Raw genomic sequence first — 57,671 nt, 5'->3', positions numbered from 1 at the left:
TTTCCCGATTACCTCAGGTGATACAGCATTCCGTTCTTTGCGACTCACTATTACTGATGCGTTTAAGATCCCGCAAAGTATGCGTAACCGCCTATTGTTAGCCATTCCAATTCTAATCATTGCGTACTTCATGACTAAAATTGATTTCTCATTGATCTGGCGCTACTTTGCATTCTCAAATATGTTGTTATCGACCAGTGTATTGTGGTTGGCAACTAAGTATCTGTTTGATCGCGGAACTTTCCATTGGATAGTGAGCTTACCAGCCATCATTGGTACCTGTGTGACAGTGTCTTACATTATGACCGCAGGTATAGGCCTTGGATTGCCACAAGAGATGAGCCAGCCAGTGGGTATTGCAGTTGGTGTTATCTGCTTAATTGGACTGATACTAGCCCATCAGAAACGTAAAGTTGTTGCTGAGTCATAGGGTAACTTTTACCTGAAAAAGGGCTGCTTTGCAGCCCTTTTTAGTGGGTGGATATCAATGGTTAAACCAGATAAAGTTAATGAGTAACTCTCGCGAGTTAAAAGGAGCACTGTTTGAAGTTAGCCCTATTTGATTTTGATGGCACACTAACCCATCATGATATGTACACTCGATTTATCCTTTATTCGGCCACTCCTATACGTTTGTTTCTTGGCTCTATTTTCCTTTCTCCGTTATACATACTTTACCGGCTAGGCATTATCCCTGCACGTAAGCTCCGGCCACTAGTGAGCTATTGCGCTTTTGTAGGGCGAGACATAAAAACGGTTACCGCACTTGGTAAGCAATACGCGCAGGAGACTATTCCCAAATGCCTGCGAGCTGAGATGCTATCAGTGCTCGAAAAGCATCAAGAAGACGGTACTGAGGTGGTATTGGTGTCGGCATCTCTCGACCTTTACTTACAGCCTTGGTGTGAATCTATCGGGATAAGGTTAATCTGCAGTCAAATGGCCGTAGAGCAGGGCCGCTACACTGGTCACTATCAGGCTGGGGATTGCAGTTGTGAGATGAAAGCAATCAAAGTACAGCAACAGTTTTGTTTAACCGATTATAGTGAAGTCTTTGCCTACGGCGACACCCATGAGGATTTCGCTATGTTAGCCCTCGCAGAACACCCACATATGAATGGGGTAAAAGTGTCGTTTTGATTCTAATCACTAGCCGATAAAAAAATACTGAGACTAATAACCTATTTTTCGTTTTTAATTGGTGGTCCCCCCAGACTCGAACTGCATGAGTTGTTGACGATTATGTTCGTCTAGCTGTTGAGATTAGGCCTTCCATTGTTCACAAATTTCAGACACAAAAAAGCCTACACAAGGTAGGCTTCTTCGTTTTTAATTGATGGCCCTCCCAGACTCGAACTGCATGAGTTGTTGACGATTATGTTATCTATGAACGTAATGGGAGAGTCATTTAAATTTTTGACATGAAAAAGCCGCTTGAATTTCTTCAAGCGGCTTATCAAAATTGGTGGCCCCTCCCAGACTCGAACTGCATGAGTTGTTGACAATTATGTTCGTCTAGCTGTTGAGATTAGGCCTTCCATTGTTCACAAATTTCAGACACAAAAAAGCCTACACAAGGTAGGCTTCTTCGTTTTTAATTGGTGGCCCCTCCCAGACTCGAACTGGGGACCTGACGATTATGAGTCGTATGCTCTAACCAACTGAGCTAAGGGGCCGACTTAGGATAGTCGTCACTACCGAAAGCGAAAAGAAGTATACGAGGTTTAAAAGCGCTTGTCACCTGAGTTTTTCGCTGTTTTTACCGCTAATAGCTCAACTGCTTATCTGTTAATCAATATAGAGCCGATTAGTAGCTATTGAAGCAAAAAAAGCTGCCATGAGGCAGCTTTTTCAATGAGTTTTGAATCTAGTTAGAGATTACTCGTCTAGGAACGACTTCAAAATCTCTGAGCGAGAAGGGTGACGCAACTTACGGAGCGCTTTAGCTTCAATTTGACGAATACGCTCACGCGTTACATCAAACTGCTTACCCACTTCTTCTAACGTGTGGTCGGTGTTCATGTCGATACCAAAACGCATACGCAATACTTTCGCTTCACGGGCGGTTAGGCCTGCTAGAACTTCGTGTGTTGCGTTACGTAAGCTTTCGCCAGTCGCAGAGTCCAGTGGTAACTCAAGCGTCGTATCTTCGATAAAGTCACCTAAGTGCGAATCTTCATCGTCACCAATTGGTGTTTCCATTGAGATTGGTTCTTTAGCAATCTTCAATACCTTACGGATCTTGTCTTCAGGCATTAACATGCGCTCAGCAAGTTCTTCAGGTGATGGCTCACGACCCATCTCTTGTAGCATTTGACGAGAGATACGGTTTAGCTTGTTGATCGTCTCTATCATATGTACTGGGATACGAATTGTTCTTGCTTGGTCAGCAATAGAACGAGTAATTGCCTGACGGATCCACCATGTCGCATAAGTTGAGAACTTATAACCACGACGGTATTCGAACTTATCTACCGCTTTCATTAGACCAATGTTACCCTCTTGAATCAGATCCAAGAACTGTAGGCCACGGTTGGTGTATTTTTTAGCAATCGAAATTACTAGACGTAAGTTCGCTTCAACCATCTCTTTCTTTGCTCGGCGTGCTTTCGCTTCACCGATAGACATACGACGATTGATATCTTTAATCGCGCCAATGGCTAGACCGGTTTCAGTTTCAATCGCGTCAAGCTTTGCACGGCAACGCTGAACATCAAAATCGACCATTTTAAGGCCTTCTGCGTATGGCTTGCCCGATGCTAACTCTTCATTGAACCATTCGATGCTACTTTCGTTGCTGGTGTAAACCTTAACGAAGTTTTTCTTAGGCATTTTCGCTTGTTCAACACAAAGCTTCATGATCAAACGTTCTTGAACACGTACTTTGTCCATCATTGCGCGCATGCTTTTTACTAAGCGGTCAAACTGCTTAGGCATCAAGCGGAACTCTTTAAAGATCTCACCGATTTCAAAAAGGGCTACGGTAGACTCAGGGTGGCCACGACCTTTGATTGAGATGATCTCTAATGCTCTTTCGTGAGCGACTCGAAGCGTAGTAAACTTCTCTTTAGCTTCTTCAGGATCAGGACCTTTTGGACCTTCCTCTTCCTCGTCTTCATCATCGTCATCGTCTTCATCATCTAATTCTTCATCAGACAGTTCAGATCCCACGTGAGTCGCAGTTGGTGCAACATCTTCTGCATTTGGATCGATGAAACCAGAGATGATGTCAGATAGTCTAACTTCCTCAGCTTCGAAGCGATCAAACTGCTCTAGGATCATTGCAATTGCTTGCGGGTATTCAGCAACTGAAGCTTGAACCGTGTTGATCCCTTCTTCAATACGCTTGGCGATAACAATCTCACCTTCACGGGTCAGTAGCTCAACCGTACCCATTTCACGCATGTACATGCGGACTGGGTCAGTAGTACGACCTAATTCAGCTTCCACTGTCGCTAATGCGGCAGCAGCTTCTTCGGCAGCATCGTCATCGGTGCTGTCTTCAGACATCATGATTTCATCAGCATCCGGAGCCTGTTCATAGACTCGAATACCCATGTCATTGATCATCTGGATAATATCTTCGATCTGGTCAGAGTCGACCATGTCTGCAGGTAGGTGATCGTTCACTTCTGCGTAGGTTAAGTAACCTTGCTCTTTACCTTTGGCAAGCAACAATTTAAGTTGCGACTGCGGAGTATGATCCATAGATATCATCCAAGTTGGGAAACAGTTAAAACGACGGGCAAAAAACAGCCGCGCAAGTCGTTAATTATAGCCTTCGGTGCTTCACTGTGCTAGTCCAAGTGTTTACTTTTGGGGCAGATTTCAAATCTATGCCTTACTTTTCATCACTGAGATTAGCTTGCTAAGCTGTAATCTTTCATCTTTCGTGAGGTTAGTTTTCAAACTCAGCTCTTGGTAGCGTTGCTCCAGATACTGGTTGTTTAACCACACTAAGGTGCCTTTTAACTCTTTAAGTAAGTTTTCATCCGCCACTTGATGATCCCATTGGGTCAGTTTTTTTAGGGTGCTGAATTGGTTATCGCCCCTGAACTGTTCAAGTAGTTGTGCGCTGCTCATTACTTTGCCGCGAGTTAAATCTAATACAAGTGCTAGCAAGTCAATGCCTGGCATTTGTACGTGTTTTAGCGCGAGTTGCTCAGGTAATTTTTCACCTAGGCGCGGATGCTGTACTAACAATGCAATGGCTAGTCGCAATGGAGTACCACGTCCTTTCAACGCTTTGTGCTGTTTAGGTTTATCGGCGGTCTTAGTCGAAAAGTTAAATTTTCGTTTAAGCTCATCAGCACCGTTCATTCTTAGCTTGTGTGCTAAATCTTCAAGCAGCAGACTCTGCAGTACAGTGTCTTGCACTTTTTCTATCAGTTTAATGGCATTTTTTGCCAAAACACTTTTGTCTTCTTTACCAAATTTCTTCGCTAAGTTTTCAAATAGAAACTCAGGAAGTGCCATGGCTTGGCCAATATTCTGTTCGAACTGTTCTTTACCAATCTGTCTCACTAGCGTGTCAGGATCTTCGCCTTCAGGTAGAAACATGAAGCGAACTTGATTGCCAGGTTTTAACAATGGCAGTGCAGTCTCAAGTGCTCGCCAAGCAGCTTCTTTACCCGCTTTGTCGCCGTCATAACAACAGATAACTTCTTTTGCACTACGCAGTAACAGCTGAAATTGATCAGCGGTAGTTGAAGTACCTAACGACGCAACGGCATAATCGACGCCGAATTGCCCGAGAGCAACAACATCCATATAGCCTTCAACAATGAGTACTTGTTGTGGATCACGATGACGCTGTTTCAGCTCATATAACCCATAAAGCTCATTGCCCTTATGAAATATGGGCGTTTCTGGAGAATTCAAGTACTTTGGCGTACCTTCTCCTAAAACTCTGCCACCAAAGCCAATAACTCGGCCGCGTCTGTCCCTAATTGGGAACATAAGTCGGTCACGAAATCGGTCATAGCGTTTACCGCTGTCATTTTCGATGACCATGCCGGCAGTGAGTAGCTTGTTCTGTGAATCTTGGTTCTGACGGTATCGGCTTAATAAGCCGTCCCATCCATCGGGAGCAAAACCAATATTAAAATGTTCGACTACGTCTTTTGAAAGCCCGCGATGGCTTAAGTAATCAAGCACTTTCTGTTTATCTGGGTGTTGTCTTAACTGACTTTGGAAGAATAAGCTCGACTCTTCCATCAGTTGGTATAAATCACGACTAAGCTCTTGATCGCGAGGCTTACCAGTGCCTTGTTCTTGGGGAACTTCTAGTCCTAACTGTCCTGCGAGTTCTTCAATTGCATCCACGAAGTCGAGTCGGTCATATTCCATGACAAAATCAATAACATTTCCGTGTGCGCCGCAGCCAAAACAATGGTAAAACTGCTTGTCTCTGCTAACGGTGAAAGAGGGAGATTTTTCGCTATGAAAAGGACAACAGGCAGAGTGGTTTTTACCCGCCTTCTTTAGGGGCACTTTAGGGTCGATTAAGTCGACAATGTCAGTGCGAGCTACTAGCTCATTGATAAAATCACGAGGTATCGCCATTAGTGTTGTTAAATGCCGCCTTTAATTTCGTGAAGTTAAAATAGAGAAAATCGAAAACAAACAAGCCGCGCAAAAGCACGGCTTATTCATCATTAAAACGAAAACTACTTGAGTTTTGCACGGATCATAGCGCCAATTGCCGCCATATCTGCTCTGCCCATTACTTTAGGTTTTAATGATCCCATTACTTTACCCATGTCCGCCATGGAGGATGCGCCCATCTCAGAGATGCTTGCATCAACTAGCACAACAATTTCCTCTTCAGTAAGAGGTTGAGGCAAAAACTCTTCAAGTACTTGAATTTCATCTGCTTCAATTTGTGCTAATTCGTCACGTCCTGCTGCTGCATATTGAGCAATAGAATCACGACGCTGTTTAACCATTTTGGTTAAGACCGCTATCGCTTGGTCATCATTCAAAGATTCGCGGGTATCCACTTCAATTTGCTTGATGGCGGCTAGTGCCATACGAATAGTCCCCAAGCGTACCTTTTCTTTGGCACGCATGGCGGCTTTCATTTGCTCTTTTAGCTGATCAATTAGGCTCATAATGAGATTAGTATAAACGTACGCGACGTGCGTTTTCGCGAGAAAGCTTCTTAGCAAGACGCTTGATAGCAGCGGCTTTAGCACGTTTACGTGCAGTAGTTGGCTTCTCGTAGAATTCACGAGCGCGAACGTCAGCTAAGATACCAGCTTTTTCACAAGAGCGCTTGAAACGACGAAGAGCTACGTCGAATGGTTCGTTTTCACGTACTTTAATAATTGGCATACGCCATCACCCCTTAGGTGTAGGTTGTATTGAGACAATTACTTGACTCAGATAATTTAAAAATGGTGCGGAATTCTATACCGACTCGCCCCCTGTTGTAAACCCTTATTAGTGATCAGAATGACGTCTATTCACTAATAATCGACTTAGATGGCGGTTGTGCTATGGAGTAATTAAAGCACAGCAGGTAGAATTGTCGGCAATATATATGAAGTAAAGATGAGAAACAATGCGGGTTTTAGGAATAGAGACATCTTGTGATGAAACGGGAATCGCCGTTTATGATGATGACAAAGGGCTTTTATCACATACCTTATATAGTCAGGTTAAATTGCACGCTGATTACGGTGGGGTTGTCCCTGAGTTAGCATCTCGTGATCATGTTCGTAAAATCGTACCTTTGATCCGTCAAGCATTAGCTGATGCAGATATGACCATAGAAGATATAGACGGTATTGCATACACCAAGGGGCCAGGTCTTATTGGTGCTTTGCTTGTGGGCGCTTGTGTTGGCCGGGCATTAGCGTTTTCGTGGGACAAGCCTGCAATTGGTGTGCACCATATGGAAGGGCATTTACTCGCGCCTATGCTTGAAGATGATGTGCCAGAGTTTCCGTTTCTCGCGTTATTAGTATCGGGAGGGCATTCAATGCTTGTGGGCGTTGAAGGGATTGGTCGTTATGAGGTTCTCGGTGAGTCTGTAGATGATGCAGCAGGCGAAGCGTTTGATAAGACCGCTAAGTTAATGGGGCTTGATTACCCTGGAGGGCCAAGATTGTCGAAGCTGGCAGCCAAGGGTGTGGCTAATAGTTATCGTTTCCCAAGACCAATGACAGATAAACCTGGGCTTAACTTTAGCTTTTCGGGGCTTAAAACATTCGCTGCTAACACCATAGCGGCAGAGCCTAATGATGAGCAAACACGTGCGAATATAGCGTGCGCATTTGAAGAGGCTGTGGTTGATACCTTAGCGATAAAATGTAAGCGAGCGTTAAAGCAAACGGGTTACCAACGTTTAGTGATTGCTGGGGGAGTGAGTGCTAATACGCGGTTACGTGCTCAATTAGCTGAAATGATGACTAACCTTGGTGGGAAGGTTTTTTATCCTCGTGGTGAGTTCTGTACCGATAACGGTGCGATGATCGCTTATGCAGGGCTACAGCGCTTGAAAGCTGGGCAGACTGATGATCTTGCTGTTAAAGGTCAGCCAAGATGGCCGCTGGATACTTTAGAGCCTGTCGATTAACTACTGGCTATCAATATAAAAAAACGGCGCTATTGGCGCCGTTTTTTTATGACCTTTTCTCGTAATACCTATTGCATTAAGTATTTGGCCAGTTCAGAGTCCCTCAGTCTTTTCAATTCAAAGCGCATTGGTAAAGAAATGGTTATTCCCTTTTAAGCCAATGCAAAGCAGAAGTGGAAAGACTGAGGAGCTCACGTAGTGCGGCTGAGGTTAAACAAATTGGCAAAACGCCGTATGCTTCGCTATGGGATTTGGATATACGACTAAATGGTCTATTTTGTTCCATACAAAATAAGACATTCCGGCCCTCCTTGGCGGTCAGATTTAGGAGGTACGAGACCAAGGATGGTCGAAGGTAGAATAATGCAGGAGCAATTATCGAGAGCGAAGCAGGATGCCAGAGCCGAGAATAACTATTAGCTCAAATCCCACTACTTACCTACAACGTTTTGAATTCCCGCTGAATGGTCAAACTTTTAATGCAATTGGTATAAGGTGAATATTTTTATAGGCTTTTGTTACGCCTTTTACGAGACACTTTAGACTCTTCACCTTTTAACAGGCGTTTAATATTGTCACGGTGACGGATCACGATAAGTGTTGAAAGCATCGCCACGGGAATGGTAAATCTGTCGTCGAGCCACCAGGTGTAAACAGGTGCTAATAGTGCGGTGCAAATGGCTGCAAATGATGAGTAGCGCGTGATCAACACAATGACGGCCCAAGTAAGCATCAGATATATCGCCAAAAAATGACCAATTGGCGCCATGGCACCAAAAGCAGTTGCCACTCCTTTACCCCCTTTAAAGCCAAAAAATATTGGAAAGATATGACCTAGGCAGGCGGCTATAGCAATGAGGCCTAAGGAAATTGGATCTACGCCTAATCTAAAGGCCAGGTAAGTGGGGGCGGCACCTTTTAGCATATCAAAAAATAACACGAGTGCGGCAGAACTTGCGCCGCCTATTCGCAGCACATTGGTGGCTCCGGGGTTTCCCGAACCTTCAGTTCTAGGGTCGGGCAGGCCACGCATTTTACACACCAGAACAGCACTCGATATTGAGCCTGCCAAATAGGCGCCCATTATCATTAATATTGTTAGTGCTATTGTGGTCAAATTGGTTTCCTTATCCGTCTTAGGGTATTATCGCGCCACACAAAAAAATGCTCTTTATATTCAACTTGCAGCCTTATGGGGTTGGCAGTGAATTGGAGCACAAAAACAGCTTTGAATATCTCTGTTAGCTACCTTGCTATTAAAGCGGCTGTTTTTATTAATTCTTTATTTACCAGAACTTATCCTACTTGGATTTGTTCTTGTTCGGAAGAGCCATAGGGTAATATCTCAGCTTTGCGACGGATTATATCCTTTTTGTTCGTTTTAGCTTATCAGACCTCAGTGGCAATGATTAAGGTTTTGGAGAAAACATGGATAAAGTACTGATTAGAGAACTTAAAATAGAAACCGTTATTGGGATCTATGAATGGGAAAAGCAGATCCATCAAACCTTGTTACTGGATTTAGATATGGCATGGGATAATCGTTTGGCTGCGGCGAGTGACTCATACGATAATGCACTGTGCTATGAAACGGTATCTAATCGACTCACAGCGCTTATCACTGAAAAGCCTATAGAGTTGATTGAAACCGTTGCTGAGATGGTAGCGACTTGTGTGATGAGTGAGTTCAATGTGCCTTGGGTTAAGGTCAAAGTGATGAAACCAGGAGCTGTGCCAACCGCTCAAGCCGTTGGTGTTGTGATCGAGAGAGGTCATGCGTAAATGGCTAAGATCTACATCAGTTTAGGTAGCAATATTGAGCCCGTTCGCTACCTTAAGGCGGCATTAATTGATTTGGATTGTCATTTTGATGAGTTAGTACTGTCATCGGTTTATGAGAGTGAAGCGGTCGGTTTTGATGGGACTAACTTTCTGAATATGGTCGTTGCTGCCGAAACCAGATTATCCATTGGAGACGTCGTTGCGAAGTTCAAAAAAATTGAACAAGATCATGGTCGCGTTGTGGGGGCTAAAAAGTTTGCTGCTAGAACTTTAGATCTGGATCTACTGCTTTATGATGATGTCGTTTGTGAATCGCCAATCGTGTTACCACGCGCTGAAATTCTTTATAACGCATTTGTACTGTGGCCGTTAGCTGAAATAGCTCCCGAGCTTAGTCATCCAGTGGTTCAAGAGTCATACCTGCACCTTTGGAACCAGTACGATAAATCACAACAAAAATTATGGCCTATTGAGTTCAATTGGTCTGCTTAAGTCGCTTTTTAAAATAGGATAGTTATGGACACGTTTCAGGTGATTATATTGGCGCTAATTCAAGGCCTCACCGAGTTTTTACCCATCTCAAGCTCTGCACATCTGATCTTACCGGCGCAATTATTAGATTGGCAAGATCAAGGGCTATCTTTTGATGTCGCTGTGAATACGGGCTCCTTGCTCGCAGTGGTAATGTATTTCCGTAAAGAATTGTATTCTATGTTTATGGCTTGGACTGGCAGTATAGCCAGTGGCAAACAGACTCAAGAGAGCAAGCTGTCTTGGTGGATTATATTGGCAACTATCCCTGCTGTGATTGTTGGTTTCACTGCAAAAGGCTTCATTGAGACGCATCTGCGTAATATCGAAGTGATTGCTGCAACGACTATCATTTTTGGTTTACTGCTTTGGTGGGCAGACAGAATGCAGCGCCAAGGTTTTAATGAGTTCCAAGTGGGGTGGAAAAAAGCGTTAGTGATTGGTCTCGCTCAAGCTATGGCGCTCATCCCTGGCACATCACGCTCGGGTGCTACAATTACTGCTGCACTGATGCTTGGCCTAAGCCGTGAAGCAGCGGCGAGGTTTTCATTTTTGATGTCGGTGCCAGTGAGCCTAGGTGCGGCTATTTTGGTGACTAAAGATCTGCTCTCGAGTGGTCAAGCCATTGATTATCAAGCATTGGGCTTAGGTATTGTGGTGTCATTTATTGCTGCTTATGTGTGTATCCATTACTTCTTGAAGATTATTAGCAAAATGGGCATGACACCATTTGTGATCTATCGATTAGCGCTAGGGGCCATCTTGTGTGGCTTTATCTTCCTGTAAAGCTAGACCTATTTATTTAAACAGTGAGCGTGTTATGAACAGTATTTATCTTTGTCCCATTTGCCAGTCAGGTTTAATGGTGCATGAAGAGTCGAAAGGGCTGCATTGTGAAAATAAGCATCACTTTGACAAAAATGAGCAAGGATATTGGCTCTTTGGCCAGGTTAAAAAGCCTAAAATTGATTCAAGAGCTGTAATGCGTGCTAAGCGCTATGTACTTGAATCTGGGATTTATGTGCCGCTTGCACAGAAAATGGCTGAGATGATTGGTAATTTGCCGCAATCTTCAGAAGGTCAGTCGCTGTCTCAATTAGATTATGACTGTGGCGAAGGTTATTTTTTAAGAACGGTTAAGGATATTCTTGCTGAGCAGCACCCTGATATCGCTGTTGAGCAAACAGGGATCTCTGAAGCGGAGAACGCTATTTTTGCTGCTGCTAAGGCGCAAAGTGGTCCAACTTATATCGTTTCAAACTTAAAGCACCTGCCAATTAAAGATGAAAGCTTTGATTTAGTGACCTTAATTGATAAACAGCTTAAGGGAAAAGAGCTGACTCGAGTACTTAAGCAAGAGGGGATTTTATTACAGGTGGCTGCTGGTCCAAGGCACTTGTGGCAGATAAGAGAGTTTATCTACCCAGATCTGAGTGAAAAACCTGTCAGCCATAATTTGCCCAAAGAGCTTGAGTTAGTGCAGAGTGAGCGACTGTCGAACAGGGTAAGTGTTTCCGGAGAGCAGGCCATTGCGCTACTTGAAATGACGCCATATGCTTGGCGCGCCAATGATAATGTGCGCCATCATATTCAACAGGCGAAGTTTGATTCACTCGAGATAGACTTTGTGATTAACCTGATGACTAGAAAATAATTGCCGCTCAAGGTAATCTTAATTTATTCAACTTAATGGAATTTTAAATACTGATGATGCGTACATTGCTGTTGTTCATCTTAGCTGCTTTACCGCTAGTTTCATCTGCTAACGTGTATCAGATCCCGCAAGACGGCAGCCGTCTAGTGGGTGAGTTACAAGAGCATGTAGTGGAAAAGGGCGACTATTTTCAAACCATCTCTAAACAGTACAACATAGGCATTTTGGAGTTAATGGAATCCAATCCAGGTGTTGATCCATTTCTGCCAAGACCGGGGACGCGTTTATTAATTCCAACCCAGATGTTGTTGCCTGATGTGCCGCATAAAGGAGTGGTGATTAACTTAGCTGAGCTGAGGTTGTATTACTTCCCTAAAGGTGGACAAGAGGTGCACGTATTTCCTGTAGGTATCGGTCGAATAGGCCGAGAGACGCCGGAGATGGTGACTCGGATTAAGTCTCGGATCCCTAACCCAAGCTGGACACCTCCGGCGAGTATCCGCAAAGAGCATCTAGAAGAACGGGGTGAGGAGCTGCCAAGAGTGGTACTGGCTGGCCCTGATAATCCATTAGGAAAATATGCCATTCAGCTTTCTTACGGTGACGGTAGCTACTTGATCCATGGAACCAATAAGGATTTTGGGATCGGTATGCGAGTCAGTGCAGGTTGTATTCGTTTGAACCCTGATGATATTGAGTGGCTTTTCAACGAGGTTAAGTATGGTGACTCTGTCACTGTCATTAATCAGACCGTTAAAACTTCTACTGAGCCAAATGGACAGCAAATCATCGAAGTACACTCGCCATTGTCTGAATCCGAAGGACAAAGCAACCGTGTGATAGAGATGAATCGTGATGTGGTAGAGTTTATTGGGCAAGAAGATGTTGATTACACTAAAGCTAATGATGCATTACTGACTCAAAATGGTATTCCAGTCAATATTCAAAGCTAGTTGCAACAAGCTTGGTATTAAGCGTCCATATTTGGGCGCTTTTTTGTACACGGAAGTACTTATCCCTGATCGCCACGGAAAGCGAAGGAAGGGGGTTGTACACGGGAGTACTTATCCCTGATCGCCATGGAGGGCGAAGGAAGGGGGGGGCTGAACGCTGAATTGTGAAATGGTGTTGCGATAGCAGATAAATTTAAGGCTTGGTCAAGTTGCCTTGAACCAAGCCTTTGGAGTAGCTTAAATAAGTTAAGCTAATTCCAAACGTAATTACTTCTTGTAAGAAGACGCTACGTTGTCGATACGGTCGTTAGCACGCTTAGCTTCTGCTTGTGCGTCCATAGCTGCTGCTTTTGCATCATTGATGTCAGCAGACATTTTACCGTGATCAGATTTTAGTGAGCTAACTTCAGCTGAAAGCTGGTCAACTTTGTTACCTAGGTTTGCAACGCTTTCTTCAAGAGCAGTAGTGTTTGCACAGCCACCTAGAAGGGCAGTCATTGCTACACCAGCAATCAAAAGTACTTTTTTATTCATCGGGAATTCCCTTTATTTAGGTTGGATTTAATAAGCACAGCTGTACGTAACAACTGAACAGCCTAATTATGTCATAGACAAATTTTTTTGCTATGCATTTTAGTGCTAAGGTCTGAATACCTTAGCGAATATTTGCTCAAATGCAAGCTAAGTGCGATTTTAATGCTAAGTAACACAAATATAATACTAGACCATTAATATAGAAATACGCTGAATTTTTTGCATTTTGCTCATTATTCGAGATTCTGCTTAACTTCTTGAACTGCTTCGACGCGTGAAGAGGTGAGTTGTTGCCTTATTTCTGCGCCTTTATAGCCTGCATCAATAATGTCCTTCACTGAAACGTTTGAGGCGGCTTTAAAGCATTGCTGAATGTAGCTAGCTTGAGGGTAGGGGGAAAGTTCAAAACCCTTGCGGCCTCTAGCGTCCGCTTCACAGCTTAATAGTAACTGCTGAAGACGATGTGGCTTACGCCAAAAGTCGGCTTTATCAAAAAGCTTCACTATCGTGTCAGCTCGAAGTTCATGTGCATTATGGATATTTTGGTGCTGATCGCTAACTAGTAAGGCAAGGTCACGATATTCATTAGGTACCCTAAAGCGCTCGCAAAGTGCTTTGATCAAAGGTAAGCCTTTTTGGCCATGGCCATGATGCTTAGGTAGTGATTCTTTCGGGCTTAATGCTTTGCCTAGATCATGCACGAGTGAAGCAAATCTAACTGCATTATCATTAGATAGTTTCGCCGCTTGCTCAAGTACCATTAGGGTGTGTACTCCTGAATCGATTTCTGGATGCCACTGCTCGGGTTGTGGTACACCAAACAGAGCATCAATCTCAGGAAATAGCACCGCTAATGCGCCGCACTCCTTAAGTACGCTAAAGAAGACTTGTGGTGCATCGGACGATAATGCTTTATCGAGTTCGATATAAACCCGCTCTGCGGTTAACGCTTCAAGTTCGCCGCTTTGGCTTATCTGCGTCATCAGTGCCATTGTTTCTGCTGCTATGCTGAAACCAAGAGAGTGAAATCGAGCGGCAAAACGGGCTACCCGTAGTACACGCAGAGGATCTTCTATAAAGGCATCTGAAACATGTCTTAACAGTCGGGCATTAAGATCGGCAATACCATTGAAAGGGTCATATCTATTTCCCGCTTCATCTTCAGCAATGGCATTAACCGTTAAGTCTCTTCTAAGCAAATCTTGCTCAAGTGTGACATGTGGCGCTGCATCCACACTAAAGCCACCATAACCTGCTGCTGTTTTTCTTTCTGTTCTGGCGAGGGCGTACTCTTGCTGAGTTTTTGGATGCAAGAATACCGGAAAGTCTTTGCCAACTTGCTTATAGCCTAGAGTTATCATTTGCTCAGGTGTTGCACCAACCACCATATAATCACGATCTTTAATTGGTAGTTTTAGCAAACTATCGCGGACAGCGCCGCCAACAAGGTAAATTTTCACAATAAAGCTCATCTATGGACATAAGTGCTAGTTTAGCATGGATAAATTGATGTTCGACGTCAAAATCGGTCACGATAGACCTCTTACTTTAGCAGTTTAACCTGTAGCAAGTTTTGACAACGCTTCAGCTTGGCTTTAACGTGAGTGCAATTTCTACATTTCTGTCATAACGCCAAGCGTATGCTGACAAGCTAATTGCCCATCGGGGCGTAGTTTTTCAATAACCAAAGCGTTTGATTAACTGCGGAGTTATTCACAGCGGTCACTGCTGTCGAACTGCTCTCAAAAGGATTGAAAGCGGCATGTATAAGGCTTTTTTTGGATTAAAAGATAATCCATTTTCGATTGCACCTAACCCTCATTATCTCTTTCTTAGTGATCGTCATAGAGAAGCATTAGCCCATCTAACATACGGCTTAGGTGAAACAGGTGGATTTGTTTTACTGACCGGGGAAGTGGGCACCGGTAAGACAACGGTATCACGCTGCTTGCTCAATCAACTGCCTGAGAACACTGATACCGCCTTTATTCTTAATCCAGCTCTGACCGAGCTAGAATTGCTTGCCACATTGTGTGATGAATTAAAGATTAGCTATGGCGAATCGCCAACGCTTAAGCAGCTGACCGACAGGATAAGTGCCTTTTTACTGGAAAATCACAGTAAAGGGCGTAATACAGTGCTTATTATTGACGAAGCACAGCATCTAAAAGCTGAAGTGCTTGAGCAATTGAGACTTCTGACCAATCTAGAAACCGATACTAAGAAATTACTGCAAGTCATTTTAATTGGGCAGCCAGAACTGCAACAACTGCTTAAACGTCAGGAGTTACGGCAGTTGGCCCAGCGTATAACCGCGCGTTACCACTTATTGCCGCTAACTATTGAAGAGGTAGCACTTTATGTGCAACATCGCTTACAGGTTGCTGGACGTCATGAGCCACTATTTCATAAGAGTGCTGTAAAAGCGTTGCATAAACATAGTGGTGGGATCCCAAGACTGATTAACTTGCTGTGTGAGCGTGCTTTAATGGCGAGCTATGGTCAGTCTAAAGTGCCGATTGATAACAAGATGATCAATATGGCATCTCTTGAAGTTCTAGGAGAGGAGCCTGAAAAACGTAATATTTGGCTACCCGCCGGATTAGCTGCAGCGCTAGTGTTAACCTTCAGTGGCGCATTTTATCTCTTTAGCCAAGGTGCGACTGAACATGTCAGTACGGCTAATAACGCGCAATCTAATGACAAGCCAACCGTCGTGACAACCCCAAAGTTAGACAGTAGCCAGCGAGTGCTTAAAAGCGCAATAGCGCAAAGCCGCGATATCAATACTGCCTATGCCAGCATATTAGGTCTGTGGGGTAAAACACCCTATATAGGTTTAACAGCTTGTCAGTCTGCTCAGCAGCAGGGGCTATCTTGTTATCAACAGCAGGGAAATTGGAACTCAATTGTGAGATTGAATTTCCCAGCCGTTGTTTATCTAGTTGATGAGCAACAACAAGCATTCTACGGCACAGTGGTTGCGAGACAAGGGGAACAAATATTACTGCAACTTAACGAGCAGCAATTGTGGGTTAAACGCGATTGGTTTACTCGTCACTTTAGTGGAACATTTGAGATCTTATGGCAAGCGCCAAAGAGTCAGGTCAACGAAATCGGTAAGTCAGCTAATCAGGCACAACTGCAATGGCTAGAGAATAGCTTGGCGATAATCAATGATTCTTCACCACGGTTAGTCAGCGAATTTGATAGTCATCTTGAGCAAAAAGTAAAAGAATTTCAACGTCAGCATGGACTGCGGGCAGACGGAATTGCAGGGGCGCAAACATTGGTTCAGCTAAATCTCTACTTAAGTGATATTGGCCCGCGTTTAGGTCAATCTAAGAGGCTGTATTAATGTCTATTTTACTTGATGCCGTCACGCGGGATAAGCAGCAATCACAAGCTATCCAGCATGATGTAGTTATGACGCCGCGCGCACCGTACCAAACGCATAATAATGAGTATCGAACGGTAAAACGCATCGCGCTTTTTGTTGGGCTATTTTTGTCCGTTATTGGGCTAGCTTGGATGTTGAGTCAAGTACTGCTAAAACCTGCAGTTAACAGCCAAAATGCTCAACAAACCATCGGCAATACGCCGCAAATTGAAAGCCAACAACAGACGGCGCAGGCTGTGAGAAGTGAGCCGCCATTTAACGCTGCTGGCGTTAAGCTTGCCGGAAAGGTAGCGTTACCTGTCGCGCAGGCGATGCCAAAAGCAGAGGTATCCAGCTATCAACGACAATCTAAGAGTGTAAACGAGATTGTCGATAACTCTGATAGAGTTGAAACTTCAGGTAAGAATAAGCAGCAAGATTTACTAGCAGCGGTGCTAGAAGCGCAGAAAAGTGTTGAAGCCGATACGGCCAATAGGGTTGAAAGCACTGAATCAAACAGTGGTGATGCAGAGCCGATTATTTTAGGTGCTAATGCGAATCAACGTGGCCAAGATATGCTGGCATCGTTGCAGTACGAAGTTAATCTCGCAGCGGCTGATGTCGGTTTAGATAGACAACCTAAACCACAAAATGATAATAATCTAGTGGCTGCATTTGAAGCCGCACTAAAAGAAGTTGAACGTGAAAATGCGGTAGCAACACCAGTCACGCAACCTGATTTAGATCCTATTCCGACCACCCCAAAATCGGATGCAATTCCTAAGTATGGGCAGCTGCCTGCTGGGCTTCAACTACAAGTGCCAGAATTCAATATTAATGCGCATGTCTATTCAAGTGTGGCTGATAATCGTTGGCTAAATGTCGATGGTAAAGAACTGCAACAGGGCGATATGATCCAAGGGAAGCTAACTGTCGTCGAGATCCGCCCGCGTGATGTCGTTCTGTCTATTGAAGGGACGGAGTTTAAAGTCCCCGCTATTTAGTGGCTGAGCTATCAATTGACAATCGTTACAGTGATAAAAAAGGCCTAACAGAAGTTAGGCCTTTTTTAATTATGACTAACCACAGGATAGTGTTGTCACTAGCCGTAGAAATGGTAAGCCAGTAGTAAAGTAAGGCCATAGCCTACGCTGTAACATAATGCTAGCGCGGGTACGAACTTTAGGTAGCTAACAAAGGTTAGCTCCTTCACTTTGCTCATGGCGATAATGCCAGCGGCGGAACCAATGACCAGCAATGAACCACCCACACCTACTGAGTATGTTAACCCAAGCCATTCCGGGGTATTAAGTACGGGTTCAGCCTTTAACAAAGCCGCTGTTAGTGGCACGTTATCGAGCAGTGCTGAACCTATACCTGCTACAAAGTTTGAAATATTAGGATCGAACTGAGAATAGACCTGAGTGAGCAGGTCAAGAGTGCCAATTTCCTTCAGCATCCCTACTAACAGTAAAATGCCTAAGAAGAATAACAAGGTGTCGTATTCTACTTGGCGAATATACTCCAAAATCTGCAACTCCTCTTTGTTGCTGCGAGTCGTATGACCCACGAGGAACATTACCGACAAGCCAGTTAAGAAGGTTAATACCGGCGGGATCCCAAACAGGATATTCAGTGCCATGGTCATTACAATGGTGCTGAAGAAGATCACCGCGATAATAATATCAACTGAGCGCACCTCTCTTTTAATCGGCGTGGTGCTCACTTCCCCTTCAGCCTTTAGCGAGAAAAGCACCGCAAGTAGCATGACGCTAACTGCTGCAGGTACAAATAGCAGTAGTAATTCCGACATGTGTACATGACCGCCAAGAAAAATCATCAATGTGGTCACATCACCTGTAATAAGTGCTACGCCACCAGAGTTAACAGCGAAGATGATCAACACTGCCATGCGTCGGCGCATCTGCTTATCGAGCTTAAAAGTTGTGAGTAACCCAAGGGATACCAAGGTTGCTGTAACGTTGTCACAGATGGCTGAAAGCACTAGAGAGAACAAAGCGACTTGCAGCATTAACATCCGAACAGATACTCGCTGTGGGAACAGCTTTTGTACCAGAATTTGGATCATACCTTTTGCATTGAGATAAGCGACAAATGTCATCGTCGACATTAGGAATAACCATAATGTGGCTATTTCAAGCAAGTTTTCGTTTAGCTGCTCTTCGATTAATTTTTCATGGCCGGGATCACCCGCAGCCATAAAAAGTGCAATCCAAGAGATACATCCGAAAAATAGGGTCGTTTTAGCTTTATTGAGATGGGTAACTTCTTCAAACACAATACTTAACAACGCAAGTACTGCTAGCGATATTAGAAATGCGTACAACATAGGGCGACTCACAGGCAAGTTTTGATATTGGATACTGAAAACTCGTATCAGTTTGCTGCTATTTAAGGTTTATTTAAGCTTTCCTTGTTATAGCGCGGCGATCAGACCACAGCGAAAAACAGAACGCAACCGTTATTTGGTTCAAGGTTTTCTGTGGAATTGTGATCTAGGTACTGTTGTGGTGTTTTTTTAGTAGGCTTTTAAACTGGTGGGATAGGGGTTGCCAGTGGTATCTGTTGTTTTGGTTTTGGGTTTACTCTTAATCGAAACTGGGGGAACAGAGCCGATTGAATCATTAATTTTTGTTAATTAATGTCTATAGAACGCTAGGGTATAAGTGACGAAAAATTGTCATCGTCAAGTTATTGACCGGTTGATTAATGAACAGTATATTGTGCTCAAAATAAATACTGATTGGTATTACTACAACATTTAGTGATTTGGGGCGAAATAATGGCTTTTTTTGTTCGAAGTTTTTTACTCTTAGGCGCAGTTGTTTGGCTACTAGTTAGTTTGAAACAACTTGTTGGATTGGGGATTTTCGAAAATCCAGGTTTAGTTCGCGATAACCTGACGTTATTGGCACAGGCGTTAATAGCGGTGGTTGTGATAAAAACATCTGTGCGGGCAAAAAGTTAACCTGTTTAATTGATGAAAATAAAAAAGGAACACCTAGGTGTTCCTTTTTTATGTCTACAAAAGTGACTGTTAAGCGTTAGCCTTTAGCCATTTTTGCAAATACACGTTCTGCAGCCGCAAGTGTTGCTTCAAGCTCCGCTTCACCATGAGCAAGCGACAGGAAACCTGCTTCATAAGCACTAGGTGCTAGGTAAACACCTTCATCTAGCATGCCATGGTAAAATTCAGGGAATTTTTCTGCATCGCATTTAGTGACTTGTTCAAATGAAGTGACTTTCTCTTCATCAGTAAAGAAGAAACCGAACATGCCGCCCACGTAGTTGATGGCCATTGGAATGCCGTGTTTGTTGGCAGCCGCTTTAAAGCCTTCTGCAATATATTGCGTTTTAGCCGCAAGTTGCTCGTAAACGCCATCTTCACAAAGTGCTTCCATCTGCGCAAGACCTGCAGACATTGCAATTGGGTTACCTGACAGTGTACCAGCTTGATATACAGGGCCTGTAGGAGCAATAAACTGCATCACATCTTTACGACCACCAAAAGCGCCTACTGGCATACCGCCACCGATCACTTTACCCAGTGTTGTAAGATCTGGTGTTACACCGTAGTGACCTTGTGCGCCGCTTTTAGATACGCGGAAACCTGTCATTACTTCATCGATAATCATCAACGCACCGTATTGGTCACAGATAGCGCGTAGCCCTTCTAAGAAACCTTCGACCGGCGGGATACAGTTCATGTTACCGGCAACAGGCTCTAAAATAATGCATGAAATCGCTTCAGGGTACTGTTCAAACAGCGCCTTAACAGAATCAAGGTCGTTATAAGTTGCAGTTAATGTGTGCTTAGCGAAATCTTCTGGAATACCTGGTGAGCTTGGTTGTCCCAGTGTCAATGCACCTGAGCCTGCTTTAACAAGCAAGCAGTCAGCGTGACCGTGGTAGCAACCTTCAAACTTAAGGATTTTGTCACGGCTGGTGAAGCCACGAGCTAGACGAATCGCGCTCATGGTCGCTTCGGTGCCTGAGCTAACCATACGCACCTGCTCCATTGAAGGAACCATTTCAATGACTTTTTCAGCCATAGTGACTTCAAGTTCAGTTGGCGCACCAAACGATAAACCATTCTCTACCGCTTCCAAAACTGCAGCGCGGATTTTCGGGTGGTTGTGGCCCAAGATCATTGGTCCCCAAGAACCGACATAATCGATGTACTTTTTGCCGTCGGCATCAAAGATGTAAGCGCCATCAGCTTTTTCAATAAAACGTGGAGAACCACCAACACCATTAAATGCACGGACTGGAGAGTTAACGCCGCCAGGAATGGTTTTTTTAGCCTGTTCAAAGAGTTCGTCGGAACGGGTCATTTTAGATCCTTAAAAGTCAGTAGCCTGATTAAAATTCAGCTTTTCGTGAATACCAATTGACTGGGCGCTCATATTGCTCCAATTGAGAGTCAACACCTAGCGTCAGTGCAAACAGTGCCATACGAATTAATAAACCGTTATCTGCCTGCCTAAATATAGCCAGGTTAGGGTGGTTATTAAGATCGTTATCCAGTTCATTTGCTTGTTCACGAGAGTCTCGTGGCAAAGGATGCATGATCACTGTGTTAGATTTACAATTCTTTGTATAAATACTTTGGTTGAGTCGAAACTTACCACGGTATTTATTTGCTTCATCCTGTGACGGGAAGCGTTCTTCTTGAATTCGAGTTAGATAGAGTATATCAGCGCGATCTAAATTGCCTTCAAGTTGGTCTGTTATTGTGATCTTATGCCCAGCATTTTCAATGTCATTGATCACATAGTCAGGCATTGCCAACTCTTTAGGTGACACTAACGTGAAGCTCACATCTTTATACATGCATAAAAGGCGAGAAAGTGAGTGGACGGTGCGGCCAAATTTAAGATCACCGACCATCGCAATGTGCATGCCGCTAATATCACGGCCACCAGATGCCAGCTCTTTCTGAATGGTAAAGAGATCCAATAATGCTTGAGTCGGGTGCTCGTTTGAGCCATCGCCACCATTGATAACTGGCACGCGGCTACCTTCTGCAAACTCTTTCACTGAAAATGCTTCTGGGTGACGCATCGCAATCACATCGGAGTAGCTAGAGAGTACTCTTGCTGTGTCGTATAGAGACTCACCCTTTGATAAAGAGGAGGAGGCCATACCAACGGTTTCATTTACCTTGCCGCCAAGCAGGTTAAACGCACAGCCAAAGCTGATGCGAGTACGTGTGCTCGGCTCAAAGAAAAGGTTACCTAATACCGCGCCGTCTAAAACAGTAGTGCGTTTCTGTCTTAAAGCGTAGGGAGTCATACGAGTAGCAACGTCAAAAATGTTCTGTACGGCATCCAGATTAAGCTGGTTTACCGAAAGGATATGTGAACCTTGAAACTGAGTCATCAGCCTTTATTTCCAATTTCTGGGGGGCTTTTTAGCAAGCGTTATTATGCGGCTAATTTGCCCTAAATTTATGTAGGGTGGCTGAGGCGGCACTATAGCAGAAAGTCCAATGCAGTGGAATATGTGTGGGATTGAATGTGCATTGAAAGGCAGGTAAAAAAGTAAGGGGGATAGAAAAAATGGCTGCGATATTCGCAGCCATTTGTTGGGTAAAGTTAGTGATTAACCTAATGGGATAATACTGTCTACTTTGAACACTAAAGAACAAGCGCCAACTTTTGTCCAATCAACTTGATCTGGTGTGAATGATGAGCCAGCGCCTAGGCCCGGTACTTCAGTAACCCAATCAAAGCTCTTAAGTGCTGTTTTAGTGTAATCGATAGTACCTAGAATTCGTGCACCTTGATTACGTTCGTGCTTAACAGAAAGCATTGGATCGTACTCATAGTAAGACATGCGCGCCTCACCATTCATGATTGCATTGTAACAGGTGTTGTTTTTACCAATGCTCATTGAAACGGTGTAGTCATCACCTTCTTTCTTCATGCCATAGCCGAAGATGGCAATATTCGCTGTTTCAACAATTTCATTGGTTTCTTCATCGGTAAACTTGTTTACCGTTGAGATAAGTTTGGCGCCCATTTGGTTGCTGAAGCCATTTAGGCTATAACTCTTGCCGTCAGTCGGGAACATCGCTTTGATATGTTGTCTGTCTTCTAACTGACATGCTGCTGCTAAGTTATCAACACCAGGCGCTTCGTCAGTTCCTTCTGCCCATTCGAAGTTATGAGTCGATCCACTTAAACGTGTTGCTAGGTAATCTGCATTTAAGTATGAAGCAGGCGTGTAGTAGAAGCTGCCTGATGCCCCAGTTTTACCATCAACCAATGTATCTGTTTTCTCTGGTTGGGTGAACGTTGGATCTGTTGGGTTACCTGGATCTACTGGTGTCTCTTCGTTATGCGGATTGTCATGACATTGTGAACATGTCGCGCCGTAATCTGCATGAGGTACTTTCACTGGGGCTTCGTAGGTATGGCAAGACAAACAATCAGCTTCTTCTGCCGCTTTTATCATATAGCTAGGTGTTGCATTGGCAGATGAAACTGGTGCATTAGGATCAACATAATCAAACTTAACGCCCGCTTCTGCACATTGCTCACTAAAATTGCTGATGTAGCTAATAGCTTTTGCTTGTAAACCTGTATTATCAGATTGCAACGCGTTATTGCTTTCAGTCAGAGATTCGTTTGAAGAAGTTAACTCGGCATTTTGAGTTTCTAAAGCGGCAATTTGTGCTTCTAGACCAGAAGTGTCTGTATTGTCATCATCATTACAACCCGTTAGTGCCAATATTGAGACACAAAGTAGGCTTAGTTTAAATTTGTTTTTCATTTTATATTCCCCAGCGTAGATTAATTCTACTTATGTTTTTATTTGTTGCTATTAGTGCAATTTTGTATGTTTTTTAATTAATGTATTGCTTGAAATTATTCGAGTGGTGTGTGATTAACTTTCCAAATTTATCCTCTATTATCATGATTGAAAGATTGTTGTTATTAGCTATTTCTAATGATTTACTTACTGGTAGCACCATGAATGCTGTTGCCAATCCATCTGACTTCATACAGCTGTCGCTAATAACGGTTGCTGATACCACTGTATGTTGTACCGGTTTTCCTGAGGTGGGATTAATAATGTGGGAGTAATGTTTCCCATTGCTCTCAAAGTACTTTCTGTAATCTCCAGATGTTGCAATACCTTTATCACCCGGTGTAATAACTTCAATTTGACCACTTGAATATGCAAAAGGCTTATCAATTCCAATAGACCAAGGTTCATTGTTTTGCTTATTACCTTTTAGTTTTAACTCTCCGCCAATATCGACAATATAGTTTTTAATATCGTTATTTTCTAATAGAGTCGCTATCGCATCGACGGCATAGCCTTTGGCAATGGATGATAGATCTATGCTGACGCCTTCACTAAATCGTTGTAACTTACCATTTCCTACTTCTATTTTATCTGAGCCTGTGAGAGCCTTTATTGCAGCTATTTGAGTATCTGACGGTGCCTTTACAATCTTTCCATTTACCCCAAAGCCCCATAGTTGAATTAGCGGTGCTACGGTAATGTCTAAAGCACCCTCTGTTAGCTTATTGAGCACCAGCGCCTGTTGAATTACAGAGGCTAGTTCAGGTGATAGATTTATATTTTTTAATTGGCTGCTTTTATTTATTATGCTTAATTCAGAATTAGCATCCCATGTAGACATAGATGTATTTATTGCTTTCAGCTTTCTACTTATGTCTATAGATATTTTGTTCATTCTATCAGCTGTTATTTTTTCTTCTGTCCAGGTAACCTTGAAAGTGTTTCCCATGGTGAAACCTTTCAATGTTCTGATATCACCAGCCGAACATGTAAACGAAACCATTGTTATGCATAAAGTTAAAATAATTGAAATAGGGTTCATGCTTGTTAATACTTAATTAATCTTATTTTAAGGTATATGCATATGTTGTTTTTAAACGTGACGATTATCAATGTTGTTATCTTTGATTCATATTGATACATTTTTACTGGTTATTAATTCTTGTTTTTGCTGTGGACGGTTTCACCTAAGCGGCTGTTAATTCTGAACCTTTTGTTAAAGTCGTTAAATTTAATTCAGAAAGGGTTTAGTTGGGGCTAATTTAGAAGTGTTTGTATTTGTTGGTTAATTAATGTTGTGGCTATATCTATATTTATTATTTGCTTTGATCTCGTTCAACTAATACTTAATAGTGTGATTGTTTCTAATTAAATTAATATTATGTGCACCCATTGATATTTTTCTTCTAGAGTGAGCTGGTGATTTTTTTTGAGTCGGTATATTTAGCAATAATGGGTTGTGAACTTAGATGGCGGTGATGGGAGTTGAATTTTAGCAATGTAAAAGTGATCAATACGCGCTGTTTATGTCGCTGCTATGACGAGTTGCCATAACAGATAAGCGATATTTGCAAACTACTGGTTAGTCAAATTTAACTTTATTGACTCAAGCGCTTGCCAAATCGCCTGTTGGCGAGTAAAACTGCGCAATAGATTCGAGTATTTTGATTTAAAAGCATAGCTTTGGAAGGTTAAATTGGACCATATTATTTGGAATGTAGACCCTGTAGCAATCAGTTTTATGGGGCTTAAAGTACATTGGTACGGCATACTGTTCGCATTGGCGATAGCCTCTGGCTTTCAGGTGATGAAGCGTATCTACGTTAGGGAAAACTTGCCAGTTGAATCACTGGACAATCTGCTGATGTATTGCGTGGTGGGCATTATTGTTGGGGCGCGCTTAGCGCATTGTTTGTTTTACGACCCTGCATATTATTTAAGTCATCCCCTTAAAATCTTTGCGATATGGGAAGGGGGGTTAGCTAGCCATGGCGGCGGGTTAGGTGCCATCCTGGCGCTTTATTACTATCAACGTCAGGTGAAGTTACCATTCTTATTCCTGCTTGATCGGTTAGCTATTGCTACAGCTATCTTTGGCTTCTTTGTACGTATGGCAAATTTTGTTAATTCAGAGATTCTTGGCTTACCGACTGATAAGCCATGGGGGATTATCTTTGAAAGAGTTGATATGTTACCGCGCCATCCTGCGCAGTTATATGAAGCTATCGCCTACTTGTCCATATTCGCTCTGCTGTGGTGCATCTATCGAATGACAGCCATGAAGCAGAAACATGGTGCTATTTTTGGATTGTTCTTAGTTTTAGTGTTTAGTTCACGGTTTGTTATTGAGATGGTGAAAGTAAAACAGGCTGTTTATGCAGATACATGGACTTTCAGCGCAGGGCAGTTGTTGAGTATTCCATTCTTGTTAGTGGGCATAGCGTTGCTCGTGACTCCTTATTTGCGTAAAGCAAAAACGAGCGAATAGAATCTGGTCTATTTAAGGTAAGAAGCAATCGCTGTTGTTATGCATCAGCGATTTTTTTGTGCTTAACAGTGTAGAACTGTAGTTAAAGCTAGGATGCCAGCTTGCGAATAAGGACTAGCTGAAGCAAAGATCTAAGTAAGCATTCATTTTTATAGGGAGAGCCTTTATGCTAGTCACCAGCATCTTTTTATTGGGCGGGTTTCTGATATGAATTTTCGTTTACTGCTTTTATTACCGTTTATATTCCTACTACAATCTTGCCAAGATGCACGGGTGCCACTGTTATCATCAGGCGCTACCATTGTCGCTTTTGGGGATAGCTTAACTGCCGGTGTTGGAGCTAGCAAAGGGGCTGATTATCCCGCTCAACTCGCTGAGATGAGTCACTTGACGGTTATCAATGCTGGTATATCTGGAGAAACAACCAGTAAAGGGCTAAAGAGATTACCTGGGATATTAGCGAAACATTCTCCCGAGCTGCTTATTTTACTTGAAGGGGGCAATGATTTTCTAAGAAACCATCCTCTGGCTGACACTAAACGTAATTTGGCAGCAATGATAGAACTGGCGCAATCTCAAGGAGCCACAGTTCTGTTGATTGCGGTGCCAAAGAAAAGCCTATTTCTTACTCCTTCACCTATCTATGCAGAATTAGCGCAGGAATATCAACTGGTCTTATTGGAAGAAACGCTTAGTGAGCTGCTGGGCAGCCCAAGTAAAAAATCCGATACCATCCATCTTAATGACAGTGGTTACCGAGTATTAGCTGAAGCTATTAATCACCATATCGACAGTGCTTAACTTGAACTCGATATAGCGATATTGAGTGTTATCAGCTGAAAAATAGCCAAAATAGTGAACTTGATCCTTGGTTGCTGGATTAGAAATGCAACTAAGCCCATGAACTCACTAATTATTAGGTCTTACTCAGCCTATTTCCTGGGATTCCTGCCTTTGACACAGTCTTTATTTGGATTGTTATTGGAATCACAGATTTATTCACTAAACTAAATTTAATGCGCAAAAAATGGCTGAAACTTGTTAAGCTAGGGGCAGAGAGCTTAGCTCCAAATGCTGATTGTTAAGAGTTATTAACAGATTGAGCATATATATAAATATAATAAAAGGTTTAACGTTTCAAATGACAGATCTTGAGCAGCAGGTATTTACTCAAGTACGCGCGATTATCGGCAATGAAGAGCAGGTAATTGGCCGTAGAGGGATACTTATCCCATTAAAAAAGGCCATCATAGCTGATGGTGATATTCGAAATGTCATTGACATTGTTTCGTCAGATCCGGCGCTATCTGCACACTTATTGTGGCGCAGCAGTACGGCAAATCAAATCTCTGCTCAGTCAGCTAAAAATCGTTCATTGAAGGATGCTTTAGTTAGGCTTGGACAGGTGAATATTTACCGTTATGCGTTTACTTTTTATTTGAAGGAAAGACTCGACGAGTTAAAAGAACCCTATAAAAAACTGGTTCACGGTTACTGGGCATTAACTGAGGCCATTGCAACTGATGCGGTCGATACTCTGTACCAGATGAATAGTTTTGATATCAGCCCTGATGAAGTGCAAACTCTAGCGCTGTTTAGTGTGTTTGGAGACATTATCGCGCTGACTGCCTTCGCATATTTAAATAGTGAAGTCGATAAGCCTTATTCACTTAGTGTGCTTAAGGGTATTCTTGAAAATCAGCAGCAGACACTGACGATGGAAGCTTTTGAGTCTCTAGGGTTAGATGACGAGCTACGTGATGAATTTTTGATTGCTCATAATTTGCGACAAACTCATAACGCAGCGTCGCCAGGTTTAGTACTTAGACGAACGCTAGCTAAACGAAACCTCTTATTAAGACCATTATAGAGTTAATAAAAGCCTGCATTTAGCAGGCTTTTTTATATCGATTGATTGGTGATCAAGTCGTTCTATTTGAGCTTTTGTTTTTCAATTCCCTCTTTAGCAACCATTTCTAACCAATGCTGTGCTAAACGGGCATTTGAACCATTTCTACGATAGGCACCAAATAATGGCCTTTTAAGCCCGTCAGGACCCAGTTTTATGCTAGCTAGGTTTAGGCCGTGGCTTTCACTGATTGACCAGTTCGGCAATGCCGCAATACCATCTTTACAGGCAATGCGTTGTAGTAACATCATGGTGAGGTCACATTTGATGACAGCCCCCGCCTGAATGCCAGCAGGCTCCATAAAATGGCGATAAATATCCAATCGTTCTAGCGCGACTGGATAGCTTAAAATAGGCAGGTTTTCGAGTTGCTTTGGCGTGACAAACTCTTCATTGGCAAGCGGGTGATTATTGGCCACGACAAGTCGTACTTCAAAGTCAAAAAGGTGTTGGTAAGCAATTGATTGTCCTGGCACAGGATCAGAAGTTAGCACAACATCTAGTTCACCCAACTCAAGTGCATTCAATGAATCAAATAAGTGACGGCTTGATAGGTCTAGATCTGCCTGAGGATATTCCTGCCTAAATTGCTCCATTACTGGCATTAACCAGCGGAAACAGCTGTGGCATTCAATTCCCACGCCCAGCTTATTATCGCCTTCTTCAAGACCCTTCTTTAGATCAAACTCGGTCTCTATGACCTTAGGTAAAATGTCTTCTGCAAGGTTTAGCAATCTAGAGCCTTCTTGAGTGAAAGATAATGGCTTACTCTTTCGCACAAAAATGGCTGAATTAATCCTTGTCTCAAGTTCCTTGATCTGATGAGACAGTGCCGATTGTGTGACAAAGCGTTTCTTCGCAGCACCTGCGAGACTTCCGCTTTCCTTTAGGGCAACTAATGTACGTAAATGTCTAAGCTCTATCATTTTATCCTCACATGAAGTTTTCTCATGTTGCTTTTGAATTCATTTCTGTTGCGATGAAATAGACTATCATAGTAAACGTCTAGACGTCCAGATGCCTATTTTTAAAGTTGAAACCATTTAATCCAGAAGAGTGTGTCTGAATTATATTCATTTTAACACCAAAGGGTATACAATATGCAATTAAATAGTTTGGCTTTTTTCTGAATAGGTTATCTGGCTAAATTTTAGAAGGCTGTAGAGAGGCATTAATTAGGTAAATGGTATTCGGTTTTAGCTATTGATATTGATAGGTATTTCTGTTTTTTGTGTCGATGCCGTTAAGTCAGTTTTAGAGGCTGATTAATCCTCCAAAAAGATTTTGCATATTATGAACAAGTCTTTAACCTGAGTGCAACTTTGGACGTAATTTACGAATCGCATCGTGGACCAAATGCTGTCGTTCCGGATATTTTACATAAAGTAGCGAGTGGTGGAATATCAAAATTCAAGCAGAGTTAGCAGACAAAACGACCAATATTTTTTATGCCAACTCTCGCTATACTTTTTTAGGCTTTGGTAAATAGCTGTAGTTCGACATCGGTGCAGACACATTTTTGATGAAGTGCTGAGCGTTAGCTCATCAAGAAAACTGACTTTGCTATCTGTGAATTTTTATCTACTTGCTAAAGGTAGTTGATGAAGAGTTAGCTAAATGCACATAGCTATCTAAGTTACTTAGTATTTGAATACAATACTCGTTCGGTTTAAAGCTTTGGGTATGGCTAACAATTTTATTACCCAGAACCTGTATTAATAGCGTAAGTGAAAGCCATAGTTAGCTAGATAAAACTTAATATTGATCTGCTCGGGCCAATAAATGACAGCATGCCGCCAACTCGTTTGCTTCTAAGCACGTTACAATATCGATGCTAAGGTTAAAATTTGCGCGCTTCTACTCAATACTATTCGCTGATATTGGTTATGGTTAAGGGGATCGGGTACACTAGCGCCTTTGTCGGCTAAAAGACCTAAAATCATGGAAACTTTTTATAGTTTATACCCTGTGTTTAAGCATACTCACATGACGTTTGTTGCGTTAAGTGTGCTGTTTTTTATTGTGCGTTTTTCGCTTCATTTACGTCAGTCGCCAATAATGGACAAAAAGTTCGTTAAAATTGCGCCGCACGTTATCGATACCTTCCTGCTGCTATCTGGTTTGATTTTGTGTTTTTCTATTAAACAGTATCCATTTGTTGATCCTTGGATGACAGAAAAACTCAGTGCCGTGGTTGCTTATATCCTGCTAGCGACTATCGCTCTTAAGGCTAATCGTAATAAATTATTTAAAGTATTTGCCGCATTAGGTGCACTTGGTTGGGTGGTTTACGCCGCGAAACTGGCTGTGTTTAAGCAAGCAGTTTTATTAGGTTGAAGACTCACTTGAAACTTAACGATTCTATTCAATTACCAGAAACAGCCTTTGATGTTGCAGAACATCTGGGCTTTTCTAAAGAAAAAAATGCTAATTGGGCTTGGCTTGAGCTGGCAGGTTCGGTATTAAGCTTTTATGTGGTTGACAGGCATGACCGATTAAAAGCATTACTGAACTGGTTTTATAATGACTTGGGTTTCTGTGCGCGTGAAGCTTATTACAGTGCGGAAGCGGCAGATCTCGGTAAGTGCATGACATCAAAACAGGGCAATAGCACCACGCTAGCCACTGTGTTGATGTTGTTGGCAAAGCAGTTGGATCTTAAGTTAGAGCCATTGCTTTTACCTGGACAAACGGTGCTTCTGAGTCAAATTGACGATGAGATTCGCTATATTGATCCTCTCACTGGCAATGAGTTGAGCAAACACCAACTGCATATTTTAGTACGTGGTGAGCTAGGTAATGCGGCCGCATTTAAACCAAGTTACCTAAAACCAGCGTCAGTAAAGCGCATAGTGTCACGCATGATCCATGAGATGAAAGCGGGCAGTATTGTCGCGCACAAATTTGAACCTGCGATGGAGTGCTGTAATTTGCTGCTGCAGTGGCACCCGGAAGATCTCAACCTCAACCGCGAACGAGCCTTTATTGCCCAGCAGTTGGGTTGTATTAGCGTCGCGACAGCTGATTTAAAACATTTTGTCGATAACAGTCCGCATGACCCTGTCATTGAGCTGGTAAAGATGCAATTGAAAGAGCTTAAAGAGAACGTCGAAACGTTCCATTAAGCGCAAAAAAAGAGAGCCGAATGGCTCTTTTTTCGTTACACAGCTATCAGTATTAGAGTGTACAAATACACCATTACTAAACCAACAAATTGAACAAAAAGAATAATAACTAGGCAACGTATTGTTATTACAATACAGCCACTATCAGGGGGATAGGGTAAAATGAGTAGTTCCGATTCGATCAGTAGTGCATTGGTCACCAATGATGCCACAGCGCTTGGCATTTTAGCGGTTGTGCTGGGGTTTGTATTTTACACCAGTAACAGCAGCCACCATTTCTGGAAGAAGTTTTATACTTTCATTCCAGCATTGTTGATGTGTTATTTCTTACCATCATTGCTCAATACTTTTAATATTATCGATGGTGATACCTCAAAGCTGTATTTTGTCGCTTCACGTTATCTACTTCCCGCTTGCTTAGTGTTACTTATTTTAAGTGTCGATCTAAAAGCTATTTTATCGCTTGGCCCGAAAGCGATAATCATGTTTTTAACTGGTACTGTCGGTATTGTGATTGGCGGTCCAATTGCGTTATTGATCATATCGAGTATCAACCCAGAGGTACTTGGTGTCACCGGCCCGGAAGCTGTATGGCGCGGAATGACAACCCTAGCGGGTAGTTGGATTGGCGGCGGTGCCAACCAAGCAGCAATGAAAGAGATCTATGAAGCGGGCGGCGATATATTTTCAATCATGGTAACGGTAGACGTTATCGTGGCGAATATCTGGATGGCAGTGCTGCTATTTATGGCCTCAAAAGCGAAAGAGATTGACGCTAAAACTGGCGCAGATACATCAGCTTTAGAAGCTTTAAAAGAGAAGGTAGAGAAATACCACGCCGAGAATGCGCGTATCCCAAGCCTCAATGATTTGATGATGATTGCAGCGATTGGATTTGGTATTACCGGTCTTGCCCATGTGGTCGCCGACTTCCTAGGTCCATTCTTTGAAGCAAATTATCCTTGGACCCGCGATTACAGCTTAACGTCTAAATTCTTCTGGTTAATCGTCACGGTAACCACCATTGGTTTAGCGATGTCGTTCAGTCCCGTTCGTCATTTAGAAGCGGCGGGTGCATCTAAAGTGGCCACGGTTTTCTTGTATATCTTGGTTGCGACCATTGGTTTGCACATGGATGTCTCAAAACTGTTCGATGCAGATAACCTTTGGTACTTTGCAATTGGTATGATTTGGATGCTGATCCATGCAAGCTTCATGTTGATTGTGGCTAAACTGATAAAAGCACCGCTGTTTTATATGGCGGTGGGCAGCCAAGCGAATGTCGGTGGCGCGGCTTCAGCACCTGTAGTAGCCGCTGCATTCCACCCGGCTTTGGCGCCAGTGGGTGTGCTTCTAGCTGTGTTGGGCTATGCTTTAGGCACTTATATGGCATGGATGTGTGGCCAACTCCTGCAGCTAGTTGCAAGCTAGACTTGCAGGTACGAATTAATATGAATAATGCCAAGACCACTGTCTTGGCTCTGATAGAGAGAAGAGATTGATGAGCAATAAAACCATTGATTTAGGTTCGATTGAAATCGCAAATGACAAACCTTTTGTGTTGTTTGGTGGTATGAATGTGCTTGAGTCACGCGATCTTGCAATGCAGATTGCCGAGACTTACGCTGAAGTGACTCAGAAATTGGGGATCCCTTACGTATTTAAAGCATCGTTCGATAAGGCAAACCGCTCTTCTGTAAACTCTTACCGTGGTCCAGGTATGGAAGAGGGCTTGAAGATTTTTGAAGAGATTAAGTCAACTTTCAATCTACCGTTGATCACTGACGTTCATGAAGTTCATCAGTGTGCACCTGTGGCTGAAGTGGTCGATATTATTCAACTGCCAGCATTTTTAGCGCGTCAAACAGATTTAGTGGTCGCAATGGCTAAGACTGGCGCAATCATTAATGTGAAAAAACCACAGTTTTTAGCGCCGCACGAAATGCGTCATATCATCACTAAATTTAATGAAGCGGGTAATGATGAAATCATTTTGTGTGAACGTGGCTCAAGCTTTGGTTATAACAATCTAGTTGTTGATATGTTGGGTATGGATGAGATGAAGCAGTCGGGTTACCCAGTGATCTTCGATGCTACTCATGCATTACAGAAACCAGGTGGACGTAGTGATAGTGCTGGCGGTCGTCGCGCTCAAGCGACTGAACTTGCGCGTAGTGGTATGGCATTAGGTTTAGCAGGCTTGTTCATTGAAGCGCATCCTGATCCTGATAATGCTAAGTGTGATGGCCCTTGTGCGTTGCCTTTGCATCAACTAGAGAACTACTTAACCCAAATGAAAGCGGTAGATGACCTTGTTAAGTCATTTGCACCGATTGATACCAGTAAATAAGTTTTACTGTTTCCAGCGAGAGAGTTCTCGCGACAAAAGCCCTGTGTTGATGATACAGGGCTTTTTTATAAGCAAAAAATTCTGTTCCATTCAGTCTTGACCAATCCTCTATTCTTCATTTATTTGCTACTTTTAAGTTTGGCTACAGACTTAAGCTTTATCCTGTTAGGTTATAAAAAAAGCACGAGTTCGATAACTGTTCGTTAGCTATGATTAGACTTATCGAACTCGAAAACTTGACTGATAACAGATAGGTTGAATGATGAAAGCAGATAAACAGGCACTCGCTGAAGAAGGGCCGCAAGGAATGCTGGGAAAGGCACTCGATGGAATTGAGCGTGTCGGTAATAAGTTACCTGACCCTGCGATGTTATTTTTAATATTGATGTTTGCAGTATGGGGCTTATCAGCCTTATTGTCGGGTGTCAGTTTTGATGCGATAGATCCTCGTACCGACAGTCCGATAGTCGTTAATAACTTACTCAGTGCAGAAGCGCTTACTCACTTTCTAACCTCGATGGTGACCACCTTTACCGCGTTTGCCCCTTTAGGCGTAGTGCTTGTTGCCATGCTAGGTGTTGGGGTTGCCGAGCATTCAGGTTTCATCAATACAGCACTCAAGCAGATGCTAAAAGTCACCCCAGCTAAACTATTGACTCCAGCTGTTGTATTGGTCGGCATAATCTCTCATACCGCAACAGATGCTGGCTATGTAGTTGTTATCCCTCTTGCTGGCGTTATCTTCTTTACGGTGGGGCGTCACCCGTTAGCAGGTATCGCCGCAGCCTTTGCTGGCGTATCGGGTGGTTTTTGCGCTAACTTTATTCCATCAGGCATCGATCCACTACTGCAAAGTTTTACGCAATCGGCAGCGCAGATTGTTGACCCAAGTATTTCGGTCAACCCTCTGAATAATTGGTTTTTTGCCGCTTCTTCTTGTATTCCTATTACGCTGCTTATTTGGTGGTTAACAGATAAAGTGCTTGAGCCTAGACTAAATCGGACTCATAAAGTCAATCGTGACGAAGTTGATCTGCCTGCTATGGATGAAGTGACGCCGACAGAGATGAAAGCGTTTAGAAGTGCATCATTAGTCATGCTAATCGCTATTGTAGGCTTCTTCTCTTTAACCTTTCCAGAGAATTCCACGCTTAGAGATAGTAATGGTTCGCTAACCAGCTTTAGTGCACCACTAATGCAATCTATTGTACCGCTGATCTTTATTTTCTTTATGTTGCCAGGTCTTGTATATGGTTACATCACGGGCAGTTTTAAAAACTCAAGTGATGTTGTTCAGGCCATGTCTAAATCGATGAGCGGCATGTCGCACTACATAGTAATGGCATTTTTCTGTGCGCAGTTTGTCGCTGCATTCTCGGCATCTAACCTAGGGGCATTAATTGCTGTTGAGGGCGCTAGTGGCCTTAAAGCACTCAACTTACCAGCCGAAGTGACTGTCGTCGGTATGATCATTCTGGTTGGTTTTGTTAACTTGTTTGTTGGTTCGTCATCAGCTAAATGGGCGTTAATAGGGCCTGTGTTAGTTCCAATGTTGATGCAGCTTAATATCAGTCCTGACTTATCCCAAGCTGCCTACAGGGTTGGTGACTCAAGCTCTAATATCATTACGCCGTTAATGCCGTATTTCCCATTAGTAGTGGTGTATTGTCAGCGCTATGTGAAGAATATCGGTATTGGAACACTCATCTCGATGATGTTACCGTTTAGTTTGGCACTGATGGCAATTTGGAGTGCTTGGTTACTGCTTTATTGGTCAATAGGCTTGCCATTGGGGTTAGGCTCAAGTTACAGCTATGGCTTGTAAGAGGTGATACTAATAGCGGCTTCTGAGGACTAATAGATAAAAGGCCAAGTGGTGGGACTTGGCCTTTTGTGGAGAGTGATGAGCTAAACGACTTTTATTTTTTATCTAGTGCGTGCTTGGCGGCATTTTCTCCAGCTTTACGGCCAAAGACTACCGTTTCTGCAATGGCATTTCCGCCTAAACGGTTATGTCCATGTAGACCTCCTGTCACTTCTCCTGCTGCAAATAGACCTTCCATTTTCCAGCTTTGAAGGTTCAATACGTTTGCATCAGTATCAACGGCTACACCGCCCATAGTGTGATGGATACCGGGAGCAACTTTAACTGCATAGAAAGGAGCTTTACTCAGGTTTAAAGGCATGTCTTCACGACCAAATGCATCATCTTTACCGACTGCTTGATACCTATTGTAATCATCAGCCGTCTTAGATAACGCTTTCATTCCTGTGATTTTTGCCAATTCTTCAATGGTATTAGCTTTACTTAGCATGCCTAAGTGTTCATAGCCGCGTACCATTTTCTTTTTCTCAACCAACTGTTCATCAAAGACTAACCAAGCATATTGATCTTTTTGCTTTAGAATTGCATCTGAAGCACGGTCACGAGTTGTTAGTTCACTGATGAAGCGCTGGCCATCGGTGTTGACCATGATAGCGCCGACACCACGAACTGTTTCAGAAATTAGAATGCGACTGTCTTTACCAATGGTTGGGTGTGCTTGAACCCAGTCGATATCGGTCATTGAGGCGCCAATTTCCTTGGCCAGCAAAATACCGTCGCCAGTGGCTGTGACGTTGTTCGAACTGGTCATGTCTTTCATGGTTGGGCGGTAGTAAGCAATCATCTGCTTATTCATACCGTAACCCCCTGTGGCAAGCACCACTGAGTCAGCCGCTATCATGTTATAACCACTATGGCGACCATGGACAACAACACCAGCTATAGACTTGTCTTCATTTAGGACAATTTTTTCAACTCGAGAGTTAACTCGGACTGGAATATCGCGGGTTACTGCAGCTTTACGCAGAGTATCTATAATGTGTGGCCCAACAGAAGCACCACCTGATGGTCGATGAGTACGCTCAACTCGTGCACCACCTGAGCGTTTTAAATCATCCATATTGGCGCCCAATGACTCAAGCCATTTCACGGCGTCAGCGGATTCTTCTGCTAGGATCTGCACAAGCTTTTCGTCATTTTTATAGCGGCCGCCTTTCATTGCATCTTCGGCGTACCATTCAACCTTATCTTCTATACCTTTGGCTTTTTGTTGTGGTGTCCCGACGGCGTTGATTCCACCTGCCGCAAGCATTGAATTACCCCCCGTGTAAGCCGCTTTTTCAAAGAGAACCACGTTAGCACCTGCCGCCTTAGCTGAGATTGCCGCATTGAACCCGGCAGAACCGCCACCGACTACAATGACATCTACCGTTTCTACTGGACCGTTATTGATGGCTTTTTGAATTTTTTCTTGGTTCCAACCTGCATCCCAGCGCTTTTTATCTTTGGCGTTTGCAAATGGCATTTCCATTTCAAAATTATGGCAGTTATTACAGGTCAATGTTGCTTTAGCATGACCGGAGTGACACGAGGTACAGTTGATCTCGCCTAAATGTGAAGCATGTGGATCAAACTCAAGTTTGTCGCTAGCGAGCTCTTCGTAAGAACCATGACAAGATCGGCACTGTTGGTTCTCGTATGTTTGGCTATCGGTTATGCCTTTTTTAATGTCTTTCATTTTTTCTGCTACGTGGCAAGAATCACAACTACCCATATCGGTGTGGAACGATGCGAGATCATTGCTCTTTGCTACAGCGGAGCCAGAAGACAATAGTATTACAGTCATTAATGAGGCGAGTTTAGTTAGTTTCATTGTTTACTCCATAGCGGTCCATTTTTAGTACTTGCTGATGAGTACTATTTATTTGCTAGTAGATTAGAGGTAGATGGGGTTTAAAACTTAGAACTATGTCATGTTAAATAACTGAGTAAATAAATGTTAAACATGTTTAAGTTTTTCTTAAAATGCTATTTATCTGTGGTGAGTGTGAGCTGGATGTATTTATTTTTAATCCGGGTTTAATAAGATTTAGAACACAAAGTCTAATAACTATAATTTCTTGTTTTTATATAATCTTTTATTGTCCCAAGGGTGTTTTATGAAAAAATCTATATTGTCTACTGCTATTATATCTGTTGTTTTATTTAGTTCGTTCTCTGCTTTAGCTAATGCTCCGCAAGTCTATGGTCGACTTGATTTCTCTGTCACACATTCAGATAATGGCACGACTACCCAAAATGGGAAGTCTGGTACAGTCATTGAAAATAACTTCTCTAAAATTGGTCTAAAAGGCAGTGAGAAGATAGCTAAAGATCTTGAATTACTTTATAAAGTGGAAGTGCAAGTCCATAGCGCAACGCAAAGTGATGATGTATTTACACCACGAAATACCTACCTAGGTTTAAAGTCTAATTTGGGTACTTTTTTGGTTGGCCGTAATGATACCGTTTTTAAAACCTCAAAAGGCAATGCCGAATCGTTTGCACTGACCAACGCGGCTTATAATCGTATGATTGGTGGTCAAGTGCGCAGGGGAGACGGGTTTACTTATTATTCACCAAAAATTGCAGGTTTATTCAATCTTAATGCTACTTATTTGATGGATGACAATTACCAAGATAATGATGAAGAGCAATATGCACTAAATGTTGTATTCGGAGATAAAAAATTAAGTAAGTCTAATTATTATATCTCTGCTGCATATAATACCGTGGGTGGAATTAATGCGTATAGAGGCGTTGCTCAAGTAAAGTTTAACAACCTTAAGTTAGCAGGGTTATTCCAAAATACAGAAAGTCAATCTTATGAAGATAAAAATGGTAATTCATACTTTTTCTCCGCTATTTATAATTTCAATGGTGTCAATCTTAAAGCTGAATATGGAAAAGATAAAGCCGGTTTCGGTAAGTATTTTAAAAGCAGTGCACTAAATTCAACAGATTATAAAGAGGCGACTGATGTCGATATAGATTCATTGGTTATTGGCGCAGATTATAAACTGTCAAAATCTACGACTGTATATGCTCATTTTGCCACTTATTCAGGGGAATATCGGGTTGCTAATGCTGGTCCAATTATTGAACTTGAAGATGACAATATTACCAGTGTTAGTGTTCGCTATGATTTCTAGTTAGCGGTGTTGATTTATGGTGTATAAACTCTGCTTACTGAGTTTATACACCTTGCGCTAAGTCTAATTAATCATATAAATATTACCTGCCTAACACTTCCATTCATTGGTCTTTGATTAAACCCGTTTTCAGAGTTGATTAAGATATAATTAATTGGATATTGACCTAGGTACTGATGATGAGAATTACGCTAAAACAACTGAGCATTTTTAAAGCTATTCATAACAGCGGCCAAATCTCTAAAGCGGCAAAAGCACTGCACATGTCAGTACCTGCGGTTAGCATGGCGCTTAAAGAGCTTGAAAGCTCCTTAGGAAGCCGGTTGTTTGATCGTAATAGCAATGGCTTAGCTATTAACGATAGTGGCACGGTGATCTTGCCCTATGCGAATGAAATGTTGTCTAAAGGGATGCAGCTAGAGCAAATATTCGTAGAAAAGACTAATGGTGTAAGAGGAACACTTAAAGTGGGCAGCAGTAAAACGGCTGGTAACTATGTCTTGTCTCGTAAAATTCCGCTATTTAAGAAAAATAATCCTTTTGTTGATATCAAATTGGTTGTTGAAGACAGCATCACTATTGAAAAAATGGTCAGTGAAAAAGAACTCGACCTTGGCTTCATTGATGCAAAGCCTGCCAGTAAAAACCTTAGTACCAAACAGTGGATAAAAGATGATATCTGTATCGTAGCGGGTGCTGCGAACCCCATCAGTTCAACGTCGGTTTGTCCTTCGAGCTTATCAAAAGAGTTGTGGGTGTTAGAGCAATCAAGTTCGATTAGTCGGGCGAGAGCGATTCAACTACTCAAAAGTGCCAAGATCAATATTGAGCAAGAGTTGACGATGACAACCATGGGGGCGATAAAAAGAGCGATAGGAACGGGGATCGGCATTAGCGTGCTGCCTTGGCTAGCGGTTGTTGAAGAGGTTAAGCGCGGCGATCTTGTTAAAATAGAACTCGAGGGCTGGGAGCACTGCCGACATTACTGGTCAATTTATGGCGAGGATGAAGCCTTATCTGAGCTAGCGGCAAAGTTTCTCAATTTTTGTTATGCCAAGTGAATTGCAGTAATGATCAATTCAGATCCTGTCATACTCGGTTTTGTCGCCACAACATTAGGTATTATCTTTTATACTAGCCAGTTGCAGCATGTATTTTGGCAAAAGCTTTATCGGTATATCCCAGTGATGGTCATGTGTTACTTCTTACCATCATTATTTAACGCGTTTGATTTAATTGATACGAGCAGTAGCCAATTAGCCAGCATTGCATCGCGTTATATCATGCCAGCTTGTCTTTGCTTATTAATCATTAGTGTTGATGTGCGAGCCTTGCTACAACAAGGGCCAAAACTTATCATCCTTTACCTTGTCGGTGCTTTTGGTGTGGTTGTTGGTGGACCTGCGACTTTGTTGTTATTCGCCTATTTCGCCCCCGACAGTTTGCCTTGGGATGGTGCCAATTCGGTATGGAAGGGCATGGCTACGCTGGCCGGTAATTGGGTTGGCGGCACTGCAAATCAGTTGGCGATGAAAGAGGTGTATCAAGTCGGCGATCATATATTTTCAATAATGATTACTGTTAACGTGGTCTTTTCCGCGTTATGGATGTCTTTTTTACTCTTCTGCGCCAGTCATGCAAAGGTTATTGATCGCAAGTTAAAAGCAGACACTAAACAAATTGTAAAACTACAACAATCCGCGAATAGTCTAAATATTGAATCGAGAAAAATTCCAAGCCTAAACAATTATATGTTGATCTTTGCGGTGGGTTTTTCTGTCATGGGACTAGGGCATGGCTTAGCTGACATATTGGCTCCCTTTTTTGAGAGCAATTACCCACAACTGGCAAGGTATAGCTTTACGTCCGAGTTCTTTTGGATTGTGATTGTAGTGTCTGTTGTCAGTCTAGGCCTTTCTTACACCCAAGTGCGTCAATTAGAGTTAGTTGGAGCCTCTAAAGTATCGTCTATGATGCTTTACTTTTTGATCGCTATTATGGGATTGCAAATGGATATTACCTCCATTGCAGATTTTCCTATCTACTTCTTGATTGGCGCGGTATGGCTGTCAATACATGTGTTTTTTGTTGTCATCGCAGGTTATATCATGCGGGCACCCGTTGCTTATATGGCGATCGCTAGTCAGTGTAATTTAGGCGGAGCGGCTTCATCACCGGTGGTGGCCATGGCTTTCCACAAGAGTTTTGCGCCCGTAGCCGTACTTTTCTCTGTATTTGGCTACGGTATCGCGACTTATATGGCTTGGCTATGCGGTGAGTTGCTTAAAACGATTACTCCTTAAACTGAGTACATTTATCACAGCTACAAATATTCACTATTGATCCGAATGTAAGGCGTACGATGTGATTCCATTGCATAATGTCCTCGTCGAATATTCATACTTGGTAAGCAATAGACAATGGGTTGGATTTTATTTACTTTTCTAGCAGCTGCGATGCAGGCTTGGCGGAACGCTTTTCAAAGCCAACTCAGTAAAGAGGTTAATACCGCCGGAGTTACCTTGGCACGCTTTTTGTGGGCGACGCCAATCGCACTTATCTATTTAGTGGGTTTATATACATGGCAACCTGTGGGGTTGCCCTTCATTACGCCAACTTTCAGTCTTTATGTGCTTGCTGCTGCCGCTATGCAAATTGTTGCGACTATGATGATGGTTAAGCTATTTAAAATGCGTAATTTTGCCGTTGGGGCAGGGCTTGCCAAAAGTGAAGCCTTGATGGCCGCCATTTTAGGTGTGGTCTTCTTTGGTACTTACCTCTCTTGGGTTGGTTGGCTAGGAGTATTGATTGGCGGCGTAGCGGTTTTTATTATGAGTAGCGGTCAGAAACTAAAGCAGATCTCATTTGCTACCGTATTGCTTGGTCTTGCCTGTGGCGGTGCATTTGCATTGACCTCGCTTTGGGTACGCGCAGCAAGTCTCAGTCTTGACCTACCGTTTCCTCATCGCGCAGCATGGGTACTATTATTTGTTATCGCGATTCAAACCTTGGTGCTAGTGCTATACGCCTACGCTGTAGATCGAAGTACCATTGATAACTTACTCAAGCGGCCTAAGCTCACACTACTGACCAGTGTAACAAGCTGCTTAGGTTCTATCGGTTGGTTTAGTGCTATGTCTCTACAAAGTGTGCCTTACGTGAAAACCCTTGGTCAGATAGAAGTGTTTTTCACGCTGCTTATCGCCGCTTTTTGGCTAAAAGAAAAGGTGAAAGTAAGAGATGTAGCAGCATTAGTCATGATAGCTATTGCAGCAATCTTAGTGATGTGGGGCTAACGATTAAGCCATCATTGTACTTCGCTTAATCAGGCTGTCTTTATAGCTTAAGGTTTGTGAGACTGACTACCGTTTAGTTTTAACCGCTCAGCGCTTGGCTCGTTGCACGAGGTAGTAGACTATTTGGATTGAGATATGGGCGCTAAATACCCCTAAGGTCGCGCCGGCGACTAGGTCGCCTAAGTAATGATAATTTTGTCCTATCTGGCCTGCAATTGCGCCTAGCATCGCCAATATCCACACGATTTTAAGCTGTGGGAAACGCCACCAAAATACGCTCACCAGGGCATAAGTAAATAGAGCATGGCCTGAGGGGAATGAGTTGTAAGCTAGACCCTCTGCGAATGGGTGAAAGCCTTCAATGCCGTCGTTGATCCAAGACGGATTGCTGCCAGTGTCTGTATGAATCCAAGTTTCAGGCCAAGTACGGCCAAAAATGAATTTAGCCCCAAGACGAAAGGTTGTTGCAAGGATTAAGGTTATGCCTAAGCTGAACGCTAGTGTTAAGAAGTGCTTGCGACCTTTTGCGGTTACACAACTGAAAATGACTATCGCCGAAAGTATTTCAAATAGTAGGGGCATTTGGCTTAAAGGCTTAAAAATATGGCTGGCGTGGCTGTGTTGATGCATCCAAGTGGCAATGTTCCTATCGAGAAACAAGACGCTAAATACGGTGAGTGATAATGCGGCAAGATATAGCCAAATATGAGTTTTAGTACTCATATTTGAGGCTGGGCTTAGTGGTAGTGACAATTTCGCAAGAGCTAATCTAATCTTACTCATCAAAGGCTTAGAGTTAAAGGTTTTAGGTGCGTTGAGTTTAGGTACTGATAGCGCTATGCACAAGTCCCAATCTTTACCAAAGCCCTAGTATACCTTTAACCAAGATCGAGAGCATGCAGCGGCTAATTTTTTGTGGAAGCTCTCATCGCAATAGATATGCAAACAGCAGCGCCGCCCCAAGTGATTATCAATGCCAATATCATCATTATCATTGCGCCTGTGCTCATGGTTTACGCTCCTCTGGTAGGTGTTGGTTGGATACAAGACCAATAAAAATAGCGCAGAAAAGCATGACTGCAATAAGACCCCAACCTAAAAACAGTTGATCGGCAACAGGGTAATCGCCGTAGCCATTTTGAATGGTATTGATAAGATTTTTGAACAGGATCCCTGCCAGCATGACTGGACTAATAAAGCGTAAGCAGATGACGAGCCATTGACCCACGTTAAATTCACTACAACGGTTGACGTACTCGCGTACATTAGCAAGTTTAAATAGCCAGCCCATAATCAGTAGCTCTATCAAACAACTTGTTAGTAGCGCCACGTTATTAATAAAATAATCGACAAGATCGAGCAGCAGCAAGCCGCCATTGGTAGAGAATGCTAGAGAGGTGACATAACCAAGGCCACAGACTAGTAATGCAGCTTTCTTTCTTGAGATATTAACTTTATCGATCACAGCGGATACCACTGCCTCAATAATCGATATGTGCGAACTGAGCCCCGCAACCACCAGTGCTAAAAAGAACAGTGGTCCGAGAATATAAGGAATAGGCAGTAAATTGATGGCAGCAGGGATGGTGACAAAGGCTAGTCCAACGCCAGAAGTAACAACCTCTGTGATCGGTTTTGATTGCTCGGCTGCCATATAGCCAAGAACCGCGAATATCATGATACCGCCAAGAATAGAGAAACCGCAGTTTATGAGTACGGTCATAAAGGCATTATTATTGATATCTGACTTTTCAGGCAAGTAACTTGAGTAGGCAATCATGATTGCGAAGCCGACACTTAAGGTGAAGAATATCTGTCCATAAGCCGCTGACCATACCTTGGCATCGAGTATTTTACTGAAATCGGGCCGAAACAGGTAGTCCAAGCCCTCTAATGCCCCTGGCAGCATAATGATTCGGCCTATAAGTAATAACACCATAATAAACAGCAGTGGCATCATGATTTTACTGGCACGTTCGATACCGGCTTTAACACCTGAATAAACTGCCAAGCTGGTAATTGCCCAGGCTAGGGTCATTGGCAGCGCAATATGAAACTGAAAGTCACCTAATTTTGTCGGCGAGTTGTCACCTAGCTGCAGGTAACTTTTAAAGAAAAATTCATTCGTATCGGCTCCCCAGCTTTGTGTTACTGAGAAAACCAGGTAAGACATGGCCCAGCCGATGATAGCCACATAGTAAACGGCGATGACTGCGGCTATAAATACTTGAAACCAACCTAACCACTCCAGCCTAAGGCCAATACTTTGTCCAAGCTTGGCAAATACTTTAGGGGCCGCGCCGCGGTATTTATGGCCGAGGCTAAACTCCATTATCATAAACGGGATCCCGGCAGAGAGCATGGCAAATAGGTAAGGAATGAAAAACGCACCACCGCCATTTTCATAAGCCATGTAGGGGAAACGCCAGATATTGCCCAAGCCAATTGCTGAGCCGACGGCGGCAAGAATAAAGCCTGTTCTTGAGTTCCATTGTTCTCTTTGCATCAAACGCGCCTTTTGTCTTTCCGGCTAAGTCCGTCGGTAGGAAGTAATGGCTTAATTTTAGTCGGAATTCAGAATATTGCTTAAAGGGCGAAACGAGAGCGTTTTATTATGATGGTAGAAAGTTTAATGATGAAATAGCGATTAAGTTTTGTTTGAATAGCCTTGTTCTAGAGCCGTAATATTGGCCAGTAGCTGTTCATTCGTCTTTGCATTCTTGCCGTGTCTGTTTGCCATCTGTACCACAAAACCATTAATTGCTTCAATTTCGGTTTTACGTTGGTGATGAACATCCTGATGCATTGAAGAGTAGTTTGCCGCAGTCAGCTCAATGACTTGGTAAACTCGAGTTATTAGCCCCTCTAAATCAAGCATAATTGATTCCGCCGCGGCAACTTTGGCTAATTCAGTCACCGCCGCAGTGATAGTGTTTCGATACTGGGATGCAGCCAGTTCGCCATTGCGACAATCATGTATTGCAGTCATAGGGTTTATTGCGACATTAATTGCCAATTTTTGCCAAAGCATTGGCAATATATCTTCAAACCACTGGCTTTGTGGAATACTTGATAGTAGCGACTTTTTGATTGTTTCATGCAGCATGGGGCCTGTGAAATGGCCCAATTGAGTGACCCCTTGGCCTGTTTGTTGTGTGTGCCATGTTGATTTTTTCAATGCGCCTTGGGAGGTCGTGCCTAAGCTTAACCCTTGGCCGTTAAGCATTTTAGACACGTCGAGGTGAGGGCCCAAGCCGTTGTGCAACAGCAAAATATGGCAATTGGGACTGAGTAACTTAATGATAGGCTTAAGGGCAGCAACTACTTGATAAGCTTTTACGCAAACGATGAGTAACTGTGTATTAAGCAGTTGGTGCGTCCAATCATTACTGCCTACAAACTCTGCAATACGAGTTGTGCTCTGTTGCTCCAAATTAGTAAAAGTAAGGCTTTGCTGTTGTGAGGTTTCAGTGCGGCGAATAAAGTTAATTGACACTGCATTGCTATTATTAGCAGTGGATAATTGCTGGTAAATAAGCTGGCCTACCGCACCTGCTCCAACAATAGAAATCTGCGGTTGCGTGTGAATCTCATCGGCTGCTGACTGACTGATTAAGCTCATTGATAAGTTAGACTCTTTGATTAAAACAACACTCTTGATTAGCTTACGTTATTGTCGACAAGCTTACTGGCTTTAAAGTATCTTTTGTAGAGCCATTGAGTGAGGTAGAACAGTAAGATACCAACCATATCAGCAACAAAATCAGCAAAAGAGGCGCTACGATAGGAGAGTTGTGATTGAACCATTTCGATAAACACAGCATAGAAAGCTAATACAACAGCTAATATGTACCATCTGGGCTTAAAGGCGAAGTAGGTTAAGTATGAGAGAACAAAAAAGCTACCTATATGGCCAATTTTATCAAAGTGAGGGATGGTGTTGATGTTGTAACTCGGCTTTGAAAAAACCAAGTAACTGACAACCACTAAGGTTAACGCTAGGGCGAGCTTGAATATATTCTGTCGATTGATCACATCATACACACTAAAGATATTTGTCCTCATCATAGAAAAATAGCCGATTAAAGTCACCAATAACTATGCTTACTATCAATTAAATCTTTACTGGCTCTTCAAGTCGTCGCTGTTCGTGGGTAAAATACGCTCAAATTAATCTTTAAGGGCCAAACGCATGCCTTCAATGGATATTGTTTCAGAAGTGAATGAAGTCGAATTACGTAACGCTGTAGACAACTCGGTACGTGAATTAAAGAGCCGTTTCGATTTTCGTGGCAAAGAAGCGAGCATCGAGTATAAAGATCATGTAGTAACGTTGTCTGCTGAAGATGACTTTCAATGCCAGCAGTTGGTCGATATTCTGCGTATGCAGATGAGTAAGCGAAATGTCGATCCTAAGTCGATGGATGTTGATGACAAAGCGGTACATAGCGGTAAAACCTTCTCTTTACGAGTGAAGTTTAAAGAGGGTATCGAGACGTTAATTGCTAAGAAGTTGGTTAAGCAGATAAAAGATAGCAAACTTAAAGTACAGTCTTCGATTCAAGGAGACTCTGTGCGGGTAACGGGTAAGAAGCGTGATGATCTGCAAGCGGTAATGGCTTTAGCTCGTGAAGCTGATCTAGGGCAGCCATTTCAGTTTAATAACTTCCGTGATTAATGCCCAACACTGACTCGCGTACTAAATACACGAGTCGGTGTTGGTTATATCAGAGCTCACCGTTAACTGCTGAGCTCTTTTTGTTGCGCTAAATCTTCAACTGAAGCTGTTTTTGTATTAGGGACGTATTTCTGTACCAGGATAATAAGCCCAAGTACGGGGAAGCCGATTAAGCTGGCGCCGATAAAGAAGCTGACGTAATCATAGGCATCGATATAAGCGCCGGAGAAACCTGCAACAAACTTAGGAAATAGCAGCATAATCGATGACAGTAATGCATATTGTGTAGCACTATATCCAGCACTCGTCAGACTCGATAGGTAAGCGATAAAGGCCGCCGTCGCGACGCCACCACTGAAATTATCAACTGAGATCGCTAGCGTTAAAAATGGTACGTTGTAACCAAGTACCGCTTGATACGCAAACAGTAAGTTGGTAGTCGCCACAAGAAAGGCACCCAAAAACAGCGTTTTCATGGTGCCATATTTAGCCACTAATAAGCCTCCAGCACCGGCGCCTACCAAGGTCATAATCAGGCCGTAAACTTTACTCAAAGTCGCAATTTCAGCTTTAGAGAATCCCATATCAACGTAAAATACGTTAGCCATTACGCCCATCACTATATCTGAGATGCGATAAGTCGAGATCAACAATAAGATCAGCAGTGCGCTTTTGCCGTAGCGTTTAAAGAAATCAAGAAAAGGCAATACACTCGCGGTGTATAGCCAAGATAGAGCTCCTGCTAGGGCCCGCGGGTAACGCTGTGAAAACTTTTGTTTTAGCTCAGCTTCTTTTGCATCTGCCTCTTTGGCTTCTACTTGCGGTTCGGCGCTAAACAGGGTGGTGATAATACCTATCGACATTAGACCTGCCATGGCTAAATAAGCAGTTTGCCATGATGCTAGGCTATAAGCCTCACTACTCGGCTCAACCCAAGCTGCAATCGTTAATGCACCTGCAGTGGCGATAATCATCGCACTGCGATAACCCACTTGGTAGGCGGCTGCTAGTGCTGCCTGCATCTTTTCTGAGGCGGATTCAATTCTAAATGCATCGATAACAATGTCTTGTGTTGCTGAGGCAAAAGCAACCATCAGGGCAAAAAGCGCAAGCTTGTCAATGTCGACTAAAGGATCACTTTGACTCATTCCTATGATGGCAAGCACCAAAGTCAGTTGTGCGAAGATCATCCAGCCTCGGCGGCGGCCTAAAAAGCGGGTCAACAAAGGTAATGACATGCGATCAACAAGTGGTGACCATGCCCATTTAAAGCCATAAACTAAAGCAATCCAGCTGAAGTAGCCAATAGCAGTTCTATCTACTCCCGCTTCTCTGAGCCAAAAAGATAATGTTGAAAAAACCAGCATCAAGGGTAAGCCAGCAGAAAACCCAAGCAGTAATAGGCTCAGCACCCGTTTATGGCAGTAGATGGAGAGTGAATCTTTAATGCGTTGGAAATAGGAGAGCTTGGTCACTGAAGGCATATGCTTGCTTAACAAGTAAAGATTGAACTAGCTTACGGTGCAGTGACTCTGGGTTCAAGGGAATAATACAGTTCTTATTCGCTAACTGTTCATTGATACTGGTGTGACGGGCAAATTGTGCGAAGGTGGAAAGGTTTGGCGCACTAAAAAGCCCAAACCGAATAGGTTTGGGCTTGGGGTGTAACTTTTAGTTTTAGCTTTAGATAAGAACTAAGGCCTGATCCCTACACATCCTTGAGGAATTTGCCCCCCAATACTGAGGTAGTCGCAACAGTCGTCTACTTGTTGCCTCAAGAACTGATTGCCTCTGATGGTCCAGCTGGGCCATCGATCAAAGGCATGCAGTAGGTGCCAAAACACACGTTCCATATCCGTTTGCGCATCACCCTGATGGTCATACATCTGCCATTCTTCTAGGGTGTCCCATAGATATAGCTGGATTTCATTGAAATCGAGTTGATTACTTAAAAACGCTTTTCCGTAGAAAGCCAGCTGGGGCGCTTTATCATCAATGAACTGATTGGGTGTCATTGAACCGCCTCCTTTACTTAGCATTATCAGTATAGAACGACTTTTAGATTTTTCACCTAGTATTTACAAAAGTATTATAAAGTATCCCAGATATACCTTTTTGTACTATTCCCTTGGTAGTAGGGTGGCTTTCTTCAAAATAATGTCTTGGATCGGAAAATCAGGCCATTCGAGTTTGTTATTAAACTCAGTTGGAACGATTGCCATTGCAGCTAACACTTCCATTCCTGAAGTGACCTCGCCAAACACGGTGTAACCCCAGCGGCGAGATGAAGGATCTAACTTTTCATTATCTACCACGTTGAAGTAAAACTGGCTGGTGGCAGTATGTGGCTCATTTTCGCGAGCCATGGCAATTGTACCTGTGAGATTAGATAGACCATTGCCCGACTCATTCACAATAGGTTGCTCTGTTGGTCGTTCCTCTTTATTTAAATCTAGACCACCACCTTGCACGACGAAATCTGCAATAACGCGGTGGAACAGCGTATTGTCGTAGTGACCCTTCACGACATAGGTGAGAAAGTTATCAACCGTAAGCGGTGCTCGAGTTCTATCGAGCTCGACTACGATTGTTCCCATGCTGGTCTCTAATTCTACTTGCGGGTAAAGCGTATTGGGTTGAATATCAACGGCATTGGCAAACGGCGTAAGTACAATTGCGATAAGGCTAATACATTTTATCATCCAAGATTTCATAATCTTCCTTTACTGTATCTATGAGTATTGCGGTATTTATTGCTGAATGAACTGGTTTAGCTCAGGGTCGTTAATAATGTCGCGGGTGAGCTCACCCAGTAGCTTGTTCATTTCGAGTTCTAGGGTGGCAAAGTCGGCGCTGAACGGTCCTTTCAACAAACCTTTAGCGCGGTAGCGTTTGGTCAATGATTGATTGCTGTTTTGTGCGATGACATTGATAATAATCTGGCTATTAGCCTCAAAGCCAAATGTGCCTTCATCGACGTCGGTGAGTAACTGTTCTAACTGGACCTGTAGGTGTTTAACTGAACTCGGATCGACGCGGTAACCTGCTTGCGAAAACCCATCCCTAAATACTTGATCCATCTGCACTCGCGGTGCTTCGCTGGGACTTACTAGACGAGCAGCATTGTCGCCATCATTAAATCTGACAATAAAATTGGCTGAACGTGTGTCGATAGTATCAATCGCGATAGGCAGTTCAATATCTGTTTGCTGGGTAATATTTGGCACTTCTGGGTTTAATGCAATATGAGTTGGTGCCTGGCTGGCGCAACCTATAACGGTAAATGCCGCAGCTATCACTAAAATAAGAGGTTTCATTGTCACTGTTTTTGTCAAAAATTAGATGACATCAGCATACCAGAACAGGATCTGAATTCCACAGTTGAGATAACTTTCGATGCGTTAGCACTTTAGACTTAATTTTTGGTGGATTCTGTTGTAAATATCGATATATGATGCGAACGCAGTGTAACTGAACTGTTTGTTTATTAATAGATTAGTGGATTTCACTAATTTCTAGAAGTGTATTAAGGGAATCAATATGCGTATTTTAACACTCGTTGTAGCCGGGTTATTGAGTTGCGGTGCTATGGCCGCTCAAGGCGAACATGTTGTTGGCGGTAGTGTGGGCTATGGTTTTAATGATTTTGATGGGTTAGCGGATGATGACTCAGGCGATGGTGATAACTTTGTTTATGATATCTACTATCGCTATATGTGGCACGATAACTTTGGTATTGAAGCGGGCTACTTTGCTGGAGATGCTGGAATAGCCTCAGCATTTACAAGCATTTTTACTGGTATTAAAAATGTCGAATATTCTGGTTTTAGAGCCGCGCTTTATGGTCAATATATGTTGTCTGAAAGAAACCGCTTATATGCCAAGTTAGGTGTGAGTGCTAATGAACTTAGTTATGAGCAAGGTCGTCCATTTTCTAGTGGTGAATTCACTCATGAGAGTGAAAGCGATCAAGACCTGTACACTGCAGTTGGTTGGGAGGTTCGATTTCACTCAGGCTTTGGTATGAATATTGAGTACCAATATATCCCTGTGCAGCAGTTAACCGCGCAGAACCTAAACTTCGGTATAAGCTATCAATTTTAGCAAGTTCACATGAGCAGAAAATGGCGCCTCTACTAAAGGCGTCATATGAATGCCTTTTCTAGAACGCCTTTCATCTTACACTTACTTACCGGCATTCAGCTTTATCGGTAAATGGCATTTATTTACAGTTTGATAACAAAAAATACGCTAATCGCTTTTAACCTACGCCAGTTCCAGTTAGAGTAAAAGGTCAAAAGTATACAGAGGGATGGTCTATTAATGTCTTCAAATAGCGTGCCATGGACGCCTAGAATATTGACAAGTTTGGCGGCGCCGCAGTCTCTTATTGACGATACTGGCCTGCCAGTATTTGGACATTTTGATGGTCCGGTTACTGAACTTGGCGTACATAAGTTTCGCTACTTTGATGATATGGATAAACCTGCTTCAAGGTGGGCAAATCGATTCGATTATAAGCAGTTCCAGTTTGTCAGTATTGTGACTCCCCATTACATTATTGGGGTTGCGCTTGCAGACATCCGTTACGTTGGAAGTGCATTTTGTTATCTGTATGACATTAAGAAAAATAGCTTAATTGAAGCTAGCTGGCTTAAACCGTTGGGCATGGGATATCAAATGTCCAAATCACCTATGCAGGGGGATGCCGGCATCAAAGGTGCAAAAGGTGAAATTAAGTTTGATATTGACCAGGGACTGTGGCGAGTAAAGCTCAATACCCTTGGCATAGAAGCTGATCTGACTTTACAACCAGAGCCATTGAGTTTACCCATGGCAATGTGTAATCCGACGGGGTACAGCGGTTGGACTTACACTCAAAAACATAATGCGTTAACGGTAAAAGGTAAGCTGGTGATCAACCACGAGCCACAACCATTGCAAAGAGTCACTGCAGGCTATGATTTCAGCGCGGGTTTTATGCGCCGGGAAACCAGCTGGCGTTGGGCAAGTATTAATGCGCTAACTGATACTGGCAGTATTGGGTTGAACCTAGCGGCAGGAGTCAATGAGACTGGCTGTAATGAAAATGCATTTTGGATTGATGGTGAACGGCATTTACTTGGAGCAGTTCATTTTGATTTCACTCGCCAACGAACAAATGATCTGCAAGCAGGGGGGTGGCGGATCTATTCCGACAATGGCCAAATTGAACTCAGCTTTACACCGCTTAATTGCCGCCAGGAAAAACTGAACCTTTGGTTAATAAAGAGCAACTTTAGGCAGTATTTAGGTCATTACAGTGGTTTTGTCATCGATAATTTAGGCAATAAGCATCAGTTAGATAATGTATTGGGCTTAACTGAAGATCACTTTGCTCGTTGGTAATGAAAAGGATTTATAGGAAATGGATAATAAGATGGATTTTAATTCACTGATCTCACACCCCGAAGTACTGCTTTTGGTACTCGCGCCAATCTTCTTCGTCTGTATTTTGCTGGAGTGGTATATAGGAGATCGGCAAAATAGGCTGCCACGTAATGCGCGTTATCACTTGCCTGAAGTATTGTGTAATTTTGGTCTAGCGGCGATGCACCAATTAACAGATATTCTCACAGGATTACTGATTGCTAAGTTGTATCTGATATTTTTTGGTTGGCGCCTTTTTGATATTGAGATGAATGCAGGTACGTTTGTAGCGCTGATGGTTGCACAAGACTTTTGTTACTATTGGTTCCATCGAGCAAGTCATCGTATTCGTTGGATGTGGGCGGCGCATGTGGCGCATCACAGCTCAGAGAACATGAATTTCAGCACTGCATTTAGACAAAGTTTAATGTACCCATTGGCGGGGATGTGGATTTTTTGGTTGCCACTGGTGGTCGTAGGTTTTGATCCTAACTGGGTGGTGTTTGTGGTACTGCTTAACTTAGGTTTGCAGTTCTTTGTTCATACTCAAGCAGTCAAATCATTAGGGATCTTAGAGTGGGTGATTAATACGCCATCTCACCACCGGGTTCACCATGGTCGTAATCCGCAATATATTGACAAAAATTACGCTGGTATTCTCATTATTTGGGATCGCATATTTGGTACATTTGAAAAGGAAGTCGAAACGGTTGAATACGGTATCACCAAACCTATCAGTAGCTTTAATCCATTTGTAGTGACCTTTACTGAGTGGCGCGATATGTTTAGAGAAGCATTTAGTGCCAATCTAAGCCCATTACAGCGTTTTAAAGTATTATTCGCACCGCCTGCCACAGCAGAGGCTCAATCGAGTCAACAAGCGAATGTTGGTGATGGCTCTGCGAGTGATAACTCGAAAAGCGTAGCTGAAGTGAAGTAGCTGGCTAGCGAGTTGATACTGATTATAAAGCGCTAATGAAAACGGTGAGCTAATGGCTCACCGTTTTTTATAACTCGCTATAAACTTAGCTATTAGGCTTACCGTACAACGCACTTTGTGGATGTGGAGACTCTGAGTGACTGTCGTCTATTTCAGGCTCTTGCGCTTTCTTACTGATTTTCTGCGCCTGTAAAATAACAAACTTGCCGTTTGAGGCTACCGTTGTACAGTTTTTAAAAATACGCTGCAGCTTAATGTGGTAAGCCAAATGACGATTGCCTACAACATGTAAAATTCCGCCGTTCTTTAAACGCCTAAATGCATCAAGGAACATCTGCCAGGCAATATGGTCGGTAATCGCTTCACCTTGGTGAAAGGGTGGGTTGCACAATATCAGGTCTGGGCGGAAGCCTTCACTCATATGGGTTAAACAATCATCCCATGCAAAAGTGGCTTGCTCGCCCACAAGCTCGGTATTATCTAACTCGTTCAGTGCCCAGTTGTCTCTGGCGGAAGCGACAGCCATTTCTGAATCATCAATAAAGTGGATATAAGCTTCTGGAAAACACTGTTTGGCATGCAGACCTAAAATACCGTTACCGCAGCCTAAATCGACGATTGATTTAAATTCACCTTTTGGCATGTTATCCAGCATGATGCGGGCACCAATGTCGAGCTTACTAGCAGCAAACACGTTACTTAGGTTAGTGATTTGCAAATTACACTCAGGGACTGACCAATTGGTCGTTGCCGGTAAAGTGCGCGGCTTACCATCTGCGATACAGGTAATTACCCGGGTTTTCTTCCAGGTTAAGCTTGCACTTGCTTCTCCCAGATGACGAGCGATGGTTTCTAGCAGTGATTTATTGATTGATTTAGCTTTAGCGCCAATCAACACTTGTGTTCCTGCGGGTAATACTTGCGATAACCTTTTTAGTTGGTGGCTAAAGTAATTAAGGTTCTTAGGCAGTTTCATTAATACCAGCTCGATACCTTGTGGCAGTTCATCTCGACTATTTACCCAGGTAAGGCTAGTGTCGTTTAGCTGGTTACGGGTTAAGTTTTGAGTTGTGCCCAACAAACTGGTTTTTGCATCTGTCTCAAGCGTAAGCGGCCAGCCCGAATCGATTGATAACAAGCCTGCGGTTAGTGCGCCAAAGCTATCGTTTACAATTGCGGTGTTAACGGCTTTCTGCTCAGAATCGATTAAGTGTTTTATTAGGTGCTCATCGGCAGCGTCCCATGCCTGCAGGTTTGACTCTTGTCTGCTAGGGTAACGGAAGAGTTCGAGCTCGATGCCCGCTACTGAAAGTTGTGTTGTCATAAGCCAATAAGTACCAAATAAATGAGGGCGCGTATTATCGCAGATTAATGATCTTAGGTATATGTTAGACGTAAGCTTATATCTATACCCATTTTATTGAGATTTGAGAGGAGGGGCCATGAAACAAGCTGGCTTTGGTTTCGATGAGCAAGAGTCCTTGCTGTCCACTACAGCTGATAATCAAACTGCAGAGGCGTTGTATGATGACAAAAGTGCTGCGCCGTATACTTTAATAAAGGGCTACCTCAATCAAGCTCAGCAGCAGGCTTTGTTAATTGAAGCTGAGAGTTACCCAATGACACGGCCAGAATTAACAGTATATGGCAAAAGCCATCCAATACCACGCAGCCAAGTTTGGTTTGCCGATAAAGGATGTGATTATTATTATTCAGGCTTGTTTATCGAAGCATTGCCTTGGCCTAGATATGCTGAAAAACTAAGGCACAAACTGATACGAGATTATTCATTGGTGAGTAACGGAGTGTTGGTTAATAGCTATCGAGATGGCACTGAATCGATGGGATGGCACAGCGATGACGAAAAAGAGATTGAGTCCGGTAGTGATATTGCTTCGGTAACATTAGGTGCCAGTCGAGACTTTTTTATTCGCAATAAACTGACTAAAGAAAAAACCGTCTTAACCTTAAATAGTGGCGATCTATTGATCATGCATTGGCCAATGCAGCAGCACTGGGAGCATGCATTGCCTAAGCGAATGCGAGTGAAACAAACGAGAGTTAACTATACTTTTAGAAAGTTGATAGTCGGCTTTCATCAGGCTTGAAATTTGCTGTCAATTTATACATTTTTTGCTATCCAGTTCGCACTTTACGCTAGATATTTATTCTATGCTGAATTCATCCGCAGAGGGATTGCTCGTCATAGTGAGTGTTTTCAGCTGTGCTGTATAGCTGTACTGGCCAACAATCTTCCATTCAAGCTTTAGCGACAGTTAGGAGTTTTTAATGAAAAAGATGTTTATAGCAACCGTACTGGGCGAAGTGACGCCTGGTGTGATTAAAGCCCTTGCCCAGCTGACTCGAGAGTCTGGCGGCGAATGGATAACCAGTAAAGTGATTAAAGTTGACCATCATTTTGCGGCATTGTTAAAGATAGCGATTGAAGAGAAAAAGGCAGAGCAGTTAAAGGCAATGCTTAAAAGCCAGTTTCCTAAACTTAACTTGATGTTTGAATCCTCTAATTGCGCTGAACTTCATAATTTAAGGGCGGTTAACTTTAATGTTGATTGCAAGGATCGTCCGGGACTGACTCGAGATATCGTTGATGTGTTAGTCAATTTAGACCTGGCTATCGAACATATGGAGTTTAACCGTGTCCATGTCTCAGTGATTGGAGAAACAATGTTTACCTCTAAGTTGACCGTTTTACTGCCTATAGAGGTCAGCAATGCCAGTGTGCTGGAGTTATTGGAAGGCGTGTCTGAAGGCTTAAGAGCGAGTGTTATCTAATATATGGTTTGTCATCGCTTGGCTCGTTAGCAATTTGATGTTTGCTGACTAATTTTATTTTAGTGGCAGACTGTCTCAGTAATTTTGCTGGCAGTTGATCTTTTCAGCTCATGGCAGTAATCTGCCGCAATCGGATTTATGCCATTTGAGAACATCGTTATGTCAGTTGAAAAGATCATTACCGAAAAACTCACCGCCGCACTTTTACCATCACACTTAGAAGTGATCAATGAAAGTCATAATCATCATGTACCGCCTAACTCAGAAACTCACTTTAAAGTGATTATTAGTAGCAGCCAATTCGATGGTAAACGCCTTATAGGTCGCCATCGTGCAGTTAACGAAGCGCTGGCTGAAGAGTTTGCTCAAGGATTACATGCATTGTCTATGCATACCTTTACCCCTGAAGAGTGGGCACTAGAGTCTGCTGTACCTGCGTCGCCTAAATGTAAAGGCTAAAAGCATTCGCAACGCGAGTACCAAAAAATCACAGCACTGCTGTGATTTTTCGTTTTACCCCCAAATAAGTCATAGCTCACCTATAGCGAGTTAATGGGTTATTTTGATGCTGTTTTAAACATAATCTGCGATTTCTATACTGCTGTGTATCCTACTTTTAAGCTGATTGTTCGCGAAGTTTCTGTAAAATATATTTTTGTGTGATTTATTTGCTTATAAATATAGCTGATAAGTCATTGAAAAAAGTTTATGACGCTGATGTTGACTACAGGGCGGGGCTGAGTAAATATCATTGATTATAATAAAAATGACTTACAGCCGCTTTAGGCTGTAACCTACCTCATGCTCAATTAGAAAGCGCAATTGGAGACTCATTATGCCGTTATTAGATAGTTTTACCGTGGATCATACTCGAATGAACGCACCTGCTGTTCGAGTAGCCAAATCTATGTCTACCCCTAAAGGCGACACAATAACAGTGTTTGATCTGCGTTTTTGCGTACCCAATAAACAGATATTAAGCGAAAGAGGTATTCACACGCTTGAGCACCTTTTTGCAGGATTCATGCGTGACCACCTTAATGGTGACAATATAGAGATTATCGATATCTCGCCAATGGGCTGCCGTACAGGCTTTTATATGAGCTTAATTGGTACGCCTTCAGAGTCTATTGTGGCGGATGCTTGGTTGGCAGCAATGCAAGATGTGTTAGCCGTGGTTGAACAATCAGAAATCCCTGAGCTGAATGAGTACCAGTGTGGTACTTATGAGATGCACTCTCTTGAACAAGCAAAAGAGATTGCGCGTAGCATCATCTCAGCAGGTATAAATGTGAACCGTAACGATGAGCTTACTTTGAGCGATGAGATCTTAAACGGTCTGTAGTGTTGCTAACTAGCAAATAAAAAGCGGCTAAGGCTGCTTTTTATTTGCTTTTAGCTGCAGTCTTTTCTAACTGACATTATGTTTTACGTCACTCACATCTCAATTAGTATAAAAGCTTTATTACTTGCGTTTTAGTAAAATATTTACGATATATTTAAGCGACTTAGCTAGCATTAAAATTAAAAAACTTCGTTAAAAGACTTTATTCCCGTACTGCAATTACCTGATTCTTTAGTCATATTGACGAAGTCTCTCAAAATGTGCTGTTCAAATATTCAACACTCGAATTCAAGCTGACTCTTATTAATTTAATTCTAATGTCACATTGGTAATAATAGCTGACCTATCTCTAACTCCCTTATAAATATAGCTATTGTTAGATTCTGCTAGGTTAATTGAAACTTAAAAACTTAATCAATTCGGGTTGTTTGTTATTAAAACGTCGGCAACCTTTTAAAACACCCACATTTTTCATGGCGACCTTGTGATATTTGGGGTAAAATGCGCGCGACCAGCGTGATTGCGATCGCATTTCGGCGATAAATCTGCGCTAGCTCAACACGAAAAAAAGGTTTGTTTAAAACTTGTGTGTTTAGCAGGAACGCGGCGCATTGTCTTTCCTTCATAACGTAGTGCTTGTGGATATGATTACAATAAAGAAAGGATTGGACCTACCCCTAGTCGGTGGGCCAGAGCAAGTTATCCATGATGGCCCAGCCATCAACCATGTAGCTACTTTGGGTGAAGAGTATATTGGCTTACGTCCTACCATGAAAATAAAGGTAGGAGATAAAGTTAAAAAGGGTCAGGTTCTTTTTGAAGATAAAAAGAATTTGGGCGTGAAATATACTGCTTTAGCCAGTGGCACAATTTCCGAAGTTAACCGGGGCGCTCAACGTGTTCTGCAGTCTGTTGTTATTAATGTAGAAGGGGATGACAGCATCTCTTTTGCTAAGTATGACGCCACTGCAATAGAATCAGTTGAAACTCAGCAAGTACGTGACAACCTGATTGAATCAGGATTGTGGACGGCTCTGCGAACGCGTCCTTTCAGTAAAGTACCCGCAGTG

56 protein-coding genes and 1 tRNA gene (2 of these 57 cut by a window edge) are annotated in these 57,671 nt (G+C 42.8%); 32 read left to right on the top strand and 25 right to left on the bottom strand.

Going from position 1 to position 57,671, the window contains the following annotated elements; translation table 11 throughout:
* Together L2730_RS03100 and L2730_RS03095 are read left to right on the top strand one after the other, a co-directional pair.
* Positions 1-430 carry the 3' portion of a carbon starvation CstA family protein gene (locus L2730_RS03100; protein ID WP_248973257.1) on the top strand. Its footprint begins 1,040 nt before the window's first position, so the window shows 430 of its 1,470 coding nt (coding positions 1,041-1,470); its start codon lies beyond the left edge, outside the window; the stop codon is at positions 428-430.
* A gap of 113 nt (positions 431-543) precedes the next feature.
* Entirely contained in the window at positions 544-1,140 is a 597-nt protein-coding gene (locus L2730_RS03095; RefSeq protein ID WP_248973256.1) for an HAD family hydrolase, read from the top strand.
* Positions 1,141-1,599: 459 nt separating this feature from the next.
* Here the strand turns inward: L2730_RS03095 and L2730_RS03090 are convergent.
* From L2730_RS03090 to rpsU, 5 genes are all read right to left on the bottom strand, one after another.
* Positions 1,600-1,676: transfer RNA gene (locus tag L2730_RS03090), tRNA-Ile, on the bottom strand.
* Positions 1,677-1,878: 202 nt separating this feature from the next.
* Entirely contained in the window at positions 1,879-3,708 is a 1,830-nt protein-coding gene (gene rpoD / locus L2730_RS03085) for an RNA polymerase sigma factor RpoD (RefSeq protein WP_248973255.1), read from the bottom strand.
* Positions 3,709-3,834: 126 nt separating this feature from the next.
* Positions 3,835-5,565, bottom strand: a complete 1,731-nt coding sequence (dnaG, locus tag L2730_RS03080) for a DNA primase (protein ID WP_248973254.1) — start codon at positions 5,563-5,565, stop codon at positions 3,835-3,837.
* A 104-nt stretch (positions 5,566-5,669) separates the two neighbouring features.
* Complete coding sequence (locus L2730_RS03075) at positions 5,670-6,113, bottom strand: GatB/YqeY domain-containing protein (protein WP_248973253.1); 444 nt, start codon at positions 6,111-6,113, stop codon at positions 5,670-5,672.
* Between the two features lie 7 nt (positions 6,114-6,120).
* Positions 6,121-6,336 carry a 30S ribosomal protein S21 gene (rpsU, locus tag L2730_RS03070; protein WP_020911290.1) on the bottom strand — a complete coding sequence of 72 codons (216 nt, stop codon included), beginning with the start codon at positions 6,334-6,336 and terminating at the stop codon, positions 6,121-6,123.
* Positions 6,337-6,565: 229 nt separating this feature from the next.
* Between rpsU and tsaD the strand changes: the two genes are divergently transcribed.
* Positions 6,566-7,582 (top strand): tRNA (adenosine(37)-N6)-threonylcarbamoyltransferase complex transferase subunit TsaD, encoded by a 1,017-nt coding sequence (gene tsaD / locus L2730_RS03065; RefSeq protein WP_248973252.1) that lies wholly within the window; start codon positions 6,566-6,568, stop codon positions 7,580-7,582.
* A gap of 505 nt (positions 7,583-8,087) precedes the next feature.
* On the opposite strand, the gene plsY is transcribed toward tsaD, so the two are convergent.
* Positions 8,088-8,699 carry a glycerol-3-phosphate 1-O-acyltransferase PlsY gene (plsY, locus tag L2730_RS03060; RefSeq protein WP_220736032.1) on the bottom strand — a complete coding sequence of 204 codons (612 nt, stop codon included), beginning with the start codon at positions 8,697-8,699 and terminating at the stop codon, positions 8,088-8,090.
* Between the two features lie 311 nt (positions 8,700-9,010).
* Here plsY and folB point away from each other — a divergent pair, with 311 nt between their 5' ends.
* The 5 genes from folB to L2730_RS03035 are packed head-to-tail and all read left to right on the top strand — an operon-like array spanning position 9,011 to position 12,502.
* Positions 9,011-9,364 (top strand): dihydroneopterin aldolase, encoded by a 354-nt coding sequence (folB, locus tag L2730_RS03055; RefSeq protein WP_248973251.1) that lies wholly within the window; start codon positions 9,011-9,013, stop codon positions 9,362-9,364.
* On the top strand, positions 9,365-9,856 hold the full coding sequence (folK, locus tag L2730_RS03050) for a 2-amino-4-hydroxy-6-hydroxymethyldihydropteridine diphosphokinase (RefSeq protein WP_248973250.1): 492 nt from the start codon (positions 9,365-9,367) through the stop codon (positions 9,854-9,856). It abuts the gene before it with no gap.
* A 24-nt stretch (positions 9,857-9,880) separates the two neighbouring features.
* Entirely contained in the window at positions 9,881-10,681 is an 801-nt protein-coding gene (locus tag L2730_RS03045; RefSeq protein ID WP_248973249.1) for an undecaprenyl-diphosphate phosphatase, read from the top strand.
* A 34-nt stretch (positions 10,682-10,715) separates the two neighbouring features.
* Entirely contained in the window at positions 10,716-11,549 is an 834-nt protein-coding gene (locus tag L2730_RS03040) for a putative RNA methyltransferase (protein ID WP_248973248.1), read from the top strand.
* Positions 11,550-11,602: 53 nt separating this feature from the next.
* Positions 11,603-12,502: a L,D-transpeptidase family protein gene (locus L2730_RS03035; RefSeq protein ID WP_248973247.1), complete on the top strand. Its 900-nt coding sequence runs from the start codon at positions 11,603-11,605 to the stop codon at positions 12,500-12,502.
* A 267-nt stretch (positions 12,503-12,769) separates the two neighbouring features.
* Here L2730_RS03035 and L2730_RS03030 read toward each other — a convergent pair whose 3' ends face one another.
* Positions 12,770-13,036, bottom strand: a complete 267-nt coding sequence (locus tag L2730_RS03030) for an Lpp/OprI family alanine-zipper lipoprotein (protein WP_202288373.1) — start codon at positions 13,034-13,036, stop codon at positions 12,770-12,772.
* Between the two features lie 233 nt (positions 13,037-13,269).
* Positions 13,270-14,496, bottom strand: a complete 1,227-nt coding sequence (locus L2730_RS03025) for a multifunctional CCA addition/repair protein (protein ID WP_248973246.1) — start codon at positions 14,494-14,496, stop codon at positions 13,270-13,272.
* Positions 14,497-14,798: 302 nt separating this feature from the next.
* Here L2730_RS03025 and L2730_RS03020 point away from each other — a divergent pair, with 302 nt between their 5' ends.
* Together L2730_RS03020 and L2730_RS03015 are read left to right on the top strand one after the other, a co-directional pair.
* On the top strand, positions 14,799-16,394 hold the full coding sequence (locus tag L2730_RS03020; protein ID WP_248973245.1) for an ExeA family protein: 1,596 nt from the start codon (positions 14,799-14,801) through the stop codon (positions 16,392-16,394).
* Entirely contained in the window at positions 16,394-17,419 is a 1,026-nt protein-coding gene (locus L2730_RS03015; protein ID WP_248973244.1) for a general secretion pathway protein GspB, read from the top strand. Before L2730_RS03020 ends, L2730_RS03015 begins: the two co-directional genes overlap by 1 nt.
* 98 nt (positions 17,420-17,517) lie before the next feature.
* Here L2730_RS03015 and nhaD read toward each other — a convergent pair whose 3' ends face one another.
* On the bottom strand, positions 17,518-18,765 hold the full coding sequence (gene nhaD / locus L2730_RS03010) for a sodium:proton antiporter NhaD (protein ID WP_248973243.1): 1,248 nt from the start codon (positions 18,763-18,765) through the stop codon (positions 17,518-17,520).
* Between the two features lie 453 nt (positions 18,766-19,218).
* Here nhaD and L2730_RS03005 point away from each other — a divergent pair, with 453 nt between their 5' ends.
* Positions 19,219-19,404 carry a hypothetical protein gene (locus L2730_RS03005; RefSeq protein WP_248973242.1) on the top strand — a complete coding sequence of 62 codons (186 nt, stop codon included), beginning with the start codon at positions 19,219-19,221 and terminating at the stop codon, positions 19,402-19,404.
* Positions 19,405-19,480: 76 nt separating this feature from the next.
* Here L2730_RS03005 and hemL read toward each other — a convergent pair whose 3' ends face one another.
* From hemL to L2730_RS02985, 4 genes are all read right to left on the bottom strand, one after another.
* Positions 19,481-20,770 carry a glutamate-1-semialdehyde 2,1-aminomutase gene (gene hemL, locus L2730_RS03000; protein WP_248973241.1) on the bottom strand — a complete coding sequence of 430 codons (1,290 nt, stop codon included), beginning with the start codon at positions 20,768-20,770 and terminating at the stop codon, positions 19,481-19,483.
* Between the two features lie 28 nt (positions 20,771-20,798).
* Positions 20,799-21,818, bottom strand: coding sequence for an aspartate carbamoyltransferase (locus L2730_RS02995; protein WP_248973240.1), 1,020 nt, complete (start codon positions 21,816-21,818; stop codon positions 20,799-20,801).
* Between the two features lie 222 nt (positions 21,819-22,040).
* Entirely contained in the window at positions 22,041-23,213 is a 1,173-nt protein-coding gene (locus tag L2730_RS02990) for a hypothetical protein (protein ID WP_248973239.1), read from the bottom strand.
* Between the two features lie 73 nt (positions 23,214-23,286).
* Positions 23,287-24,201: an FAD:protein FMN transferase gene (locus tag L2730_RS02985; protein WP_248973238.1), complete on the bottom strand. Its 915-nt coding sequence runs from the start codon at positions 24,199-24,201 to the stop codon at positions 23,287-23,289.
* 747 nt (positions 24,202-24,948) lie between these two features.
* On the opposite strand from L2730_RS02985, the gene lgt reads away from it, so the two are divergent.
* The 3 genes from lgt (at position 24,949) to L2730_RS02970 (ending at position 27,610) form a co-directional block, all read left to right on the top strand.
* Complete coding sequence (lgt, locus tag L2730_RS02980) at positions 24,949-25,740, top strand: prolipoprotein diacylglyceryl transferase (protein WP_248973237.1); 792 nt, start codon at positions 24,949-24,951, stop codon at positions 25,738-25,740.
* Positions 25,741-25,947: 207 nt separating this feature from the next.
* The gene (locus L2730_RS02975) at positions 25,948-26,541 is read left to right on the top strand and encodes a GDSL-type esterase/lipase family protein (protein ID WP_248973236.1); all 594 of its coding nucleotides are present in this window, start codon (positions 25,948-25,950) and stop codon (positions 26,539-26,541) included.
* Between the two features lie 340 nt (positions 26,542-26,881).
* Positions 26,882-27,610 (top strand): HDOD domain-containing protein, encoded by a 729-nt coding sequence (locus tag L2730_RS02970; RefSeq protein WP_248973235.1) that lies wholly within the window; start codon positions 26,882-26,884, stop codon positions 27,608-27,610.
* 62 nt (positions 27,611-27,672) lie between these two features.
* Here the strand turns inward: L2730_RS02970 and L2730_RS02965 are convergent, their stop codons facing one another.
* Positions 27,673-28,575, bottom strand: coding sequence for a LysR family transcriptional regulator (locus L2730_RS02965; protein WP_248973234.1), 903 nt, complete (start codon positions 28,573-28,575; stop codon positions 27,673-27,675).
* Between the two features lie 1,015 nt (positions 28,576-29,590).
* Between L2730_RS02965 and L2730_RS02960 the strand changes: the two genes are divergently transcribed.
* The 5 genes from L2730_RS02960 (at position 29,591) to L2730_RS02940 (ending at position 34,949) form a co-directional block, all read left to right on the top strand.
* On the top strand, positions 29,591-29,986 hold the full coding sequence (locus L2730_RS02960; protein WP_020911314.1) for a SirB2 family protein: 396 nt from the start codon (positions 29,591-29,593) through the stop codon (positions 29,984-29,986).
* A gap of 8 nt (positions 29,987-29,994) precedes the next feature.
* Complete coding sequence (locus tag L2730_RS02955) at positions 29,995-30,774, top strand: transglutaminase family protein (RefSeq protein WP_248973233.1); 780 nt, start codon at positions 29,995-29,997, stop codon at positions 30,772-30,774.
* Positions 30,775-30,936: 162 nt separating this feature from the next.
* Positions 30,937-32,205, top strand: coding sequence for a DUF819 family protein (locus L2730_RS02950; protein WP_020911316.1), 1,269 nt, complete (start codon positions 30,937-30,939; stop codon positions 32,203-32,205).
* A gap of 70 nt (positions 32,206-32,275) precedes the next feature.
* Positions 32,276-33,124, top strand: coding sequence for a 3-deoxy-8-phosphooctulonate synthase (gene kdsA, locus L2730_RS02945; RefSeq protein ID WP_248973232.1), 849 nt, complete (start codon positions 32,276-32,278; stop codon positions 33,122-33,124).
* Positions 33,125-33,386: 262 nt separating this feature from the next.
* The gene (locus L2730_RS02940; protein ID WP_248973584.1) at positions 33,387-34,949 is read left to right on the top strand and encodes an AbgT family transporter; all 1,563 of its coding nucleotides are present in this window, start codon (positions 33,387-33,389) and stop codon (positions 34,947-34,949) included.
* A gap of 94 nt (positions 34,950-35,043) precedes the next feature.
* On the opposite strand, the gene L2730_RS02935 is transcribed toward L2730_RS02940, so the two are convergent.
* Positions 35,044-36,822: a flavocytochrome c gene (locus L2730_RS02935; RefSeq protein WP_248973231.1), complete on the bottom strand. Its 1,779-nt coding sequence runs from the start codon at positions 36,820-36,822 to the stop codon at positions 35,044-35,046.
* A gap of 286 nt (positions 36,823-37,108) precedes the next feature.
* Here L2730_RS02935 and L2730_RS02930 point away from each other — a divergent pair, with 286 nt between their 5' ends.
* The 4 genes from L2730_RS02930 to L2730_RS02915 all read left to right on the top strand — a co-directional run bounded on the left by L2730_RS02930 (position 37,109) and on the right by L2730_RS02915 (position 41,436).
* Positions 37,109-38,140, top strand: coding sequence for a porin (locus L2730_RS02930; RefSeq protein WP_248973230.1), 1,032 nt, complete (start codon positions 37,109-37,111; stop codon positions 38,138-38,140).
* A gap of 176 nt (positions 38,141-38,316) precedes the next feature.
* Positions 38,317-39,201, top strand: a complete 885-nt coding sequence (locus L2730_RS02925) for a LysR substrate-binding domain-containing protein (protein ID WP_248973229.1) — start codon at positions 38,317-38,319, stop codon at positions 39,199-39,201.
* 9 nt (positions 39,202-39,210) lie between these two features.
* Positions 39,211-40,443 carry a DUF819 family protein gene (locus L2730_RS02920; protein WP_248973228.1) on the top strand — a complete coding sequence of 411 codons (1,233 nt, stop codon included), beginning with the start codon at positions 39,211-39,213 and terminating at the stop codon, positions 40,441-40,443.
* A gap of 117 nt (positions 40,444-40,560) precedes the next feature.
* On the top strand, positions 40,561-41,436 hold the full coding sequence (locus tag L2730_RS02915; RefSeq protein ID WP_248973227.1) for a DMT family transporter: 876 nt from the start codon (positions 40,561-40,563) through the stop codon (positions 41,434-41,436).
* Positions 41,437-41,523: 87 nt separating this feature from the next.
* On the opposite strand, the gene L2730_RS02910 is transcribed toward L2730_RS02915, so the two are convergent.
* The 5 genes from L2730_RS02910 to L2730_RS02890 all read right to left on the bottom strand — a co-directional run bounded on the left by L2730_RS02910 (position 41,524) and on the right by L2730_RS02890 (position 45,471).
* A complete protein-coding gene (locus L2730_RS02910) occupies positions 41,524-42,159 on the bottom strand; it encodes a phosphatase PAP2 family protein (RefSeq protein WP_248973226.1) in 636 nt (211 codons plus the stop codon).
* 182 nt (positions 42,160-42,341) lie between these two features.
* A complete protein-coding gene (locus L2730_RS02905) occupies positions 42,342-42,422 on the bottom strand; it encodes a MetS family NSS transporter small subunit (RefSeq protein WP_248973583.1) in 81 nt (26 codons plus the stop codon).
* Positions 42,423-42,442: 20 nt separating this feature from the next.
* The gene (locus tag L2730_RS02900; protein WP_248973225.1) at positions 42,443-43,942 is read right to left on the bottom strand and encodes a sodium-dependent transporter; all 1,500 of its coding nucleotides are present in this window, start codon (positions 43,940-43,942) and stop codon (positions 42,443-42,445) included.
* Between the two features lie 141 nt (positions 43,943-44,083).
* A complete protein-coding gene (locus L2730_RS02895; protein ID WP_248973224.1) occupies positions 44,084-45,058 on the bottom strand; it encodes a ketopantoate reductase family protein in 975 nt (324 codons plus the stop codon).
* A 38-nt stretch (positions 45,059-45,096) separates the two neighbouring features.
* Positions 45,097-45,471 (bottom strand): VanZ family protein, encoded by a 375-nt coding sequence (locus tag L2730_RS02890; RefSeq protein WP_248973582.1) that lies wholly within the window; start codon positions 45,469-45,471, stop codon positions 45,097-45,099.
* A 157-nt stretch (positions 45,472-45,628) separates the two neighbouring features.
* Here L2730_RS02890 and L2730_RS02885 point away from each other — a divergent pair, with 157 nt between their 5' ends.
* Positions 45,629-46,114 carry a YajQ family cyclic di-GMP-binding protein gene (locus tag L2730_RS02885; RefSeq protein ID WP_220736000.1) on the top strand — a complete coding sequence of 162 codons (486 nt, stop codon included), beginning with the start codon at positions 45,629-45,631 and terminating at the stop codon, positions 46,112-46,114.
* 62 nt (positions 46,115-46,176) lie between these two features.
* Here the strand turns inward: L2730_RS02885 and L2730_RS02880 are convergent, their stop codons facing one another.
* From L2730_RS02880 to L2730_RS02865, 4 genes are all read right to left on the bottom strand, one after another.
* Complete coding sequence (locus L2730_RS02880) at positions 46,177-47,598, bottom strand: AmpG family muropeptide MFS transporter (RefSeq protein WP_248973223.1); 1,422 nt, start codon at positions 47,596-47,598, stop codon at positions 46,177-46,179.
* Positions 47,599-47,808: 210 nt separating this feature from the next.
* Positions 47,809-48,129 (bottom strand): hypothetical protein, encoded by a 321-nt coding sequence (locus tag L2730_RS02875; protein ID WP_248973222.1) that lies wholly within the window; start codon positions 48,127-48,129, stop codon positions 47,809-47,811.
* A 105-nt stretch (positions 48,130-48,234) separates the two neighbouring features.
* On the bottom strand, positions 48,235-48,828 hold the full coding sequence (locus L2730_RS02870) for a peptidylprolyl isomerase (protein WP_428848427.1): 594 nt from the start codon (positions 48,826-48,828) through the stop codon (positions 48,235-48,237).
* Positions 48,829-48,864: 36 nt separating this feature from the next.
* Positions 48,865-49,431, bottom strand: coding sequence for a YajG family lipoprotein (locus L2730_RS02865; RefSeq protein WP_248973221.1), 567 nt, complete (start codon positions 49,429-49,431; stop codon positions 48,865-48,867).
* Positions 49,432-49,654: 223 nt separating this feature from the next.
* Here L2730_RS02865 and L2730_RS02860 point away from each other — a divergent pair, with 223 nt between their 5' ends.
* The 3 genes from L2730_RS02860 (at position 49,655) to L2730_RS02850 (ending at position 52,463) form a co-directional block, all read left to right on the top strand.
* Positions 49,655-50,218 carry a porin family protein gene (locus L2730_RS02860; protein WP_248973220.1) on the top strand — a complete coding sequence of 188 codons (564 nt, stop codon included), beginning with the start codon at positions 49,655-49,657 and terminating at the stop codon, positions 50,216-50,218.
* Positions 50,219-50,437: 219 nt separating this feature from the next.
* Positions 50,438-51,502, top strand: a complete 1,065-nt coding sequence (locus L2730_RS02855) for a DUF2804 domain-containing protein (protein WP_248973219.1) — start codon at positions 50,438-50,440, stop codon at positions 51,500-51,502.
* A gap of 31 nt (positions 51,503-51,533) precedes the next feature.
* Positions 51,534-52,463: a sterol desaturase family protein gene (locus tag L2730_RS02850; RefSeq protein WP_248973580.1), complete on the top strand. Its 930-nt coding sequence runs from the start codon at positions 51,534-51,536 to the stop codon at positions 52,461-52,463.
* A gap of 85 nt (positions 52,464-52,548) precedes the next feature.
* Here L2730_RS02850 and L2730_RS02845 read toward each other — a convergent pair whose 3' ends face one another.
* The gene (locus tag L2730_RS02845; RefSeq protein ID WP_248973218.1) at positions 52,549-53,787 is read right to left on the bottom strand and encodes a methyltransferase; all 1,239 of its coding nucleotides are present in this window, start codon (positions 53,785-53,787) and stop codon (positions 52,549-52,551) included.
* A gap of 118 nt (positions 53,788-53,905) precedes the next feature.
* Here L2730_RS02845 and L2730_RS02840 point away from each other — a divergent pair, with 118 nt between their 5' ends.
* From L2730_RS02840 to L2730_RS02820, 5 genes are all read left to right on the top strand, one after another.
* On the top strand, positions 53,906-54,571 hold the full coding sequence (locus L2730_RS02840) for an alpha-ketoglutarate-dependent dioxygenase AlkB family protein (RefSeq protein ID WP_248973217.1): 666 nt from the start codon (positions 53,906-53,908) through the stop codon (positions 54,569-54,571).
* A 181-nt stretch (positions 54,572-54,752) separates the two neighbouring features.
* Positions 54,753-55,256: an ACT domain-containing protein gene (locus L2730_RS02835; protein ID WP_248973216.1), complete on the top strand. Its 504-nt coding sequence runs from the start codon at positions 54,753-54,755 to the stop codon at positions 55,254-55,256.
* A 159-nt stretch (positions 55,257-55,415) separates the two neighbouring features.
* Complete coding sequence (locus L2730_RS02830; protein ID WP_248973215.1) at positions 55,416-55,715, top strand: BolA family protein; 300 nt, start codon at positions 55,416-55,418, stop codon at positions 55,713-55,715.
* A 376-nt stretch (positions 55,716-56,091) separates the two neighbouring features.
* Positions 56,092-56,601 (top strand): S-ribosylhomocysteine lyase, encoded by a 510-nt coding sequence (gene luxS, locus L2730_RS02825; RefSeq protein WP_248973214.1) that lies wholly within the window; start codon positions 56,092-56,094, stop codon positions 56,599-56,601.
* 644 nt (positions 56,602-57,245) lie between these two features.
* A protein-coding gene (locus L2730_RS02820; protein ID WP_248973579.1) for a Na(+)-translocating NADH-quinone reductase subunit A crosses the window boundary here: on the top strand, positions 57,246-57,671 show its 5' end (the start). Its footprint extends 909 nt past the window's final position; only the first 426 of its 1,335 coding nucleotides appear in the window; the start codon lies at positions 57,246-57,248; its stop codon lies beyond the right edge, outside the window.

It is taken from the genome of Shewanella kaireitica (genome assembly GCF_023284045.1).
Taxonomy (GTDB): domain Bacteria; phylum Pseudomonadota; class Gammaproteobacteria; order Enterobacterales; family Shewanellaceae; genus Shewanella; species Shewanella kaireitica.
This window is presented reverse-complemented; position numbering and strand designations above follow the sequence as displayed.

What these genes read in the sequence shown, in the direction of transcription:
- rpoD (WP_248973255.1), bottom strand. Translation starts at nt 3,708, where the DNA reads ATGGATCATACTCCGCAGTCGCAACTTAAATTGTTGCTTGCCAAAGGT.
- dnaG (WP_248973254.1), bottom strand. Translation starts at nt 5,565, where the DNA reads ATGGCGATACCTCGTGATTTTATCAATGAGCTAGTAGCTCGCACTGAC.
- L2730_RS03075 (WP_248973253.1), bottom strand. Translation starts at nt 6,113, where the DNA reads ATGAGCCTAATTGATCAGCTAAAAGAGCAAATGAAAGCCGCCATGCGT.
- rpsU (WP_020911290.1), bottom strand. Translation starts at nt 6,336, where the DNA reads ATGCCAATTATTAAAGTACGTGAAAACGAACCATTCGACGTAGCTCTT.
- tsaD (WP_248973252.1), top strand. Translation starts at nt 6,566, where the DNA reads ATGCGGGTTTTAGGAATAGAGACATCTTGTGATGAAACGGGAATCGCC.
- folB (WP_248973251.1), top strand. Translation starts at nt 9,011, where the DNA reads ATGGATAAAGTACTGATTAGAGAACTTAAAATAGAAACCGTTATTGGG.
- folK (WP_248973250.1), top strand. Translation starts at nt 9,365, where the DNA reads ATGGCTAAGATCTACATCAGTTTAGGTAGCAATATTGAGCCCGTTCGC.
- L2730_RS03045 (WP_248973249.1), top strand. Translation starts at nt 9,881, where the DNA reads ATGGACACGTTTCAGGTGATTATATTGGCGCTAATTCAAGGCCTCACC.
- L2730_RS03040 (WP_248973248.1), top strand. Translation starts at nt 10,716, where the DNA reads ATGAACAGTATTTATCTTTGTCCCATTTGCCAGTCAGGTTTAATGGTG.
- L2730_RS03035 (WP_248973247.1), top strand. Translation starts at nt 11,603, where the DNA reads ATGATGCGTACATTGCTGTTGTTCATCTTAGCTGCTTTACCGCTAGTT.
- L2730_RS03030 (WP_202288373.1), bottom strand. Translation starts at nt 13,036, where the DNA reads ATGAATAAAAAAGTACTTTTGATTGCTGGTGTAGCAATGACTGCCCTT.
- L2730_RS03020 (WP_248973245.1), top strand. Translation starts at nt 14,799, where the DNA reads ATGTATAAGGCTTTTTTTGGATTAAAAGATAATCCATTTTCGATTGCA.
- L2730_RS03015 (WP_248973244.1), top strand. Translation starts at nt 16,394, where the DNA reads ATGTCTATTTTACTTGATGCCGTCACGCGGGATAAGCAGCAATCACAA.
- nhaD (WP_248973243.1), bottom strand. Translation starts at nt 18,765, where the DNA reads ATGTTGTACGCATTTCTAATATCGCTAGCAGTACTTGCGTTGTTAAGT.
- L2730_RS03005 (WP_248973242.1), top strand. Translation starts at nt 19,219, where the DNA reads ATGGCTTTTTTTGTTCGAAGTTTTTTACTCTTAGGCGCAGTTGTTTGG.
- hemL (WP_248973241.1), bottom strand. Translation starts at nt 20,770, where the DNA reads ATGACCCGTTCCGACGAACTCTTTGAACAGGCTAAAAAAACCATTCCT.
- L2730_RS02995 (WP_248973240.1), bottom strand. Translation starts at nt 21,818, where the DNA reads ATGACTCAGTTTCAAGGTTCACATATCCTTTCGGTAAACCAGCTTAAT.
- L2730_RS02990 (WP_248973239.1), bottom strand. Translation starts at nt 23,213, where the DNA reads ATGAAAAACAAATTTAAACTAAGCCTACTTTGTGTCTCAATATTGGCA.
- L2730_RS02985 (WP_248973238.1), bottom strand. Translation starts at nt 24,201, where the DNA reads ATGGGAAACACTTTCAAGGTTACCTGGACAGAAGAAAAAATAACAGCT.
- L2730_RS02975 (WP_248973236.1), top strand. Translation starts at nt 25,948, where the DNA reads ATGAATTTTCGTTTACTGCTTTTATTACCGTTTATATTCCTACTACAA.
- L2730_RS02970 (WP_248973235.1), top strand. Translation starts at nt 26,882, where the DNA reads ATGACAGATCTTGAGCAGCAGGTATTTACTCAAGTACGCGCGATTATC.
- L2730_RS02965 (WP_248973234.1), bottom strand. Translation starts at nt 28,575, where the DNA reads ATGATAGAGCTTAGACATTTACGTACATTAGTTGCCCTAAAGGAAAGC.
- L2730_RS02960 (WP_020911314.1), top strand. Translation starts at nt 29,591, where the DNA reads ATGGAAACTTTTTATAGTTTATACCCTGTGTTTAAGCATACTCACATG.
- L2730_RS02950 (WP_020911316.1), top strand. Translation starts at nt 30,937, where the DNA reads ATGAGTAGTTCCGATTCGATCAGTAGTGCATTGGTCACCAATGATGCC.
- kdsA (WP_248973232.1), top strand. Translation starts at nt 32,276, where the DNA reads ATGAGCAATAAAACCATTGATTTAGGTTCGATTGAAATCGCAAATGAC.
- L2730_RS02940 (WP_248973584.1), top strand. Translation starts at nt 33,387, where the DNA reads ATGAAAGCAGATAAACAGGCACTCGCTGAAGAAGGGCCGCAAGGAATG.
- L2730_RS02935 (WP_248973231.1), bottom strand. Translation starts at nt 36,822, where the DNA reads ATGAAACTAACTAAACTCGCCTCATTAATGACTGTAATACTATTGTCT.
- L2730_RS02930 (WP_248973230.1), top strand. Translation starts at nt 37,109, where the DNA reads ATGAAAAAATCTATATTGTCTACTGCTATTATATCTGTTGTTTTATTT.
- L2730_RS02925 (WP_248973229.1), top strand. Translation starts at nt 38,317, where the DNA reads ATGATGAGAATTACGCTAAAACAACTGAGCATTTTTAAAGCTATTCAT.
- L2730_RS02920 (WP_248973228.1), top strand. Translation starts at nt 39,211, where the DNA reads ATGATCAATTCAGATCCTGTCATACTCGGTTTTGTCGCCACAACATTA.
- L2730_RS02915 (WP_248973227.1), top strand. Translation starts at nt 40,561, where the DNA reads ATGGGTTGGATTTTATTTACTTTTCTAGCAGCTGCGATGCAGGCTTGG.
- L2730_RS02910 (WP_248973226.1), bottom strand. Translation starts at nt 42,159, where the DNA reads ATGAGTACTAAAACTCATATTTGGCTATATCTTGCCGCATTATCACTC.
- L2730_RS02905 (WP_248973583.1), bottom strand. Translation starts at nt 42,422, where the DNA reads ATGATATTGGCATTGATAATCACTTGGGGCGGCGCTGCTGTTTGCATA.
- L2730_RS02900 (WP_248973225.1), bottom strand. Translation starts at nt 43,942, where the DNA reads ATGCAAAGAGAACAATGGAACTCAAGAACAGGCTTTATTCTTGCCGCC.
- L2730_RS02895 (WP_248973224.1), bottom strand. Translation starts at nt 45,058, where the DNA reads ATGAGCTTAATCAGTCAGTCAGCAGCCGATGAGATTCACACGCAACCG.
- L2730_RS02885 (WP_220736000.1), top strand. Translation starts at nt 45,629, where the DNA reads ATGCCTTCAATGGATATTGTTTCAGAAGTGAATGAAGTCGAATTACGT.
- L2730_RS02880 (WP_248973223.1), bottom strand. Translation starts at nt 47,598, where the DNA reads ATGCCTTCAGTGACCAAGCTCTCCTATTTCCAACGCATTAAAGATTCA.
- L2730_RS02875 (WP_248973222.1), bottom strand. Translation starts at nt 48,129, where the DNA reads ATGACACCCAATCAGTTCATTGATGATAAAGCGCCCCAGCTGGCTTTC.
- L2730_RS02870 (WP_428848427.1), bottom strand. Translation starts at nt 48,828, where the DNA reads ATGAAATCTTGGATGATAAAATGTATTAGCCTTATCGCAATTGTACTT.
- L2730_RS02865 (WP_248973221.1), bottom strand. Translation starts at nt 49,431, where the DNA reads ATGAAACCTCTTATTTTAGTGATAGCTGCGGCATTTACCGTTATAGGT.
- L2730_RS02860 (WP_248973220.1), top strand. Translation starts at nt 49,655, where the DNA reads ATGCGTATTTTAACACTCGTTGTAGCCGGGTTATTGAGTTGCGGTGCT.
- L2730_RS02855 (WP_248973219.1), top strand. Translation starts at nt 50,438, where the DNA reads ATGTCTTCAAATAGCGTGCCATGGACGCCTAGAATATTGACAAGTTTG.
- L2730_RS02850 (WP_248973580.1), top strand. Translation starts at nt 51,534, where the DNA reads ATGGATTTTAATTCACTGATCTCACACCCCGAAGTACTGCTTTTGGTA.
- L2730_RS02845 (WP_248973218.1), bottom strand. Translation starts at nt 53,787, where the DNA reads ATGACAACACAACTTTCAGTAGCGGGCATCGAGCTCGAACTCTTCCGT.
- L2730_RS02840 (WP_248973217.1), top strand. Translation starts at nt 53,906, where the DNA reads ATGAAACAAGCTGGCTTTGGTTTCGATGAGCAAGAGTCCTTGCTGTCC.
- L2730_RS02835 (WP_248973216.1), top strand. Translation starts at nt 54,753, where the DNA reads ATGAAAAAGATGTTTATAGCAACCGTACTGGGCGAAGTGACGCCTGGT.
- L2730_RS02830 (WP_248973215.1), top strand. Translation starts at nt 55,416, where the DNA reads ATGTCAGTTGAAAAGATCATTACCGAAAAACTCACCGCCGCACTTTTA.
- luxS (WP_248973214.1), top strand. Translation starts at nt 56,092, where the DNA reads ATGCCGTTATTAGATAGTTTTACCGTGGATCATACTCGAATGAACGCA.